The organism is Spirosoma harenae, assembly GCF_054776975.1.
In genome coordinates, this window is record NZ_BAAHBD010000030.1 from 137,363 (window position 1) to 195,033 (window position 57,671).

Annotated in this window: 54 protein-coding genes and 1 pseudogene (1 of these 55 cut by a window edge); 22 read left to right on the forward strand and 33 right to left on the reverse strand. The window is 49.2% G+C overall.

Going from position 1 to position 57,671, the window contains the following annotated elements; translation table 11 throughout:
* Positions 1-40: 40 nt before the first annotated feature.
* The 6 genes from arsS to ACYVE4_RS27300 all read right to left on the reverse strand — a co-directional run bounded on the left by arsS (position 41) and on the right by ACYVE4_RS27300 (position 5,384).
* The gene (gene arsS, locus ACYVE4_RS27275; protein WP_461043575.1) at positions 41-1,087 is read right to left on the reverse strand and encodes an arsenosugar biosynthesis radical SAM (seleno)protein ArsS; all 1,047 of its coding nucleotides are present in this window, start codon (positions 1,085-1,087) and stop codon (positions 41-43) included.
* Positions 1,088-1,182: 95 nt separating this feature from the next.
* Complete coding sequence (locus tag ACYVE4_RS27280) at positions 1,183-1,515, reverse strand: arsenosugar biosynthesis-associated peroxidase-like protein (RefSeq protein WP_461043576.1); 333 nt, start codon at positions 1,513-1,515, stop codon at positions 1,183-1,185.
* A gap of 69 nt (positions 1,516-1,584) precedes the next feature.
* Positions 1,585-2,514: an SDR family oxidoreductase gene (locus ACYVE4_RS27285; protein WP_461043577.1), complete on the reverse strand. Its 930-nt coding sequence runs from the start codon at positions 2,512-2,514 to the stop codon at positions 1,585-1,587.
* Positions 2,498-3,508: an NAD-dependent epimerase/dehydratase family protein gene (locus tag ACYVE4_RS27290; protein ID WP_461043578.1), complete on the reverse strand. Its 1,011-nt coding sequence runs from the start codon at positions 3,506-3,508 to the stop codon at positions 2,498-2,500. The genes ACYVE4_RS27285 and ACYVE4_RS27290 overlap by 17 nt, the downstream gene beginning before the upstream one ends.
* Positions 3,508-4,200, reverse strand: a complete 693-nt coding sequence (locus ACYVE4_RS27295; protein ID WP_461043579.1) for a TIGR04283 family arsenosugar biosynthesis glycosyltransferase — start codon at positions 4,198-4,200, stop codon at positions 3,508-3,510. The genes ACYVE4_RS27290 and ACYVE4_RS27295 overlap by 1 nt, the downstream gene beginning before the upstream one ends.
* Before the next feature lie 77 nt (positions 4,201-4,277).
* Positions 4,278-5,384 carry a BamA/TamA family outer membrane protein gene (locus ACYVE4_RS27300; RefSeq protein ID WP_461043642.1) on the reverse strand — a complete coding sequence of 369 codons (1,107 nt, stop codon included), beginning with the start codon at positions 5,382-5,384 and terminating at the stop codon, positions 4,278-4,280.
* Between the two features lie 129 nt (positions 5,385-5,513).
* On the opposite strand from ACYVE4_RS27300, the gene ACYVE4_RS27305 reads away from it, so the two are divergent.
* The 4 genes from ACYVE4_RS27305 to ACYVE4_RS27320 are packed head-to-tail and all read left to right on the forward strand — an operon-like array spanning position 5,514 to position 9,862.
* The gene (locus tag ACYVE4_RS27305; protein WP_461043580.1) at positions 5,514-6,269 is read left to right on the forward strand and encodes a DUF547 domain-containing protein; all 756 of its coding nucleotides are present in this window, start codon (positions 5,514-5,516) and stop codon (positions 6,267-6,269) included.
* Between the two features lie 21 nt (positions 6,270-6,290).
* Complete coding sequence (locus ACYVE4_RS27310) at positions 6,291-7,664, forward strand: NAD(P)/FAD-dependent oxidoreductase (protein WP_461043581.1); 1,374 nt, start codon at positions 6,291-6,293, stop codon at positions 7,662-7,664.
* Between the two features lie 12 nt (positions 7,665-7,676).
* Positions 7,677-9,227 (forward strand): 4Fe-4S binding protein, encoded by a 1,551-nt coding sequence (locus tag ACYVE4_RS27315; RefSeq protein ID WP_461043582.1) that lies wholly within the window; start codon positions 7,677-7,679, stop codon positions 9,225-9,227.
* A complete protein-coding gene (locus ACYVE4_RS27320; RefSeq protein ID WP_461043583.1) occupies positions 9,224-9,862 on the forward strand; it encodes a DUF6134 family protein in 639 nt (212 codons plus the stop codon). The genes ACYVE4_RS27315 and ACYVE4_RS27320 overlap by 4 nt, the downstream gene beginning before the upstream one ends.
* A gap of 163 nt (positions 9,863-10,025) precedes the next feature.
* Here ACYVE4_RS27320 and ACYVE4_RS27325 read toward each other — a convergent pair whose 3' ends face one another.
* Positions 10,026-11,420, reverse strand: a complete 1,395-nt coding sequence (locus tag ACYVE4_RS27325) for an amidohydrolase family protein (RefSeq protein WP_461043584.1) — start codon at positions 11,418-11,420, stop codon at positions 10,026-10,028.
* A 460-nt stretch (positions 11,421-11,880) separates the two neighbouring features.
* Here ACYVE4_RS27325 and ACYVE4_RS27330 point away from each other — a divergent pair, with 460 nt between their 5' ends.
* Positions 11,881-12,054: a hypothetical protein gene (locus ACYVE4_RS27330; protein WP_461043585.1), complete on the forward strand. Its 174-nt coding sequence runs from the start codon at positions 11,881-11,883 to the stop codon at positions 12,052-12,054.
* An 8-nt stretch (positions 12,055-12,062) separates the two neighbouring features.
* Here the strand turns inward: ACYVE4_RS27330 and ACYVE4_RS27335 are convergent, their stop codons facing one another.
* Together ACYVE4_RS27335 and ACYVE4_RS27340 are read right to left on the reverse strand one after the other, a co-directional pair.
* Positions 12,063-12,914 (reverse strand): helix-hairpin-helix domain-containing protein, encoded by an 852-nt coding sequence (locus tag ACYVE4_RS27335; protein ID WP_461043586.1) that lies wholly within the window; start codon positions 12,912-12,914, stop codon positions 12,063-12,065.
* Positions 12,907-13,284: a VOC family protein gene (locus ACYVE4_RS27340; protein WP_461043587.1), complete on the reverse strand. Its 378-nt coding sequence runs from the start codon at positions 13,282-13,284 to the stop codon at positions 12,907-12,909. Before ACYVE4_RS27340 ends, ACYVE4_RS27335 begins: the two co-directional genes overlap by 8 nt.
* A 521-nt stretch (positions 13,285-13,805) precedes the next feature.
* Between ACYVE4_RS27340 and ACYVE4_RS27345 the strand changes: the two genes are divergently transcribed.
* Complete coding sequence (locus ACYVE4_RS27345) at positions 13,806-14,831, forward strand: ligand-binding sensor domain-containing protein (RefSeq protein WP_461043588.1); 1,026 nt, start codon at positions 13,806-13,808, stop codon at positions 14,829-14,831.
* Positions 14,832-14,933: 102 nt separating this feature from the next.
* Here ACYVE4_RS27345 and ACYVE4_RS27350 read toward each other — a convergent pair whose 3' ends face one another.
* Positions 14,934-15,350 carry a DUF4249 family protein gene (locus tag ACYVE4_RS27350; protein ID WP_461043643.1) on the reverse strand — a complete coding sequence of 139 codons (417 nt, stop codon included), beginning with the start codon at positions 15,348-15,350 and terminating at the stop codon, positions 14,934-14,936.
* Between the two features lie 80 nt (positions 15,351-15,430).
* Here ACYVE4_RS27350 and ACYVE4_RS27355 point away from each other — a divergent pair, with 80 nt between their 5' ends.
* The 6 genes from ACYVE4_RS27355 (at position 15,431) to ACYVE4_RS27380 (ending at position 19,928) form a co-directional block, all read left to right on the forward strand.
* Complete coding sequence (locus tag ACYVE4_RS27355; protein ID WP_461043589.1) at positions 15,431-15,988, forward strand: RNA polymerase sigma factor; 558 nt, start codon at positions 15,431-15,433, stop codon at positions 15,986-15,988.
* A gap of 5 nt (positions 15,989-15,993) precedes the next feature.
* On the forward strand, positions 15,994-16,212 hold the full coding sequence (locus tag ACYVE4_RS27360; RefSeq protein WP_461043590.1) for a hypothetical protein: 219 nt from the start codon (positions 15,994-15,996) through the stop codon (positions 16,210-16,212).
* Between the two features lie 129 nt (positions 16,213-16,341).
* Complete coding sequence (locus ACYVE4_RS27365; RefSeq protein WP_461043591.1) at positions 16,342-17,019, forward strand: ClpP family protease; 678 nt, start codon at positions 16,342-16,344, stop codon at positions 17,017-17,019.
* 508 nt (positions 17,020-17,527) lie between these two features.
* A complete protein-coding gene (locus tag ACYVE4_RS27370) occupies positions 17,528-18,046 on the forward strand; it encodes an RNA polymerase sigma factor (RefSeq protein ID WP_461043592.1) in 519 nt (172 codons plus the stop codon).
* Complete coding sequence (locus tag ACYVE4_RS27375) at positions 18,033-18,656, forward strand: hypothetical protein (RefSeq protein ID WP_461043593.1); 624 nt, start codon at positions 18,033-18,035, stop codon at positions 18,654-18,656. Before ACYVE4_RS27370 ends, ACYVE4_RS27375 begins: the two co-directional genes overlap by 14 nt.
* A 276-nt stretch (positions 18,657-18,932) precedes the next feature.
* Positions 18,933-19,928 carry an alpha/beta fold hydrolase gene (locus ACYVE4_RS27380; protein WP_461043594.1) on the forward strand — a complete coding sequence of 332 codons (996 nt, stop codon included), beginning with the start codon at positions 18,933-18,935 and terminating at the stop codon, positions 19,926-19,928.
* Positions 19,929-19,943: 15 nt separating this feature from the next.
* Here the strand turns inward: ACYVE4_RS27380 and ACYVE4_RS27385 are convergent, their stop codons facing one another.
* From ACYVE4_RS27385 to ACYVE4_RS27400, 4 genes are all read right to left on the reverse strand, one after another.
* On the reverse strand, positions 19,944-20,495 hold the full coding sequence (locus tag ACYVE4_RS27385) for a dihydrofolate reductase family protein (RefSeq protein WP_461043595.1): 552 nt from the start codon (positions 20,493-20,495) through the stop codon (positions 19,944-19,946).
* A gap of 253 nt (positions 20,496-20,748) precedes the next feature.
* Entirely contained in the window at positions 20,749-21,246 is a 498-nt protein-coding gene (locus ACYVE4_RS27390; protein WP_461043596.1) for an anthrone oxygenase family protein, read from the reverse strand.
* A 64-nt stretch (positions 21,247-21,310) separates the two neighbouring features.
* On the reverse strand, positions 21,311-22,195 hold the full coding sequence (locus ACYVE4_RS27395) for an NAD(P)H-binding protein (RefSeq protein WP_461043597.1): 885 nt from the start codon (positions 22,193-22,195) through the stop codon (positions 21,311-21,313).
* Positions 22,196-22,284: 89 nt separating this feature from the next.
* The gene (locus ACYVE4_RS27400) at positions 22,285-23,091 is read right to left on the reverse strand and encodes a DUF6597 domain-containing transcriptional factor (RefSeq protein ID WP_461043598.1); all 807 of its coding nucleotides are present in this window, start codon (positions 23,089-23,091) and stop codon (positions 22,285-22,287) included.
* A gap of 230 nt (positions 23,092-23,321) precedes the next feature.
* Here ACYVE4_RS27400 and ACYVE4_RS27405 point away from each other — a divergent pair, with 230 nt between their 5' ends.
* From ACYVE4_RS27405 to ACYVE4_RS27415, 3 genes are all read left to right on the forward strand, one after another.
* Entirely contained in the window at positions 23,322-23,915 is a 594-nt protein-coding gene (locus tag ACYVE4_RS27405) for a hypothetical protein (RefSeq protein ID WP_461043599.1), read from the forward strand.
* Positions 23,916-24,156: 241 nt separating this feature from the next.
* Positions 24,157-24,501, forward strand: a complete 345-nt coding sequence (locus ACYVE4_RS27410; RefSeq protein ID WP_461043600.1) for a nuclear transport factor 2 family protein — start codon at positions 24,157-24,159, stop codon at positions 24,499-24,501.
* Positions 24,485-24,805: a hypothetical protein gene (locus ACYVE4_RS27415; protein ID WP_461043601.1), complete on the forward strand. Its 321-nt coding sequence runs from the start codon at positions 24,485-24,487 to the stop codon at positions 24,803-24,805. The genes ACYVE4_RS27410 and ACYVE4_RS27415 overlap by 17 nt, the downstream gene beginning before the upstream one ends.
* Positions 24,806-24,908: 103 nt before the next feature.
* Here ACYVE4_RS27415 and ACYVE4_RS27420 read toward each other — a convergent pair whose 3' ends face one another.
* The 18 genes from ACYVE4_RS27420 to ACYVE4_RS27505 all read right to left on the reverse strand — a co-directional run bounded on the left by ACYVE4_RS27420 (position 24,909) and on the right by ACYVE4_RS27505 (position 51,012).
* A complete protein-coding gene (locus ACYVE4_RS27420; protein ID WP_461043602.1) occupies positions 24,909-25,661 on the reverse strand; it encodes an IclR family transcriptional regulator in 753 nt (250 codons plus the stop codon).
* 183 nt (positions 25,662-25,844) lie between these two features.
* Positions 25,845-27,515: an alpha-amylase family protein gene (locus ACYVE4_RS27425; protein WP_461043603.1), complete on the reverse strand. Its 1,671-nt coding sequence runs from the start codon at positions 27,513-27,515 to the stop codon at positions 25,845-25,847.
* A gap of 30 nt (positions 27,516-27,545) precedes the next feature.
* Positions 27,546-28,562: a zinc-dependent alcohol dehydrogenase gene (locus ACYVE4_RS27430; protein ID WP_461043604.1), complete on the reverse strand. Its 1,017-nt coding sequence runs from the start codon at positions 28,560-28,562 to the stop codon at positions 27,546-27,548.
* 70 nt (positions 28,563-28,632) lie between these two features.
* Complete coding sequence (locus tag ACYVE4_RS27435) at positions 28,633-29,022, reverse strand: VOC family protein (RefSeq protein WP_461043605.1); 390 nt, start codon at positions 29,020-29,022, stop codon at positions 28,633-28,635.
* A gap of 48 nt (positions 29,023-29,070) precedes the next feature.
* On the reverse strand, positions 29,071-31,158 hold the full coding sequence (locus ACYVE4_RS27440; protein ID WP_461043606.1) for a heparinase II/III domain-containing protein: 2,088 nt from the start codon (positions 31,156-31,158) through the stop codon (positions 29,071-29,073).
* Positions 31,158-31,865: an RraA family protein gene (locus ACYVE4_RS27445; protein ID WP_461043607.1), complete on the reverse strand. Its 708-nt coding sequence runs from the start codon at positions 31,863-31,865 to the stop codon at positions 31,158-31,160. The genes ACYVE4_RS27440 and ACYVE4_RS27445 overlap by 1 nt, the downstream gene beginning before the upstream one ends.
* Positions 31,865-32,566 carry an SDR family oxidoreductase gene (locus ACYVE4_RS27450; RefSeq protein ID WP_461043608.1) on the reverse strand — a complete coding sequence of 234 codons (702 nt, stop codon included), beginning with the start codon at positions 32,564-32,566 and terminating at the stop codon, positions 31,865-31,867. The genes ACYVE4_RS27445 and ACYVE4_RS27450 overlap by 1 nt, the downstream gene beginning before the upstream one ends.
* A gap of 18 nt (positions 32,567-32,584) precedes the next feature.
* A complete protein-coding gene (locus tag ACYVE4_RS27455) occupies positions 32,585-34,303 on the reverse strand; it encodes a sodium:solute symporter family protein (RefSeq protein WP_461043609.1) in 1,719 nt (572 codons plus the stop codon).
* Positions 34,304-34,305: 2 nt separating this feature from the next.
* Positions 34,306-35,817: a glycoside hydrolase family 28 protein gene (locus tag ACYVE4_RS27460; RefSeq protein ID WP_461043610.1), complete on the reverse strand. Its 1,512-nt coding sequence runs from the start codon at positions 35,815-35,817 to the stop codon at positions 34,306-34,308.
* A 21-nt stretch (positions 35,818-35,838) separates the two neighbouring features.
* A complete protein-coding gene (locus ACYVE4_RS27465) occupies positions 35,839-37,473 on the reverse strand; it encodes a glycoside hydrolase family 28 protein (protein ID WP_461043611.1) in 1,635 nt (544 codons plus the stop codon).
* Positions 37,474-37,484: 11 nt separating this feature from the next.
* Entirely contained in the window at positions 37,485-39,008 is a 1,524-nt protein-coding gene (locus ACYVE4_RS27470) for a GH39 family glycosyl hydrolase (protein ID WP_461043612.1), read from the reverse strand.
* A gap of 26 nt (positions 39,009-39,034) precedes the next feature.
* Complete coding sequence (locus ACYVE4_RS27475; protein ID WP_461043613.1) at positions 39,035-40,555, reverse strand: GH39 family glycosyl hydrolase; 1,521 nt, start codon at positions 40,553-40,555, stop codon at positions 39,035-39,037.
* A 7-nt stretch (positions 40,556-40,562) separates the two neighbouring features.
* Complete coding sequence (locus tag ACYVE4_RS27480; protein WP_461043614.1) at positions 40,563-41,714, reverse strand: hypothetical protein; 1,152 nt, start codon at positions 41,712-41,714, stop codon at positions 40,563-40,565.
* A 227-nt stretch (positions 41,715-41,941) separates the two neighbouring features.
* Entirely contained in the window at positions 41,942-42,874 is a 933-nt protein-coding gene (locus ACYVE4_RS27485) for an alpha/beta hydrolase (protein ID WP_461043615.1), read from the reverse strand.
* A 13-nt stretch (positions 42,875-42,887) separates the two neighbouring features.
* Complete coding sequence (locus ACYVE4_RS27490) at positions 42,888-45,698, reverse strand: GH39 family glycosyl hydrolase (RefSeq protein ID WP_461043616.1); 2,811 nt, start codon at positions 45,696-45,698, stop codon at positions 42,888-42,890.
* Positions 45,695-46,393: an SGNH/GDSL hydrolase family protein gene (locus ACYVE4_RS27495; protein WP_461043617.1), complete on the reverse strand. Its 699-nt coding sequence runs from the start codon at positions 46,391-46,393 to the stop codon at positions 45,695-45,697. Before ACYVE4_RS27495 ends, ACYVE4_RS27490 begins: the two co-directional genes overlap by 4 nt.
* 51 nt (positions 46,394-46,444) lie before the next feature.
* On the reverse strand, positions 46,445-47,857 hold the full coding sequence (locus ACYVE4_RS27500; RefSeq protein WP_461043618.1) for a RagB/SusD family nutrient uptake outer membrane protein: 1,413 nt from the start codon (positions 47,855-47,857) through the stop codon (positions 46,445-46,447).
* A 14-nt stretch (positions 47,858-47,871) separates the two neighbouring features.
* On the reverse strand, positions 47,872-51,012 hold the full coding sequence (locus ACYVE4_RS27505) for a SusC/RagA family TonB-linked outer membrane protein (RefSeq protein WP_461043619.1): 3,141 nt from the start codon (positions 51,010-51,012) through the stop codon (positions 47,872-47,874).
* A gap of 279 nt (positions 51,013-51,291) precedes the next feature.
* Here ACYVE4_RS27505 and ACYVE4_RS27510 point away from each other — a divergent pair, with 279 nt between their 5' ends.
* The 3 genes and pseudogenes from ACYVE4_RS27510 to ACYVE4_RS27520 form a co-directional block, all read left to right on the forward strand.
* On the forward strand, positions 51,292-52,062 hold the full coding sequence (locus ACYVE4_RS27510) for an SDR family oxidoreductase (protein WP_461043620.1): 771 nt from the start codon (positions 51,292-51,294) through the stop codon (positions 52,060-52,062).
* 87 nt (positions 52,063-52,149) lie between these two features.
* The gene (locus ACYVE4_RS27515; RefSeq protein WP_461043621.1) at positions 52,150-52,890 is read left to right on the forward strand and encodes an IclR family transcriptional regulator; all 741 of its coding nucleotides are present in this window, start codon (positions 52,150-52,152) and stop codon (positions 52,888-52,890) included.
* A 426-nt stretch (positions 52,891-53,316) separates the two neighbouring features.
* Positions 53,317-53,514, forward strand: a pseudogene (locus ACYVE4_RS27520) (IS3 family transposase); the annotation flags it as partial.
* Positions 53,515-53,843: 329 nt separating this feature from the next.
* Here ACYVE4_RS27520 and ACYVE4_RS27525 read toward each other — a convergent pair.
* Positions 53,844-54,617 (reverse strand): SDR family oxidoreductase, encoded by a 774-nt coding sequence (locus tag ACYVE4_RS27525; protein ID WP_461043622.1) that lies wholly within the window; start codon positions 54,615-54,617, stop codon positions 53,844-53,846.
* A 113-nt stretch (positions 54,618-54,730) separates the two neighbouring features.
* Here ACYVE4_RS27525 and ACYVE4_RS27530 point away from each other — a divergent pair, with 113 nt between their 5' ends.
* From ACYVE4_RS27530 to ACYVE4_RS27545, 4 genes are all read left to right on the forward strand, one after another.
* Positions 54,731-55,057, forward strand: a complete 327-nt coding sequence (locus ACYVE4_RS27530) for a winged helix-turn-helix transcriptional regulator (RefSeq protein ID WP_461043623.1) — start codon at positions 54,731-54,733, stop codon at positions 55,055-55,057.
* A gap of 152 nt (positions 55,058-55,209) precedes the next feature.
* Positions 55,210-56,223 carry a helix-turn-helix transcriptional regulator gene (locus tag ACYVE4_RS27535; protein WP_461043624.1) on the forward strand — a complete coding sequence of 338 codons (1,014 nt, stop codon included), beginning with the start codon at positions 55,210-55,212 and terminating at the stop codon, positions 56,221-56,223.
* 39 nt (positions 56,224-56,262) lie between these two features.
* Positions 56,263-57,255 (forward strand): NAD-dependent epimerase/dehydratase family protein, encoded by a 993-nt coding sequence (locus ACYVE4_RS27540; RefSeq protein ID WP_461043625.1) that lies wholly within the window; start codon positions 56,263-56,265, stop codon positions 57,253-57,255.
* 32 nt (positions 57,256-57,287) lie between these two features.
* Positions 57,288-57,671, forward strand: partial view of a DUF2147 domain-containing protein gene (locus ACYVE4_RS27545; RefSeq protein WP_461043626.1) — the 5' portion only. 72 nt of this gene lie beyond the right edge of the window; the window shows 384 of its 456 coding nt (coding positions 1-384); it begins with the start codon at positions 57,288-57,290; its stop codon lies beyond the right edge, outside the window.

A 57,671-nucleotide genomic window follows, 5' to 3' on the forward strand; every position in this document is an offset into this window, starting at 1 on the left:
CTTTGTTACGCTTTTTCGAAAAATTCAAATAGGCTCTAAATCAGGCAGTTGTACCTCCACAACTGGACCCGGCCCCAGCCGTACAACCGTAGCAATGCTGATTGATAACCACCGATCGCTGATTTAAGGTAGTCAGGTCGAAATCCTGTACGTGCTGGACCGGACTGGCTACTTTTAAATCGAGCATCTGATTGAAATCACAGTCGTAAATGAACCCATCCCAACTGATCGACAGGGTATTTCGGCACATGACGCCAGCAGCCGCTACCGGGTTGAAGGCATTGACCAGTTTTTCCATATAGCCGTCATAGTTACCCGACGAAATCAGGTAATCCAGAAAGCGACTGATTGGGATATTCGTAATGGCATAGAGATCATTGAATTGAATGCCAAACTCATCCTGCAAAACCCGTTTGAATTGTCGCTTCAAACTTTCCTGCCCACCAGGCAGAAATGCACCATTGGGGTTGTAAACCAGATTCAACAGCAGGCCGGTATCCGGCTGACCGTAGCCCACTGCATTCAGCATACGTAGTGCCCGAACAGAATCCTCGAAAACGCCTTTTCCGCGTTGCCGGTCGGTTTTGTCGGCATTGTAGAACGGCAATGAACTAACGACTTCAACCTCATGCAGCCGAAAGAAATCGGGCAGGTCATTGTATTTCGGGTTGGCAACGATGATCGTCAGGTTGCAACGTACCATGACCTTACGGCCCAGCTTCCGAACCTCTTCAACGAACCAGCGAAAATTCGGATTCATTTCCGGTGCCCCGCCCGTTAGATCGACCGTTGGGATAGTTGTTTGGGCCAATGCATCCAGACACGCCTGCATCGTTTCGCGGGTCATGATTTCTTTCCGGTCGGGGCCCGCATCGACGTGACAGTGCCGACAAACCTGGTTACACATTTTTCCCAGATTGATCTGAAAAACAGCAGGCTCAACGATGCTTAGTGGAAACAGTCCAGCGGATTGAAGTTTCTCATGAAAAAGAGGTAATTGCAACGTATCGGCCACCTCGCTTTGCAGCGTTTGCAGTTGTACGTCAACGTTGGCTAATTGATGCCCACTGGCTTTAAGTGATTTCATAGGATTAATGAGCGAAAGACTGAATGAGCGAAAGAGCGAAAGCCATCCGGCAGGTATTTTCGCTCATTCAGTCTTTCGCTCTTTCACTCTTTGATTTACATCGATAATTCTTTGGCTTTGTTCATCATTTGCACGCCGTGTACCAGCGAAGCTCCTCCGCGAATGGCGGCTGCTACGTGTACAGCTTCCATCATTTCAGCTTCCGAACAGCCTTTTTCAAGCGTGTCGGATGTGTACGCATCAATACAATAAGGGCATTGCACGGTGTGAGAGACAGCCAGGGCGATCAGTGATTTTTCGCGGGCGGTCAGCGCGCCTTCCGCAAAAACAGAACCATAATAGGAAAAAAATTTGTCGGCCAGCTCTTTCTGAAACTCACCAATTTTGCCAAACTTCTTAAGATCTTCTGGATTATAATACGTTTCCATAGGGGTCGGGGACCGGCGCTCCGGTTGAATTAAGTTAATAAGAATACGATAACAAGCTAAAAATAGATTTCACTCATAAAAATGCCGGAGCCTACGAATCGTGGTGAGCACAATCCAGTCGCCTAACCGGGGTAGATGCGTATGCACCAGCACAATCAGTCTACCCAACGCCGAAATTACGGTCCGTTTCCGACGTCTCCGAACGTGATTCAGAATAATCTGAGCAACTTCCGCCTGGCTTTTTTGCCAGCGAGGAGGTCGATGCGCAATGGGTACGGGGTGACCGGTTGCATCGAGAACACGTTTGTCAGGGTCATTCTGTGTAAAACCAATGTGTACTACGCCAATCTGAATACCAGTATGGTCTAATTCGAGACGTAGCGTGTGGGCCAAATTTGCCACGGCTGCTTTACCCGCACAATATGCTGAGCCGCTAGGCATGCCGTTCAGCGCCGAAATCGATGAAATGAACGTAACGACACCTTTGGTTTTGGTCAGGTAAGGTAAAGCGGCTTTTAACGGATAAACCGTTCCATACACGTTACTATCGAGGACCTGCCGGAATACGTCGGGCGTCATATCGGCAAAGTAAGCGCGCATGGAAATACTGGCATTCGTGATCAGAATATCCAATTGCCCGAACGTATCGATAGCGGTGGCAATCAGGCGTTCGCAGTCGTCGAAGCAGGTGACATCGGCCAGGCAGCTTACTACGTCCAGGCCCTCACCAAGTAGCTCATCCTCGGTTTGGGCCAATCGCTCGGGTGTGCGTCCATTCAAAATCACTTTAGCCCCTGCTACGCATAAAGCCCGTGCCGTAGCTTTACCAATACCCGATTCCGAACCGGTAACAATAGCTACCTTCCCGACAAACGGCCCCGAAATCGCTGTTGTTCTGTGGTTTCGTTTACCCGAAACTTTAGAAACGACAGCCGATGAAGCCGACGATCGTACGTCTACAGGTTCCGATGGGACGATTCGTTTAGTTAGTTCGAGCACGTTGCGTAAAATAGTTATGTCGTTTAAACCAGTTGAAGGCTTCGTCTACAGCTTCTTCAATTGGTGTTTGGGGAAGTCCCAACTCGGAAATGGCTTTCTGCGAACTGAAATAATGTCCATCATTAGCTACTGCAATCATGGCTGAATTTAGCTGTCCCGGACGGCGAGTCAGTTTGGCCAGGGCATCATAACCCAAACCATACAGCTTTGCCAGACCGGGCGGAATCGGCCAGCGCGGTGGTGATACGTTCATCCGTGATGCCATCAGTCGAAACGCTTCCTGATAACTCAGATTGGCGTTCCCCAGAATATAGGATTCACCCAATCGCCCTTGAGTCAGCGCGTTAACCGTGGCTACCGCTACGTCCCGCACATGCACGTAATTTTTCCCCCCAGCCGGATAGCCTATAACGCGGCCCTTGTAGAGTTCCAGCAGCATCCGCCCGGATGTCGGTTTTGCATCGAATTCACCGAGCATAAACGTCGGATGAACCAGAATAGCAGGCAGATTTTCCTGCTCTACGGCTTTCTGAACCCGATCAGTGGCCGCCCGTTTACTGTCGATGTAATCGGAGCCGTATTGTTTCCCGGAAAATGGATACGTTTCGTCGCCCGGTTGTTGCTTCGTGCCAAACCCAAAAACATTGGCTGTTCCAACGTAGACAAACCGTTGAATATTGGTCTGGTGGGCAGCGTCTATCAGATTTTCTGTTCCGGTCAGATTCACCGCCCAGACAGCCGGATTACGAGCCGGGTTTACTTGAGCCAGAGCTGCTGCGTGAATAATGGCATCGCAACTCGCAACGGCTTTTTTGAGCGACTGTCTATCTAAAATGTCACCTTCACAACGTTCGACCGGTAACCCGTCAAGCGTCGGGTAACGCTGTTGATGCCGAATCAAGACTCTTACCCGGTATTGACGCGCCAGTAATTCGCGGGTCAGATGCGCTCCCAGAAAGCCACTCGCGCCGGTTAATAGTACGGTTGTTTCCATCAACGATAGTTCAGCATGGCTTTATACGTACGGGCAATCCGGCCGGGTGATACGTTCATGAAAAACAGCGAAAAGGCGGTCAGGTTCGCTATTTGTACGCGAAACCAGCTATTAGTGTCGTATTTTCGAGCCGATACCAGTACGTCTTTCGGGATGATGCAAAACCGGGCCACCTTCCGAATCCGGATGATGATATCAAAATCCTCCATGATGGTATAGTACTCATCGAACCCACCCAGGCGATCAAACAGCGCGCGGGTAATAAATAATGTCTGGTCTCCCCCGCGACTCATGATGCCGGGAAAACGGGTTCCGTAACTGTTGAAGCGAAGCATGATTTTTTCCGAATTGAACCGAAACCGATAACAACCCGCTTCATAACCCGCTTTAACGGCCTGGTCAATATCCGTAATAAAATCAGGATTTATGCCGACATCGGCGTGGACAAAATACAGAACATCCCCTTTAGCCAACGTAGCGCCGAAATTCATCTGAGCAGCCCGGCCCGGCTTTGGCGATTGCCTGACCACAGCGCCCGCCTGTCTGGCCACCTCAGCCGTACCATCGGGACTTCCCGCGTCAATCACCAAAATCTCCAGTAAGGAAGCTCCACCGAGTGCCAGCAACGTCTGGACTAATCGGCCAATTGCCTGGGCTTCGTTATAGGTGGGAATAATAATACTAAACGTCATTGGCAATTGATAAGTGAGCAAAATAGGATATTTATTATCCTCGGACAAGCACCCTGAACCGCGAGCATTTTTTTCTCTTAAAAAGCCTCTCCAATGGTCAGATAAAAACCGCTCGATTGACGTCCCAGTCCGTAATCCAATCGAATGTTAAGATGGTCACGACGGTTCATGGTAAAGCGTAATCCTGCACCGTAAGCCAATTTGGGCTCATTAACTCGTAGCAATGATTGCGCATCACCCAGAATACCAGCGGCTCCAAAAATCACGCCACCCAGTCGTTTATACAAATCAAACCGGACTTCGCTCTGAATCAGCGCTACGTTCTGATCGCGGTATCGACCTTCGTAATAGCCCCGCATTCGTTTGGTGCCTCCTAGCAATGACAGGGCATTAAAAGGAGCATCGCCCGTTGTAAAACTTACGAAATAATTGACCGCTAAGATTGCTTTGGCACTCAACGAATGATAGGACGACACGTCAGCCGTGTAACGCCCGAAGCGGACATTACCGCCCAACACCTGATTCTGAGCCAGATACGCAACATCGGCTACAACACCTTTGGATGGAAAGAAAATGACGTTGCGCGAGTCGTAAAACAAGCCAAGTCCAGCTCCCGACAATCGACTGCCTAATCCGCCAACTACGGTTCCCGAAGCCAGTAATCCACTTGGCTCGACGCTGGTTACCTGATAATCTTCGTATTGATACCGAATCCCAGCATACAGCTTTCCTCGATTTATATGGGGACTTATTCGCCGGAACGCATTGATACGTATACGAGGGAAATTCACGCCGTACAACTCACGCGCAACTTCCTGCTGGCCAACGCCATAGAAATAATAATTGTAGCGATAATACCCAGCCTCGCCATTGATGTAGTACTTGTCCCGATCGTAGAAAATCTGAAAGGGTAAATAAAACAGGATTTGCTTGTTCTGCGTGTAAGCGAAGCCCAGCGTAATCTGCGACGGACGTACTGCGGCTCTGGCTTGTGATGATGAATCTGCCCGTAAAAAGGCCATGTCGCGTTTAAAACGGAACGTAGCAGTAGCCGCTACACCGTACGCCAGCCGGGTTTCGGGCGTATAATAAATGAGAGGAAGTGGTAAGATACTAAACGCTTTAGGAACACTGTCGGGCGGGGCAGAAATGAGTAGGGCAGTTACCAGCGACGAAAGAAACATCAAGAATTTAAATTGCTTACAATATCATACGAAAAGTTGCCTCGAAGGGTTTGGCTTTAGGAATATTAAAACCATTCGGTAGATTAGGGCGTATATCTGATTGTAGAAAGATTAAATCTCATCATGAAAATGCACGCTAACTATAAATTCCTTCTATTTGGTTTGTTATGCCTATTATCTACGGCATTCTCAGAGCCAACGGCAGCTCCTGTTGATCACAGTGCCTATGACCGACTCCTGAAAAAATACGTCAACGAAAAAGGGTTGGTCAATTATAAAGGCTTCAAATCGGAGGAGAAAGTATTCAATGAGTATCTGGCGATGCTCAGCAAAAATCCACCGGCTGCTTCTTGGAGCAAAAACGAGCAGATGGCCTACTGGATTAACGCCTATAACGCGTATACTATTCGGCTCATTCTCGACCATTATCCTGTAAAAAGCATCAAGGATATTGGCTCTAAAATCAAGATTCCGTTTGTGACAACGCCCTGGGCCGCTAAGTTTTTTACGATTGGTGGCGAAAAAATGAGCCTCGATAACATCGAACACGGTACGTTGCGGAAAAAATTTAACGATCCCCGCATCCACTTTACGCTGGTTTGTGCGTCTATTTCGTGCCCACGCCTTCGAAATGAGGCTTACATGGCCGATAAACTGGATGCGCAGATGGACGATCAGGGCCGCGATTTTCTGAATAATCCGTCCAAGAATAAAATCAGTAAAGACGAAGCCCAACTGTCGAATTACTTTAACTGGTACAAAGGTGACTGGACCAAAAACGGTCAGTCGGTCGTGAAATGGGTCAATAAATACTCGAATACAAAAATTTCGGACAAGACCGACATTGAGTTCCTGGACTACAACTGGAATCTCAACGAGCAGTAATCCCACCTGAAACGGGCAGTTATGAAACACCTGATCATTATCGGAAACGGTATTGCCGGTATCACAACCGCCCGGCATGTTCGCCAGCAGGATTCAACGGTACGTATCACGGTCATTTCGGCTGAGTCGGAGCATTTTTACTCGCGTACCGCGCTCATGTACATCTACATGGGGCACATGACCTACGCGCATACCAAGCCTTACGAAGACGGATTCTGGGCCAAAAATCGTATCGACCTGCTACGTGGTTACGTCGAACAGGTCGATACGTCGGCGAAGCGAATCCGGCTCGCTGATGGTCAATGGCTCAACTACGACGTACTGGTGCTGGCTACTGGCTCGGTGTCTACTACGTTCGACTGGCCGGGTGTGACTGCATCAGGAGTACAAGGTTTATACGGGCTGCCCGATTTGGAGCGGATGGAGCAATTCACCAAAAATATCGAACGGGCTGTCGTAGTTGGCGGGGGGCTCATTGGCGTTGAACTGGCCGAAATGCTACGTTCCCGACACATTGACGTAACAATGCTTGTCCGCGATCCGCATTACTGGAGTTCTACACTGCCAGCCGAAGAAGGTAGACTAATCGGTCGGCATTTGCTTCGGCACGGTGTCGATCTTCGACTTGAAACCGAACTCAAGGAAATTCTGGCCGGGCCGCGCCAAGCCAGTCCGCCTTCGGCTGATTCGTCGGGGCGGGTACGGGCAGTTGTGACGAAAACGGGCGATGAAATTCCCTGCCAGTTTGTGGGTCTGGGCGTCGGCGTAACGCCGAACGTAGCATTCCTGGAAAATTCGGGTGTTGAACTCGGGAAAGGGGTTCTGGTCAACGAGTATTTTGAGACCAACGTAGCCGACGTGTACGCCATTGGCGATTGCAATGAGTTTCGGAAACCCATAATGGGTACCGACGGAGCACGGCGTAAATCCAATGAACAAATCTGGTATACAGGTCGGATGCACGGCGAAACCCTGGCTCGAACGATCTGCGGTTCCCAAACGGCCTACCGACCGGGCGTCTTTTTCAACTCAGCCAAGTTCTTCGATATTGAATACCAGACCTATGGCACCCTGAACGCCCAGCTTACCGACGACGAACAAACCTATTACTGGGAGCACCCGTCTGGCGAACAGTGCCTACGGATCAACTACCGAAAAGCGGATCATTCCGTTGTGGGTATTCATGCATTGGGACTTCGTTTACGCCAGGCGGTCTGCGACCGCTGGATTCAGGATCGGACGCCCTTCGAGAACGTAGTAAGCCAGTTTCAACAGGCCGATTTCAACCCGGAATTTTCAGAATCCTATACCGATCAACTGACCGGCCACGCACCCGCCGGATCGCCGGACCGCCGAAAAGGTTGGTTTCAGCGATTATTTTCAGCAACGCACTAATCCGTTATCACTATGCGAACTACCGGGCAACGTATTGGTCTCACCGCTTTTCTGACTGGATTTGCGCTGTTTATCGCTACTCTTCCCCTCAGTCGATACGTATTGACGGATAAGGTGTTGAGCGAAACAATCCAGAAAGAGCAACTGGAGGCTGTCCGTATGGCTACAGCATCCATGCAGGACAAGATGTATACATCATCGTTCAGTTTTGTTGGGGATTTTCGGGCGGCTATCGCTCGGCTCAACGATGGTTATAAACAACATGGCGAAACCAATCGAATTATTCCGGATTACGCCTTTCCGGTCACGAAGGCCGCCAGTACTGGTTTTTTCCCGGATAATAGCGGCCTTTTCTTCTGGCTGATTTTGCTACTTTGCGTGGGAGGAGCCCTACTTTACATATTACCGGCTCAGCAGGCGTTACCCGGCATAAAAAACAATGGCATCTATCAGGACCCGGCTACAAATCGGGGCTGGATTGGCGTTGTCGTGTGTGGCTTCCTGATTGGGTTCTATGTCCTTCTCTATTTTTTCCCGGAGTACATAACCAACTGGGTGCTGCTGTTCGACCCGCTGAGTAAGCTGCTGAACGGTGGTCCCGCCAGCCAATGGTTCGTGTATGGTACGTTGTATACCCTGGTGATTCTGGTCATGGGTGTGCGGATGCTGATCAAATACCGACACAGTCGCTACCAACAGTTCCGCACGCTTTCGGTGATGTTTTTTCAGACGGTCTTTGCCTTTCTGATTCCTGAACTGCTGGCTTTTTTTCATCAGCCCGCGCAGGATTTAAAAAACATGTGGCCACTGGACTACAGTTTTTATTTTGATTACCGAATCGACGAAAAAATCAAGGCCGGTACGTTTGGCATTTTTCTCCTCGTCTGGGGGACAGCTCTCTGGCTACTGGGCGTACCAATTCTGACTTATTTCTATGGTAAACGCTGGTACTGCTCGTGGGTATGTGGCTGCGGAGGACTGGCCGAGACCCTGGGAGATCCCTACCGGCAACTTTCCGACAAACGGCTGGGTGCCTGGAAACTGGAACGTATCGTCGTGCATTCAGTACTCGTCTTTGCCGTTGTGATGACGGCAATGGTACTCTACACGTACTGGAGCGGGCAATCTTCTGTATTTGGGTTTCTGGATTCTTATGGCATCCGTTCGGTTTATGGGTCCGCTATTGGGGCTGTTTTTGCCGGGGTGCTGGGTACCGGATTCTATCCTGTTTTCGGAAGCCGGGTCTGGTGCCGGTTTGGTTGTCCGCTGGCTGCTTATCTGGGGCTGGTTCAGCGGTTTAAATCCCGATTTCGCATCACGACGAATGGCGGTCAATGTATTTCCTGCGGCAACTGCTCGACATACTGCGAAATGGGCATCGACGTGCGCTGGTATGCGCAGCGTGGACAGGATATCGTTCGCTCATCCTGCGTGGGATGTGGTATTTGTTCAGCGGTTTGCCCACGGGGTGTTTTAAATCTGGAAAACGATTCGACAACCACCCGACACACTAATCCTGGGCCAATTTTGCTGGGGAATAACAGTTTCCGTATTCAACAATGAACGTAAATCGCTTTCGAAGTTGGTTTATTAGCCTTCTATTAGTACTAGTATTGACATGGACTTGTTACGGACAAACTACACATGCCGACACTGTTCACACGAAAGAATATGCGATTGAAGTGGCTGGTATTAAGGTTGGTACGATGACCGCTAATCGGCAGCAACGCGATAACCAAAGTGTAATATATACACTGATTAGCGATGTGAAAGTCAATTTTTTGATTTATAAAGTCATAATTTATTACAAAGTTGTCAGCCTGGTTCAGCAGGGGAAATTGATTCGTTCTACGGTCGACGCTCACACAAATAAGGGCGATTTCTCCTCCCGAACGGAGTGGAAAGGCGATCATTATGAAATTACGGCCGACCAGTATAAATACACGCACAAGGGTACGGAAACCCGGCGCATTGATTATACAGTTACGGACATGTACTTCACGGAGCCTACGAACCGAAACCGGGCGTATTCTGAGTATTTCGGTGATTATTTTACGCTGACTTCTCCCGCAAAAGGCACGTATCAAGCTAAGTTGAATGACCGGGAAGATGAATACCACTACGAAAACGGGCAACTCGTGAAGATCATCAAGAAAAACTCGTTGAAAAACTTCATTATCCGGCCCATCAGGAAATGAAGTCTAAGATGCTACGAGAAAATCACGGGTAGTTTTGCTTTTTCGTTCGGCAGCGGCCGACCGTAAAATCCGTCACTTATTAATTCCATATAGCACGAACTGAGCCTTTTCTGAGAATATTCAGCAGATAGTTAGGCGTGACGCTTCTTGGATAAACAAAGCTTTATTTCCTCATTACTTGCTGCCAATCGTATTGTTCTTTCATGGCCAGATTCCGTTTCGCCAAATCAGCTAGCATCCCCTTGAGTTGAGACCCGGCCAACCACTGCCCATTAACGAAGACGCCCGAAATTTTTCGGGTATTCGTGACAGCTTCCAGCGGATTGGCCTCCAGTAAAACCAGGTCCGCCAATTTCCCCACCTCAATAGTGCCCACTTCGCCCTCCATCCCCAGCCAGCTAGCCGGTAACCGGGTAGCGGAAGCCAAGACTTCTTCAGGTGTCAACCCAGCCTTTTCTAACAAGGCCAACTCATCATGTAACGAAAAACCGCCCACCACACCCGAAACTCCAGCGTCCGTACCGGTCACTATTGGCACCCCAATTTCCTTAAACGCACGTACCAACTGAAATTGAAAGTTGATCAGCTTTTCGAAGTAGGCCACTCGCTCCTGGCTCGTATTCTTATTGTAATTGTTGGCTGTCAACCATTTGCTTTGTAACAAGGGATGCACATAGCGTAGAGTCGGTAGTGCTTTTAGGCCATCCAGAGAACGCGCTTGGTCGGCAATTTGAACGATGGCCGTTAAGGTCGCACATAACCAGGTTCCATTCTGTTTGGCTAGCTGAGCAAATTGCCTGGCCTCCTGATCAGTAAAGGTCTTGGCGTGTTTGGAAAATTCTTCGGCGTGGGCAACCATGCCCAAGTGGGCCATAAAAGCTTGGTCTAATTTTCCCTGAAAGGCATCTGGGATATGTCCGATTGTCTTCATGCCCAGCTTAGTGGCTTCATCGATAATAGCGGTATACGTTTCGGCGCTCACTTGCGAATAGAGTTTTATAAATTCGTAGCCTTCCTGTTTGGCATCCCGAACGGCCTGACGGCCCTGCTCCGGAGTATTGATTACTCGTCCAGCCCCGTTACCTCCATTCAGCAGCGCGGCTAATGCCATCCGGGGACCTATCGCATAGCCCTTCTGAATTTCTTTTCGCTGGCAAAACGATTCCATACTGGCATTGAGGTTAAATAGGGTCGTCACTCCGTTGGCCAGATAGGGTGTCATCACATCCTGGGTATTGAAGGTAATACTGGCTGGCTCGGTGGGCTTACCAGACTTCAGGGAAAAATCAGTGGGGGGATGAACGTGCATATCGATCAATCCGGGAATAAGCCATTTATTTTTCCCGTCAATTATGGTTGCATCGTTGGCAACGGTCTTGTTTATTGATTCAATGTGTCCATTATTGATGACGATCGTAGCTTGGTAGATTACTTTATTGGGTGAGGTCATCGTAATGATATTCACGTCTTTAATGACGACGACTTTGGGAAGGACAGTCTGAGCTAGTATCTTGATTGAGGCTAAAACCAGCAGGAAGCAGGCCATAAAGGATTTCATTGTCAACTCAGTAGTTAAATAAGATGGCTATAGGCCAAAGTCGGTTAGCTACAGACCTCTCATCAATTGAGCATACCTAGTGTCTGTCTACGTATTGACTACTAATCAGGGGAAACTGTTTGATTGGCAAACTAAAGAGTACGGATACAGAAAGTGAGATTTACAGTAATCCTCTGATTGATTGTCTCCTGAAAGGCCCCATTTATAGAGCAGATATATGAACGCTTATTCGTATCACCTGGGAGCGATTTTGTAAGAGTCGGAAGTAAGCTAAAAGTAATTGCTACGAGCTTCGACATACTTTTTAACAACCGTAAACATTCCCATCTAAGTTAAATTGCGTGATGAAGTTTATCGTCAGTAAATCCAGGATTTGAGAAATAATAAAGTTTTGTAATCTTTCTTCACAGCTTATCGTTAAAATGGATTTGTTACATGAACGAAATTACCTGGGCCGATTTTGAAAAAAATTGAGCTGCGCGCCGGTACGATTCTGGAAGTATTCGAGTTTCCGCAAGCAAGAAAACACACGTATAAATGGAAAGTAGATTTTGGCGAATTCGGTATCCGAACGAGCGGTGCGCAGATCACTCATAATTATCAACTTGATGAACCCCCTGGTAAGCAGAGTTGAAGGCAAGATCACTGCTTCCTCTTTCCAAACTCTTTACGGTAAGCGATTGGTGTCATTCTGAATTCTTTTTTGAACAAGCGAACAAAAGCGCTCTCGTTCTCAAAGCCACATTGGGGAACGATGTTGCCTACGGTGGCATCTGATTTCTTTAGTAGTAAAGATGCTTGCTTCAATCGTAGTCGCGTGAGGTATTGCATTGGTGTCAGTTCATAGGCGCTACGGAAGCAGCGGATGAAATGATAGTGGGAGAGGTGTGCTAAGTCAGCCAGTTGAGCGATGGTGATTTTTTCTGCTGGATGTTTGGTCATGTACGCCAGGGCGAGTTTTAGTTTTTTATGCACGTCTTTTTGGGTGGCCTCGTGCGTGGCCGGTATTTGTTTGACCGTTTGGTATTGAGGTGATTCAAACCAGGGCTTCTTTGGTCGCGTGGAAGGATAGCCATTTTTTTCGCGGAAGGCTTTGCGCTCGGAAGAGAAGTCCCACCAATTGAGTTTACTAGTTGGATGGTTGGCAAAATGTACCACAAGCCGAAACTGATCTTCAACACATGGATCGATCCACACCCCTTTTTCCAATTCGTATTGATCAGTGAGCTTCGCTCCGTCCTCACTCTTCAGGTCGTTTAGGGAATAATATCCCATCCAGATCAGGTCATGCGCGAAGCGTATCCCGATTGAGGGAAGACTTTGAAACTCAGATAAGGCAAACAGCTCCATTGCCCTGATCTTTGACGTATCAAGCAATGTCTGCAATACTTCTATTTTGTGCAGGTGCATTTCACCCTTTTTGATTTTCAACGCGCGCAGCTTTTTCACTTCTGCGGGTGTTACTTCCAGTGGATTGAGTTCCTCTTTAGTCATGTTCTGCGAAAGTTAGCAGGTAATTATTATTGTCACAGAGCGAAAATTCAGTAGCGCCATAAAACGTTTTTTCCAGGTCGGTGAGTACGGTTACGTGTTCTTTCACTTGTTCATAATACTGACGGATGTTATTCACAATGATGTACAACAAAAGCGATCCTCCATCGGCACGACTCACCATCGGGTGTTGGCCTTCAATGCTGGCAAAGAGCTGAAACATGAAGGTGACGCTTCCGTTCGTCATCAGGGCAAATACTCTTTCGCCTTCGGGAGTAGTCACTTCATCTGTGACTGTAAAGCCAAGTTTGGTGTAAAAGGTGATGGTCGCTTGTAAATCATTGACAAAGATGTTTGGCGAGATGGATTTCATTAATTGACTGAGTTGAAAGTTTGTTCAAAAGTAGGGTGAAGGTGAAAGCAGAAATGTGCTGAAATTGCCAAAGTGAATTAAACGTAGAGGACCAAAGAAACTGCAGAGAATAAAAGAGATCAGACGGTCAAATTTGTCGGGTGAAAGTTCCGCTCACCAAAATTTCAGAATGGGATAGTAAAGGTCATTGAGAAAGATAGAACTTCTTATATAGACGAAGAACCCCCTGACAAAACGAATGTATTCTATGGCAGAATAGAGCCACGCATGGGTGAGCGCCGATCCACTGACAGTTACCCTTTCGGCAGATGTAAATACTGGTCTGATCGGACCGCACAGGCCGCCCTGCGCCGATGCGTCGGACCGCAGCCGCGGACGGTCGCCGAAGCGGCTGCTTTTACGTTTCGTTAACCATCTTTTACAGGTCATTAACAGATGATAGGAGCGAAACTTTTAGCTTTGCACCCCACCACAATGGCGGCCCAGCGCAGTAGTTGAAATCCTTGAAAACAGAAAGATTAATGACTAAAGGCGTATACGTTTGTGCTCTATGGATGCTTGTTTTTTGCACCTCTTGTCAAGGACAAAAAACAGCACAACTCCCGAAAGATACTATCAATTACAACAGCAAAGACATCGCCACTTCCTACGGGCCTAACTCAATGGTTCGGAATGTAAAGCAAGATCGAAACGGAACTATTTTGATTGCCTCATGGAAAGGTATTCTTCGATACGACGGAAAAACGTTCACCAATATAACCAGTAAAATAAGTTCGCCCAGCTTCTGGGATGTCCTGGAAGATCGAAAAGGAAACCTCTGGTTAGCTACCAGGGATTCAGGTGTTTATTATTACAATGGGAAATCCTTTCAACAGTTTACAACCAGGGAAGGACTTGCCAATAATTTTGTTTGTAAAATTTATGAAGATAGAGCTGGTATTATTTGGTTCGGCACAGGAAATGGTCTGAGCCGTTACGACGGGAAATCTTTTCGAAATTTTACAACGAAAGACGGGCTTTCTAACAATAGTCTTACGACGATCATGGAAGACAAAACCGGGAAATTATGGTTTGGCACCAGGGGTGAGCCCTGTTTTTATGATGGAAAAACATTTACTGTTTTCAGAACTAAAGATGGTAAAGCCTTTACCAACGTTTGGTCGATCATCGAAGATAAAAAAGGGGCTATTTGGTTGGGTGACAATGATGGTCTTTGGCGTTATGACGGTAGTAGTTATACACTGGTATCGAAGCGAGGTGCTTCAGCTATAATCGAAGACAAAAAAGGTAACATCTGGACTACGGGTAGCGTACATCCTCCAAATGGAAAGGTCTGGGCACTTTCACGGTACGATCAACCATCGCTTTACAAAGAAACGCCAACTGTAACTGAGATCATGTCAATAGAAGGACCGGGGATGCTTTGTGGGATTCTGGAAGCTACCGATGGAAGTATTTGGTTTGGTGCTTTGGGGTCGATAAGTGGCGTGTTTCGTTATGATGGTAAAAGCGTTACGGACTTTAGACGGAAAGAAGATCAGAAATAATGTGTATACTATCTTTTTAAACGCCCCAATTTTGACACAATTCTGGTAAACCATTAACTGTATCCTGACCTGCACAATTCGCTTAGCCCAAAACTTCGTTGATTAAGGCCATCCTTCCGGCTTGATGGAGGTGCGCTCATCAAGCGGAACACACAGAGCCGTCCGATCATTGGGTATGTTTAAAATGAAATCCAGATACGTTTCAGCAATCGGTGACCGGCCATGGAAAGCAAAAAATAAACCTGGAGCCTGCGCTCCTTGTGTATCCCTTCGAGGGAGATAATAGTGAGTAATGGCCACCGATGAAGTGGTAAAATAACCAATCACCACTTCATCGGGATTCGCTTGATTATGGATATTACCCTCAAGGGCGCTGGGGGGCGTATCGAAAAGGCCACCTGTACGTTGGGTTTGTTGTTGAAAGAGTTCATAATAGTGAAAGGCATCTGGCGATAACGACTCTTGCCGAATATCAACCAGACACGGGGTTTCCTGATCTTCAACGTAACCGGATTCGATCTGACTGCGTTGAAAATTTTTTTCTTATGATTGGGTGATAGTTGCGCGTAATTCCGATAAACCATAAAAAGCGTAAGCGTATGATGTCAACACAAAGCCTGTCAATGGATGCAGCCCTGCTGACCGACCGGGAGCGAACGCTGGAACGGATCTATGCCAAAACCTATCCGATGGTGCGGCATTATGTGAAGGAAAATAGGGGTACCGACCAGGACGCCAAGGATATCTTTCAGGAAGCACTCATCACCTATTACGAGAAGATGGTTGACGGCCAACTGACCTTAACGTCATCAGTGAGCACCTACCTGATGGGCATTTGCAAGAATCTATGGCGACAGGAGTTGGGCAAGCGGGCCCGCAAAACAGGGTTATCGGACGTGCCAGTCGATGAAATCGGCGAAGAGGTAATGGTCGATGATGAGCAGCCAACCGCAACATTAATGGTTTTCGTCGAGCAATTGGGCGAAACCTGTCGATCGATTCTGGTCAACTTCTATTACTTCGGTCAGCGGTTAGAGCAGATCGCTGAACAGCACGGCTACCGGAGCGTGCGTTCCGCGACGGTGCAGAAATTTAAGTGCCTGGAGCGGCTGCGAAAAGCTGTGAGTCACCTATCCATCGACCAGTTCAACTCATAAAGCCTATGCGTCCTCTCTTGGAAGAAGTACAACTGCTGGAGAACTACCTCAAAGGTACTTTACCCGAAGACCAGCAGCTCGACGTAGCAGTTCGCTTGCTGTGGGATCAGGACTTACAACAGAAACTGACCAGACAGCAACTGGCGTATAAAGCGCTACGTCTGGTTGGGCGTCGGCAGCTCCGCGCCGAGTTAGAAGCCATCCACGTCCGTTTGTTCGGATAACAACCTCAGTAATCCCCCAATCGTTTAATATTATTCAATGGCTTTTTACAAGCCATCGGGCTTCTTATTGCCATGAGTCGACCGTCTTTTCACGAATCAATTTTCATCCTCTAGTTAGTTTCCTGTCTTATGTATTACCCAGAGCTTAGTCGCAACGAGTTCCGCAGGTTCGCCGTACACCATCAGCACCTGAACGGCCTGACAGTCGACCGGTATCTACACCAGGTCGAGAACATGACCCGGTCGGTCATTGAAGAACGCCCGATGAACTTCCGGGAGGTCGATGTTTTTTCGCGCCTGATGGCCGACCGGATTGTGTTCATGGGCGCGGCCGTCGACGACAACATTGCTAACGTCATCATCGCGCAGTTGCTGTTCCTCGAGTCGGCCGACGCCAGGAAAGATATCCTGATGTATATTAACAGTCCGGGTGGTTCGGTTTACGCTGGCTTGGGTATTTATGACACAATGCAGTACATCCGACCCGACGTAGCGACCATCTGCACCGGCATCGCCTTATCCTTCAGCGCGGTCTTGCTGTGCGCCGGTGCGGCCGGTAAACGGTCGGCCCTTCCCCACGCCCGCGTGATGATTCACCAGCCACACGGTGGGGCACAGGGCCAATCGGTAGACATCGAAATCACCGCCCGCGAAATAGTCAAGCTTCGAACGGAGCTGTACGAAATCATGGCCCTTCATAGCGGCCAGTCAGCCGAAGAACTCGAACGCCGTGCCGACCGTGACTATTGGATGAAAGCCGAAGAAGCCAGGGCATATGGCTTTGTCGATGAGGTGTTAGTGCGCTAATGTAGCCTGTCCGGGCTAGCGATCCAGCGCCTACGTCCGGGTGGTATAACGACAACTACGTAACCGAATGGCTATCGGAGCAAATGATCCATAGCCTAACGAGCCGTCAGCCCAAATCCAGGACTGGCGGCTATTTTTATCCAGGCCAAAATAGCCTGTACACCAGCAAAACCGACCCGAATGACTAAATAACGTGAATTATGAAGGATCGATTTGCCACTTTTGTCATCCTGACGCCGCCGGGCCGCCGGAGCGGAAGGATCTCACGATTTCTCAACACGTTAGTTAGGATGCTTTAAGATCCTTCCGCTCCGGCGGCCCGGCGGCGTCAGGATGACAAAAAACTGACGTAACATATTGATGGACAGATAGCTGCTATTCGAATCGCTATGATTCACGTCAAATAACGCTTTCAGTGATGCAGGAATAATTTTTTGGTGGGATGTAGTTTTTGAGCAGTACGGGATACTAACTGGTAAAGTAGCAAGGGAACTAACGTACCTGAACGATGGCGAATCTGTTAGAGCAGACCTTTCTGGAGCACATTAATGGCCACCTCGGCATTGCCCATAAGGTGTGCCGGTTGTACTGCCAGGACCCGGAGGAGCGGGTCGACCTCATACAGGAAATGCTGTATCAGCTTTGGAAATCCTACCCTGCTTTCGGAGGCCGCTCCAGTTTCACCACCTGGATGTACCGGGTGTGCCTAAATACAGCCCTGACCTGGCGGAAGAAGGCTACCCGCACAAGCTGGGAAAGCCTCTCACTCAGCCACCAGCAGATACCCGAGCAGCCTGCTGACCCCAATGAAGAGCAGCGGCAGTCACTCTATCGGGCCATTGCTACGTTGTCTCCCCTGAACAAAGCCATTGTTCTCCTATACTTAGACGAAGTGAATTACGAAGAGATCGCCGACATCACCGGCCTGAGCAAATCCAACGTTAGCGTACGATTGGTACGTATCAAAAAGGAATTAGAGATCCAACTGAAGAAACAAGCCGATTTTCCCAACAATGTCAACGCTTGATCAACTCAAAAAACACTGGGAGCCATCCATCAGGCCGTCCGCTCCCAACGCAAACGCTTCGCTGGACGAAGCGTCACTCCGAAAAATCATAACGTCGCAGGTACGGAAGCATACGAAAGCCAGCTTCAGTTATTTCTGGGCTTCGTTTACGTTGCAACTAGTGGTGTATGCCCTGTGCAGCCATCTGCTCATCAAATACTGGTCCCAAACCGAGGTTCGTCTGCTGAGTCTACTGTGTATGCTCTTGTATTTTCCCTTCACCCTTATACTGATGAACAAGTTCAAACGAGTCGCTACAGGGCGGCTTACCGGTAGAGAGTCAGCCTCGATTCATAACTATCTGGTAGAGCAGTATCAGCTATTAAACAGCTTTTTTAACTTCAAGAAGCGCTATGAACTGATCCTGATTCCCGTAAGTACCGCCATTGGTGTTTTTCTAACGTTTAAATTATACGTGCCAGGTGGTGTGCAGGCTTTTCCGGTTGGCGCTCTCATTACGTACGCGGTTACGGTGCTCTCCTGCTACGTCGCTATCCGCGCTGAGAACCGAAAAAGCTTTGCTGAACCACTCCAACAACTTAAAACATTGCTTCAGGACTATCAGGAATGACGCAAAGCTATGATCCTGTTTAAACGTTTATTTGAGCGCATTTTTTGTCCTTCTGACGAAGGAAGAATCTTAAGGTTTCTAGAATTTCGAGCAAGGATATAGTAAGATTCTTCCTTCGTCAGAAGGACAAAAACCATCATTCGCAACATTTCCCCAAAAATTTAAAACAGCTTCCAGGAGATAGCTGCCCGACTGGTGTTGTCGGATTTGTTCTATTCTCGCCAATTATGGCCAAATACATTTGTCTGTCAATCGTCAAAATAATCAATTATTGTCATGAGTAGTAGGCGTCAACTAATGATCGGGTTCGTACTCCTGATTAATGCACTGGTTGCCAGTCAGTGCATAGCGCAAATGAACCCGAACGTAGAGAAGGGGCAGGTAAACGTCGGCAACGTAACGATTGCTTACGAAAGTCAGGGCTCGCACAAAGCCCCGGCCATTTTACTAATTGCCGGTACGAACATGCAGCTAACTTCCTGGCCTGCTGGGTTTTGTCAGCAATTAGTCAGCCGGGGTTATCGGGTCATTCGGTTCGATAATCGGGACGTGGGCCTATCCACGAAGTTTGACCAGCTAGGACTGCCTGATTGGGCGGCCATCGGTAAAGCATTAGCGGAACAAAAAACTCCCCCTTTACCCTACACACTCGATGATATGGCTTCTGATGCTGTGGGCCTGCTGGACGCACTGGGCATTAAAAAAGCGCATGTTGTTGGCGTGTCAATGGGCGGCATGATTGCCCAGCGGGTTGCCTATAATCATCCTGAGCACACGCTGTCGCTGACTAGTATTATGGCTGGTGGGGGGAAGCCTACTTTCCCTTTGGTGGCAAAGCCAGAACTTGCCGGGCAGATTCCCCCGCCGGGAGCTGCCTCTGATACGGTGGCTTACATCAAACGGGAAGTGCAATCCATGAAAATTCTAGCGGGTCCAGTGTATCCGTTAACTGAATTGCAGGCGCAGAGACGAGTCGAGCAAGCGGTTCAGCGGGCGTATCACCCGGAAGGCTTACACCGACAGGGAGCAGCTTCTCTGGCTGGCTTCTACGCGGGGCGGCAGGAACAGCTCAAAACAATTAAGGTATCTACGTTGGTGATTCATGGGAGTGAAGACCCCATTGTCGTCGTTGAGGCTGGTCGCGATGTGGCCGCCAACGTACCGGGAGCCGTCTTTCAGTTGATCAACGGCATGGGGCATGACCTGCCGGAGTCCTTAACGAACCAGTTAACCAGCCTCATCATTGACAATGCCAGAAAGGGCAAGCGATAAGCCTACAGGTTAAGGTCAAGTTGAGTATTGAATTTGGTAGGTCAGTAGAACCAGGCCGTTTTCGTAGGGCTTACTAGCTGTTAGTCTTAGCCCAACTTTAGTCTGGCTTGATCCGAACAAACGGATACCTTCACCGAATACGACGGGATTCAGTTTGATGACTAACTCATCAATTAAGTGAGCGTCCAGCAATTGGCCAGCCAACTCACCCCCGCCACAAAGCCAGATGGGATCGCCCGGCTGAGTTTTTAAACGCTGAACGAAGTTAGTTGCTTCTTCTGTGACCAATTGGATCAAAGGCCCCTCCTCGAAGCGCAAAGACGAGGAGAAAATGTAATTTTTTAACTGAGGATTAATTTGCGTATAAGCGGGTTCTCCGGGCTGCATACCCCGTGCAAACCCCCACTCGTAGGTTTTGCGGCCCATCAAAACAGCTCCATACGTATTGATACGTTCCAGAAAAACGCTGACAAAATCGCCTTCCGTCTTAAAGCCTTCTATAGAGCCATTGGTATGGGCAATGAAGCTATCGAACGAGGCTGCTACGTCATAAATCAGTTTACGCATGATAATTGATTGAATATGAGTCTGTTTAAACGTTTATTTGAGCGCGTTTTTTGTCATTCTGACGCAGGAAGAATCTTAAGCTATCCTTATTTGTGAGTGATGATAGCTTAAGATTCTTCCTGCGTCAGAATGACAAAAACTCATTGACAACATTTTATCGAAAGTTTAAACAGCTTTTATGTCAAAAGTTAAAAGATCACCCTTTTAAAAATAGGCTTTGAACAGATGGTCAATCTATGAAAACGGGCACGGCTTAGTGGTTTTCCGGACGGAGACAAGCAGTTACTACGAGCAGAATGGTCAGGAATGATGCCCAAGTACGGAGCGTATGGAATTGACTCCAGGGAAGCTCAAATGCCCGGCGGTGATTCAATACGTCTGACACGGACGCAGCTTGTACGTCAAAAGCGTCCAGGGTTTCATTGAGCGGAACATTGCCGCCTATTGTGACTCCGATGACCCCAACTACATAGACAACAGAAGCAGCCAGCAAGAACCAGAATCGGGCTGACACGGGTGTTGTGGGCGAATAGTCCAGATAGGTGCTGAGCGGAAGCAAAAGAGCCGCTCCCAAAAAAGCAGCAAAAAATACGGGGTTTTGAATGGCGCGGTTGATGGATTGCATAGCCATGATATAGCTTGCATCGGGCAAGCGCTTTAAACCGGGCATTACGGCCCAGGAGAAGGCATAAAAAAGCCCACTCATCAGCGCGGTTGCCGTGGCTGTCGCGCCTAGTATAATCGTGTGCATGAGCAACTGGTTGTTAGTAGTCTGCCCACGGATTGGCGAGCCGTGGGCAGACCGGTAGGTTTTTCTAGGGGTTTACGACTTCCGATGGATGAGTTGAACCAGCTTCTTCGCTGACTAGCGGTTCAGTCCACATTCCCAGGGCAATCGACTTCTGAACAAAATCGGAAAAGTCAGTAGGCTTGCGGCCTAACGCCTGCTCGATACCGTTAGCCAACTGACTATTACGACCATCCATTACGTCTGTAAATAAGTAAGTCGTCAAGGCAATGGCGTCTTGTGGAACACCATACTCGGCTAGCATAGCAGTATAAACCTCAAGGGGCACCTGCTCATAGTGAATGGCTCGACCTGTAGCACGGGCAATCTCGTTAATTGCCTGGGCAAACGTCAACAGACGAGGCCCCGTCAACTCATAGATCTTTCCCGTATGGCCTGATTGGGTCAGGGCGGCAACGGCGACATCGGCAATATCATCAACGTCAATGAACGGCTCACCAATATCGGCTACTGGCAGTGCTACGTAACCAGCCTGTATGGGCTCCAGCAAATAGCCCTCACTAAAGTTTTGACAAAACCAGCTCGATCGTAGAATTGTCCAGTCGATTCCGGATTGCATAACCACCTGCTCGCATTCCTGTGCTTCAGGTTCACCCCGTCCTGATAAAAGCACGAGGTGCTGTACGCCATTGTTAACGGCAAGCTGAGTAAAGTCACGGATTGCATCGACCGCTCCGGGAACCGCCAAATCTGGCTGGTAGGCAATATATACGGCTTTTACGTCCTGTAAGACAGGCATCCATGTGGATTGATCCAGCCAATCGAAGGGTATTTCGGCAGACCGAGACCCTACACGAACCGCTAAGCCCCGGTCCATTAATTGCTGAACGATCCGGCTGCCCGTTTTTCCAGTACCGCCCAAAACCAGTGTCTTCGTTTTGTCCTGCGCCATCCTTTTGCTTGTTAGATTGTGAATTTGTTTTCGGGCAAAAGTAGTGCGGCTGCTAGCGGGCAAATAGAACAAAACCGACAGGGTATAATTTAGCTGATTAGGGATGGGAGTTCATTGCGCGTATGATACGGCTGTTGCTGGTACTGTGAAGGTGTATAGCCGGTAAATTCTCTGAAAGAACGAATAAAATGGGACTGGTCCGCATAACCGTTCTCGTAAGCAATATCCGAAAGCTTCGTCAGGCTCCCTTCGTTTAGCTGAGTAAGCGAAGCCTGGAATCGACACAGGCGGGTAAATAATTGGGGCGGAATGCCTACCTGATGCGCGAATTTCCGCTCCAGGCTACGCTCGGTGATTCGGAGTGAACGGTGTAAATCGGGCAGAAAAATAGTGCCTTTCGACGCAATGAGTTGGGTCAGCACATGGGTGGTCAGCTCGTCGATCGGTTTGTTCATTCGGCTAATCTGTTTGATAAGAAAACCGGAAAGAAGATCGATCTGACCAGAAACCGATGGGGTATGTACCAATTGATCAACCAAGCTGGCCGATAAAAGCTTTATGTCTAAACACCCGTCCGTCAGTTCGCGGGCATTCAACCCGAAAAGCGAAGGCAGTGAATGAGGCTGCAAGCAAACGCCCACCGTCCTGAACCGGCCGAGCATATAAATAGCCGTACGTTTTATGGTTTGCCCATAAGCGAACAATTCAGGCATTGGTGTGCCGTCCTGATCATAGAAACGACCTTCATCAGCCCGCTGAAACAGAAGGCCCGGACAACCATCTACCAGGGGACCGAAGCTTTGGGGAGCCCGTTCAGTCACAGGGCTTTCCATCGTCCAGAAGCAGCGAACGTATGCACTGAGATAGGCGGGTGGCTGATATTGACAATACTGCATAGTTGAGGATTCGCTTGGCCCGGTTTACAGGGTAAATGTTCATCCAAACGGCCTAAGAATCAAGAAAAGTTTGACAGGCGGTTTTACGCTGGCCATGGATAGCGCTTAGTGGTGACAATAATCGAGTGAGTATTGGGCAAGCCGGTAACTTACCTAACAGAACTGTCGGTTTTGTTCTATTTGCCCGCTAGCAGCCGCACTACTTTTGCGAGCTACAAAACACTCAACCTATGTACAACTCTGCGAAACAGTGGCTTTCCCATCTTGCTATTGGCCTTCTGACGATGACGAGCTTAACGCTCAACGGGCAACCCCAGGAAAAAATTAAACGAATTGAATTGGAGGCTGATCCCATTGCTTTCATCTTCAATGGCTATTCCATTCATGTCGGCTATATGGTCAATCACTGGCGATTTGATGCCGGGACTTTTGGTATTAAGCAGCCTTCGTTTGCTACTACGAATCAGAACTTCTCTGTGTTTAGTTCGGGGATTGGCCTAAAGGCAGACTACCTGCTGAAGCCGGAACGGGGATTATTTTTTGGCGTTCAATCCGACTACGGAACCGACAAAATTAGTCTTAAGACGGCCAACCAAACGACATCATTGAGCGGCCTGATTGTAGGCATACGTAGCGGCTATCGGTTTATGTTTGGCCAATCGACAGCTCATTACAAAGGTTTCTACGTGGTTCCGTGGATTGCTCTGCTGTATACGCCGGGTGCTACTTTGCTTGTACAGGAAAACCAGATGTACGCACAGCCCAAATGGTCTATTTTTCCTACTGTGCATTTGGGGTATCGTTTTGGTTCCACTAAGCGGTAGGCAAAAACAAGAAAAACCCAAGCCATACGGCTTGTTGAAAAAATGGGTTTTGCAAACCATCAATTTGACGCGCAAAACACACTAATGAGAAAAGAAAGTTAGCGAGAAAGTATAGCTACCTGTCTCGGTAAATTGAAACTATACAAAACAGGGAAATGTATTTTCTACAACTTAATTTTCGATTCGGGAAACCGTAATCGGAGAATTAGTAAGTCGGTTTTCAGCTAAGATCAATTAGACTATGGACCATTATTCATTTGCAGACGAGTGGATTGCCTCGTGGAATGCCCACGATCTGACGGCCATATTAGCGCACTACGCGGATGATATTGAAATTTTTACGCCAATGATCAAGCTGGCTACGGGTGGTGATCAGGAGTCATTGGTTGGCAAAGAAGCCGTTAGGGCTTACTGGCAGAAAGCGCTGGATAACATTCCTGATCTACAGTTTAAGCTGCTGGAGGTGACCACAGGGGTAAATTCGGTTGCACTCTATTATGAATCGGTAATGAATAAAAAAGCCATTGAAGTCATGTTTTTTAATGATCAGGGGAAAGTAAGCCGAATGTATGCCCATTATACGTAGACTGATAGCGCTTGCGGGGCAAAGTCTTGCAGATCTACAGATAAAGATCGACGTCGATGAAGCGGATTATGGCAGCCGGATTGTACCGATAACCTTGCAGAACCTGATTGAAAACACCATTAAACACAATATCGTCACTGTAGATCAACCCCTGCAGATAATGATCTCCACTATCTCCGACGACTGGCTGGTAGTTACGAACAACCTACAAAAGAAAAAATTTGTCGAAACCAGTAATCGGCAGGGTCTGGCGAACCTAACTTCCTTTTACCGCTATCTCTCGGATCGACTGGTTCAATTTTAAATAATTATTCAACTCGATCAGCAGCAATGTGAGAACCAACACCCAACTCTTGCCAACAAATAACGTAATGTAATTCCTGAGTAAACTAGAAAAAGTCTCTGTTTTATTCGACCGAATTTCGGAGCAATTTATTATTAATTGCCTGGGCGCTATTTCGTAGTGATTCTACCAATTTAAGTTTGTCGGTAGCCATATATCGGTACTCAGGAAGGTAAATGCTTAAGCTAGCAACCACTAAATTATTCTTGTAAATCGGAACAGATAACCCCGTAACCTGTCGGCATGGAATCGATTGTATGGCAAGCTTATTTCGGTTGATTATTCGTAACGCTTCATATAGTTCGGTTTCAGATTGTATTTCAGGCCAAGAGTTTCCTAATGGTAAACCACAATTACGAAGCATACGTTGAATTTTCTCCCTGGGGAGCATAGCTAATAGCAACCGGCCTGAAGCAGAATCATAGACCGGTTTTATATCCGCTGTATGTACCTGCAAATCCTGTTCGGCAAAAGTACGATAAATTACTACCCGCTGATTTTCCTTAAGAATTGCAAGTAAACAGTTTTCATTCACTAGTTGGGTCAGTCGATCCATTTCGTCTTTAGCTGCCTCCAACAAATCCTTTTGATAGGCATCGTTTCCTGTTAACGAATACGATTTGGCCCCTAGAATGTACCCTTTTTTTTTGCCAATCTGTTCAACATAACTTCGATTGACTAAGGTCTTTAGGATGTTAGCACAAGTTCCGTGATTTAATAATGCATTATCTGCTAAGTCACTCAAAGATTTAGGTATTTCTGGATCAATGGCAATCTTTTCTAAAAGATCTAAAGCTCTATTAAGTACTTGGATCATAAAATTGATTTATATTTTATAATGAAAAATATAAATTTGTTACTGATAAAAAGTCCATATTTCATCCATTTCGCGGAAAGTGTTTACAGAAACAGATAGTTTCGATTCTGAAAATGGTTATCTTTCAACTTTAGATATACGTTGATAATCGCACAATTGCGCTATCACTCGAGGATTTAAGCATTACGTCCAGGTAAAGTCAACAATCTTTCCATTTAATTTCCATTTCTGCGGAAGTGGATTCGATAGCCAATCGATTGGTTCGGCTAGCGGCTGGGGTTTGGCGGCCTTAGCAAAGGCTTCTTTAATGGCTATTTTTTGCGCTTCACCCAGGGCCTCGGGCTGGGCCGAAATGAAAAGTGGTGATCCACTCTCGGCCAATAGCCTGAGCCACTGCTTATTCTTTTCCCAGGCTATACTAGTTGTTAGGCCGACACAATCGCCATCTACGGCATAGAACTTGTTGTGCTGAGGTAGCCGAAAGGCCAGCGTATTGACACCCATGTTCAAGGTCCGACTCCATTCTTTACCACTGGTATCGTCCCCGATCCGGCAAAGCTCAAAGAGGCCTGCACTTAGGTGACTCATCGTATTACAGCCAATTATATAGATGCCATTACCAGCCGCATCTCGCATGGATTGGTACAGATGAAGCATGATCTCGGCGTTGGTTTTACTCCGGTCGTAAAAATTCCAACCGGCAGCTGTCAGGCTTTCGTTCATCGAAAAACCCCAGCGCCCTAGGATATCATAAGTCGTAAAATCGTGTTTTACCAGCTCGAAACCCCATGTTTTATATGCATCGAAATTGCGTTTTATCCGTTCGACGTTTTCAGGTATAGTCGGATCGAGGACCGGCATTTTGGGATTGTTGCGACCGGCAATTTTAGGCGCAAGCAGACTGGCTTTTTCATCATGACGCGCGCAGAGGGGACGCATCCACAATCCAGGTCGCATCCCTACCTTTTTTATGGTATCGCCCATTAACTGCATGTCTTTGAACTTAGGGTTCGGTTTACTGAAATCGTCGTTCCAGCCCCCATCACCCGGTAACAAAGGCGAGTACGTAGCCCATCCGGCATCAATAACGGAGAATGGCCTATTCGCCGTATCAGTCACCAAATCGGCCATCACGGCGGTCGTATTTTTGATCAGATCAAAATTATTGTTGCCGTAAGCAAAGTACCAGTCATTGATACCATACACTGGTTTTTTGGGTAATCTTGGCTTAGCGCACATGAGCCCACAGAATCGATGGTCGGTCTGATATGGGCTTTCATCAGCACGACTTTGCAGGGTGACAATATCAGCCGCGTGAAGCGTACGTTCGCCCAGTAATACGCCGTTGCCTCCCGAAAGAGTATCGCAAGTGAGTTCCAGACTCGAGTTGCTCAGCCGCCACCAACAGATACTGCCAGTACCGGTTTTCACGCCAAAACAAGCCGTCTGTTTTCCGTCGTAAATAAGTATATACCAGGGGTTTCGGTTGTCTTGTAGTTGCGTTTTCCAGCTCAGATCACCATACGATCGCTCAAAGTGATCACCGAGGAAATGGACGGCCGGTTTTGGCGAATAACGCCAGGATAATCGAATTGCTTTTATCGGTCGCGAGGGGGATTGCAGATAAACTCCACTGGCATTCCCGTTGGTTTTTACCGTAACGACTACGTCTGTATCGCTGAATGTATTGCCATTGCTACGCTTCAGACTAATCCAGGTATCATCAAGTTGGGCCCAAACCTCATCGGGTGAATTCAGTGCGACGGTTTGCGACAGGGTGTCATGGGTCAATCTGCCGGACAACGCTGCCACTGAAATGGATGAAGAGAGTTTGACAAACTGGCGTCTATGCATACGTTTACACGTTTTATTTCGAAGCGTTTTTTAAGCGGTACAATCCAATAAATATTTCATGCCTGCCGGGTTGTTATCAATCGTTTGAAAAACGTTCTGTATATCCTCTAACGGCGAAATTCGCGTAATCAGTTGCTCAAGCGGCAATTTGCCGGAAGCGGCTAATTGGATGGCCTCGTCAAAATCTTCGGGTTCGTAAACCCTTGTTCCGATCAGTTGCAATTCCCGCCAGAAAAAGCGGAACAGATCGACCGGCCTGGGTTCGCTATGAATAGCGACCATGACAATTCGGCCCCGCGCCCGCGCCAATTGCGTCATGGCCTGAACACCTGCTGCCACGCCCGATACTTCAAAAACAACGTCGGCCATCGCGCCATTTGTAAACATCTCTACTTCTTTCACCAGATCAGTAGCCACGGGGTTCAGGGCTGGTAAATCCAGTTTCTGACATAAGGCTAACCGGGTTTCATTCGGCTCGGAAATAATCACCTGAGCCCCTTTGTACCTGGCGACAAGCGCAATCAAAACACCAATCGGACCACCCCCAATAATCACCGCATGTTCACCCGGTTGCAGTCGACTAAGCCGGACATCATGACAAGCGACCGCCAATGGTTCGGCCAGTGCGCCTAGTTGAAGGGGCATCGTTTCGGGTAAACGATGGAGTGTATACGCCGGTACGTTCCAATACGTCTGCATCCCGCCGGGGGTATCGATACCGATGAATTTTAGGTTTTTACCAATGTGCCGCTGTCCATTGTCGGATGGGTCGTCAGTCCCCGGCTGCAAGGGACGTACCGCTACCTTATCACCAACTTGCCAGCCCGTAACCCCTGCGCCCAATTCGGCGATTTCGGCCGACACTTCGTGCCCGATCACCTGCGGCATCCGAACGCGCTGGTCCATTTTGCCGTGATAAATATGCACGTCGGTGCCACAGACACCGCAGTAGGCTACCTTAAGCCGGACCATGCCCGCCGGAAGCGACTCTGGTTGCGCGGGCTTTATTTCAAATTGTTGATTACCAGAATAATAAGCAGCTTTCATGATTTTGAAAATTGAATGAGTGAAAGAGTGAATGAGAAAAGAGCGAACCTTCCTGCTGATATTCGCTCTTTTACTCGTTCGCTCTTTGAAGAATTTGAAGCATGTTGCCTTCAGGGTCAAAGAAATTGCGCACCAGGCCCCCGCCGATAGCATTGGTCAATTCTCCACCCCATGTTACACCCTGCGAATCGAGCCAGGTGATGGCTTGCTCAATATTGGCAACCCGCAGCGCTACATGCGACCAGCCAGGCGTCCAGGTAGTCCGTGTGGGACGTAGCGTTTGATCTTTCGGCATGATTTCCAGCAATGTCTGATCGGGGGCACGCAGCATCCATACTGGCTTGTCGTGACGAAACCAGCGTTGGTAACCAAGCACTTTACAGTACCAGTCGGTTAGGGTTTCAACGTCATCGGCGGCAACAGCAGGGTGATCGACGCCCAGAAGCAGGGATTCGTTCATATCAATGAAGGAAGTATAAAGGTTAGGTTTTAAACGAATCGCAACTGGTCAGCTCGGTTCAAGGGTAAAACCAGATGCATTGTTAGATATGGAATATGACTTTTTGTTGACAGTCAGCGAAAGGGCTACGTGCTTTTCGTAAGTGCCAGTCAGTTGAATGGCAAAGCCCGGTTTGCTGATTGTCCAGCATTGATGTTTGAATTCGGCCTGCCAAGCGTCAATGTGTGCCAGATCGTCGGCGGCTAATAGGTGTAGTTGACTGATGGAGGTTGCTTTTTGCGTAGCTGTATGGCGGAATAATAAACCGCTTCCGGGCCGTCCTTCACCCCGTTGAGCTGGCTCCGGATGATACGCATCATGCAGATAGGCGTAAACAGGACCAGCTAATGTGCCCTGACCGATATGCCAGAGTTTTAACCCTGTCTGGTGACGGTGCATGGTCAACCTGTTCCCCTCGGTCTGAATGATCGATTCGCCATCCCGATTATTCAGCAGCCAGTTCCAAATGGTACGTACGGGTTCGCTCGCCCGAATGCGGTCAATCACGAACGTAACGTGGGAACCAACCTGAATCCAGCAGCGCGTAAACTCCTGAATGGGTGCTCCATACGAAGCGGCTGCTTCTGAAACCACTACCGATACGTCATCAATTCGTTGAACGGCAACCAATTGACCCCCGCGTTCAACCGGCGGACTGATAGAGCCATCGGTACGTATCTGCCGACGAGCCAATACATTTTGTTGCTCCAGCAGCTTGATTTTCGCCAGGTCTTCCTGTAGTCCCAGCGAATCCTGCTCCAGTAGAAACGTACAGGTGTTATGCGTTTGCGTAGCGCATTCCAGTCCGTGAATTAGGTTGCGATAACAACTGTGACCAGGATCGGCCAGGAGCCGTTCGCGATTGTAAACCAGCATAAAACTGTTCAAATCACCCTGCAAATGACCCGGCGCGTAGACGCCATCGGTATTCCCGCCCTGAATAGCCAGCACCGATTGACCATTCCAGGCATCGCGCACTAACGTATTGCCATTCGAAAACGATGTCGTCAGCGGCAGGTTTGCATCTGCTGGTGAAACAGCTTTCGGAGTACGTAGCAGTAGGGGCAACGTCAGAAATCCCCAGTCATTCACCATGCCGAACGTAGCAAGATCGTGCGGTCCCTGGGTTGGATCAGGTTCGTAATAGTCCTGAAATAACCAGCGCGCTAGCCCTGCCTGAACGGAATCGGTAGCACGCGCTGCTACGTGTAAAAGTAGATCACCTGAGGGTCTAAACAAGGCGGCTGAGTCGTTGAAGTTGACGGCTCTCGCTCGTGGCGAATCGCCCCAGTTCGTCATCGGTTTACGGTATAGCATGCTCTGCGCCATCCAGCTCATCCCACGCCCGTAGGCATCCACATCGAGTTGATGAGCCAGGTCAGGGTAGGAACGGATCAGCGATTCATACGCCAGCATCAGGGCGTTAGCCAGGTAATTCCCGTATTGCAGCGACTCACCGTACGAGCCGTCGGGCTGGAATGCCTGCGCCATACGCACTACGTCCGGCAGCAATTCGATTAGCAATTCTTCATTGCCCAGAGCCGCCGAAGCAACCAGTGCGCCGGAGGCCATGATGCCCCGCCAGTTGGCCAGATGATTGTTTTTGGCTAACCAACGCTGACAAAGAACAATGCCTTTGTCGTGTAGCGCCTGCCGAATTTCTTCCCGCTCCGTTTCGGCAAACACGTCACCCGCTAATGTCAAAACAGCCGCTACGCCCCAGCAAACGTGCGCCGTTTCCAGGTGCCCCGTAAACGGTTCATCATGATTGCGAAACCAGGGGCCAACCCATTCGGTTGTTGGCAACCGAACAATCTGGAACGTAGTATTTCGGAGCCAGAACGCCATTGTATCTGTGGGTTCGAGCGCGTATTGCATAGCCGCATCGGACAGGTACTCAGCCGCCGGATACCACCAGCCAAGCGTGGCCCGACGATCGGCCGGACTTTCGCCCTGAAGTCCAGGCGTTGCCAGTCGTTGTTCGACCCGAAGCGCCAACGCCTGCCGAAACTGCCTGACAGCGCTATTCTCGCTGGACAGAATCGCGGATTTTTCGGCTTCGGTCAGAAACAGAGCTGGTGTTTTTACGGCTACCATCAGAAATAGCCTCCGTTGCGCACGACCTCCGTCGGCGTCATGCCGCTTTCAACCATGTCCTTGATACCTTCTTCTTTGTGTACAATCTTTTCGGCGGCTACCAGCACGTCGTAAGCAATGGCTTGCGGGATCGCAATAACCCCGTCGATGTCGCCGAAAATCCAGTCGCCGGGTCGTACGATGACTTCGCCAATCTGCACCGGTTTCTGGTAATAGTACATGCGAAATCGACCAAGCATACCGGTGCTGGTTTTATACTTGTGAAAGACCGGAAAGTCCAGATTCAGAATGGCTTTGGTATCCCGGATGCCGTTGATGAGCGCCCCCCGGCAGCCCGCCTTGAGGGCGGCCATCGTCATCACCTCGCCCCACTGTGAGGTAACTGAATCGCCCGTACAGTCCCAGATAACGACGGAATCCTGATGCAAATCTTCGAGCATTTGCGCTCGCATTTCAAATTCACCCTCGGTCGTAATATCGGGGCCACCTTTGACGGTGAAAGCCATGCCAGCCATTTTCATTTCCTCGCGAAGGGGAGCAAACGCAGCCGGCAGACTAGACGCGTGCAAGTTGTAATTGAACCGTAATACGTCGTTGATGGCGCCGGTATAGAGTTGCAGATAGCGCATCCGCATTTCCGACACCGGAATGGGGAAGGGAGGGACGGGTTGCTTACCGTCTGGGTGGTGTTTTCCGTTGGAGTTCATTATTGTGCCAGAAATTTCATGTTGTCAAAATTGATTTCCCGAATGAGGACGTACTCCGGTTGATTGAGCACGAAGAGAATCACCCGCGCTACGTCCTCCACTTTCAGAAATTTTTCGCGCGCTACGTTCCGGTCGCCCCAGTAGTTGCTGTCGGTTGGCCCCGGATTCACATCCGTCACCCGAATTCCTTCTTTCAACACCTGATCGGCCAGACCGCTGCTGAGTCCACGGGCGCCAAACTTTGACGCGCAGTAGACTGGCGCTGTGGGGTTGGTCCGTTGGCCACCCATCGAAATGACCGTCACGATATGCCCCTGTTTTCGCGGTTTCATGTGTTTGAGGACTTCACGGTTGCAGAGGAAAACGCCCCGCATGTTGATAGTAATCATCCGTTCGTACGTTTCCAGATCGGTGGTGGACAGATCGGTGGTCGTCAGGCCGATTCCTGCGTTGTTGAGCAGAATATCTACCGGCCCGAAGGCTTCCTGACAGGCATTAAAACCGGCTACTACGTCGGCTTCCTGGCTGACATCACCTTTAAACGAGCGAAGATTTTCGTGGCTTACTTCGTCGGTTAATTGATGCGTTCGGCTAAAATCGAAGACGTTAGCCCCCTGGTCCAGCAGGGCGATGGCGGCCGCTTTCCCAATGCCACTTGATGCGCCGGTGATGAAGACGACTTTGTTCTGTAAATTATTCATAGTTCGTATCGTTCGATTTTAGTTGTCGTTAACCGCCGAGTCGACAGGCTGCTGACGGCGGGCAGCGTTGGCAACGGGAATAGAAGGAATCGGTCGGCTGGCCCGGTACCACATAATGGCCGAAAGGACCAGGCAAAGCAGCCCCGCGCCAATCGCGACCCGGCCACTGGTTTCGCCCAGCGACGGTACGCTCATAGCCATAAACAGAATACCCGTTACGACCAGTGCGACGGCGTACAACCGATTCATGGTCTGCATAAATCCTGGATTTTCGGCGGGTTTCTCGGCTTCGGTTAGGGGTGTGCTTAGTTTACGGAAGAAGGCTTCAACGCGCTGACGGTACGTATTCGATTGAGCGCCGATAGCACCCGACAATAGGAAGACGACTACGCAGGCAATGATTTCAATCAGCGTCGCCCATTCCCACGAAACCTGCGGCATAGCATTAAGCACCAGTCCCAAAGCTACGCCAACGACTAACGTAGCAAAGGCACCCCAGGGCTGCGGCCGCTTGAGCACGATTCCTAGTACCAGGGGTAAAGTCATCGGTATGGCGAACAGGCCCGTAAACAGTTTATTGGCTTCAAACGCCCCCCCGAAGCCACCGACGTAAAGCGCCCCAATTGTGATGAGTCCGCCGAGAACCAGCGTCATCAATCGGCCTACCCAAAGCATTTCTTTGTCCGTAGCGTTGGGATTGAACAGGCGTTGGTAAATGTCGCGCGTCAGGACACCCGCCGTTACGTTGTATTCACCGCTTAGTACCGACATGGTAGCCGCAAACATGGCCGCCACCATTAACCCCATAATGCCGGCTGGCAATAGCTTCAGACAGACACTGACGTAGGCCATTTCCGGATTTTCGAGGTTCGGAATCAAGGCTTTGGCGGCAATAGACGGGAAGAGGAAGATTACTGGAAAGAGGAAGAAAAATACCGCCGTTAGCATGCCCTGTTTCTGGCTGGCCTGTTCGTCGCGAACGCTGTAAAATCGCTGAATGAAGGTCCAGTTACCACTGTATTTGACCAGAATCATCAGGTAGTAAACCGTCATGTACAACGGCATTCCCTTTGGACCGTTTAACCAGGTGAAATGATCGGGAATTGTCGCCATCATATTCGGTAAACCACCCGCAGCCTGAATCGTCAACGGAACCAGTATCAGCGTAGCGACGATCAAAATAATGAACTGCACGACATCCGTTACGACAACGGCCCACAAACCACCCACCACCGTATAGAGCGCCACGATGATCCCGCAGGCCAGAATGGACGCTTCCAGCGAGAGACCCGTGGCGGCTTTCACAAACAGGCCGAGCGCATACAACCGCACCATGTTGTCCAGGATTTTGAACAGCACACCCATCCAGGAAAAGGTCTGCCGAACGGGCGCGTTGAAACGGGTTTCCAGAAATTCCATTGGCGTCATGATGCCCGCCCGGCGCCAGCGTTTGGCAAAGACAGCCACCCCCACCAGGGCTGGCAGCACCGTACTCCAGATCAGCGTCAGCGCCACAAATCCGTGCTGATACGCAATGCCTGCGTAAGCGACAAATATGAACGTACTGAACTTGGTCATGAAGTTGCTGATGGCTCCCGACACCCAGGGAATGGCGTTGCCTCCCTTGAAATAATCGCCGATGTTTTTAACGAATTTGCCCAGAAACAGCCCAATACCTGCCATCAGAAGCATGTAAATGGCAATGGCCCAGTAGTCTAGTTGTTGCAGGGTTTGCACGGTTAGTTTGATTTAGACATGTTAGGAGAATTTCGAACGTTTTTGAGCTGGATTATTTCCGAGACATTCGGACTGGCCTTCGCGCTTAAACCATTGATTTGCAAGGTATCAACATCGTCAACGACAATGGCCGACCGGTTTTCTTCATCGGTATAATCAAGGGTAAGATTGTCCAGCGTTATATTTTTGCCGTGCCGGATATAAAACCCGTAAGCCGGTAACCGACCGAACATTTCACCGCGTGGGTAAGCTTCGATCTTCTCAGGAACCGTATGATTGACAGCCGGTGGAGCGACGGGGACGGGTTTTCGCGTATCATCATCGCTCAGTAGGGGTTTGTTGCTCCCGTCAAAGCGAAGCCGGATTTGCTTCAGGGTTATGTTTTCGACGGGGAAGCCCGGAATTCCGGTGATCGAGCAACCGTAACCACCAATCCGGGACCCCTGTACATTCTCGATCAAAACATCTTTCAGGATGCCCGTAGTGGCCTGGGCATTTTTTCGATACGTCCGGTTTCGGGCTCCTAGTCGAAGAAAAATGGCGGTGCCTTTCACGTTACGAACGGAGATATTCGAGATGTTGATCCGTTCGATCCGGGCACCATCTACGGACATGATGCTAATCGCATCGACGCGCGTGTCGAAGACCGTACAATTTTGAACGGTAATGTCTTCAAACGCTCCGCTCGTTTCGGTGCCGATCTTAATCCCCGACGCATTGGTACTTACAATACAGTTGGTAATGGTAATGTCCCGGCAGCTTTCGGTAGGCGATAAACTTTTCAGGCAGATACCATCGTCGCCACTGATAATGAGGCAGTTGGATACGCGAACGATTTGGCAGTCGACAAGGTCCATACCATCGGTATTACGACCTTTGGCATCGGCATGACGGGACTTTTCAATGTCTTTGTTTTCCCGGCTATCGACCGTAATGCCGTCGATGACCATGTTTCGGCACGACTGGTAAAACTGCACCCACGACCCCGAATTACGCAACGTAACGTCCCGAATCTGTACGTTCTCGCAGTTTCGAAAATGAAGTATGCGGGGACGGCCACTGAACGACGGCGACAGATACGGTCCGTTAAAGTCATCACCCCGACCGTCGATTGTTCCCCGCCCGGCAATGGAAATGTTGTGCGCTTCCTCGGCGTAAATGAACATTTTATCCGTCACCAGGTCTCCGCCGTAGGTCGGGTATTTTGAAGCGGTGCTTGGATAGTCGGCTACATTGGCGCTTCCCAGTAACGTAGCGCCCGCTTCGACGTAAAGCGTTACGTTGCTTTTCAGGTAGATCGTACCTGATAGAAACGTACCGTTGTGAAGGTAAACTTTTCCGCCCCCCGCTTCGTGGCAACGGTTGATGGCCAGTTGAATAGCCTTCGTATCCATCGTTTTACCATCCCCATTGGCCCCGTACGCAAAGGCATCCCAAACACCGGTAGGTTTCTGGCTAAAACCGGCCGTAGTGAGCGTCAGGCAGAGGAAAAAGATGTTGATCAGGTTATTCATAGTACGAATGGATTGGGCCGATTACTGCATTGTCCCAGATTCTTTGACAATTGATTTTAAGGCCGGATTTTCAAAAAAGCACGTCTGCTTTGCTTGACTCAACGTATTATTGGTCAAGGTAATAGCGGAAGATTTATCGCCATAAACCGACAGAAATACAGACACAACGGCTGTTGGCCGCGAATCGGCAATGATGGATTTACGGGTGTTTATCAGCCTGATCAATTCCGGTGTTTGGGCTACGCTCTGCGCCTTCAACCCTCGAATGTCAAGTTCTTCAACGTCATCGAAAACCAACGCCGGACGCTGATCTTCTTTCACGAAGCGCAACTGTATCTGATCGAACGTAACGTTCCGGGCGTGGCGAACGTAAAACCCATAGGCAGATAACGTAGCGCCGAACATCGTTCCGACCGGGTAGGCATCCGCTTTTTCGGGCACCGCAGTCGGTTTGAATTCGGTAATACCACCTTCGAACTCAAAGTTCAGATTACGTAGCACTACGTTCTCGACCGGGTAATTAGTTAGGCCCGTGATTGAACACCCCAAAGCGGCTAGTCGGCTCCCCTGAATATTGGCAATCAGGATGTTCTGTAAAGCCGGTGTATTGTTGGTAGCGTTCGTGCCATACTTCTTGTTCCGGGTATTTAGTCGAACAAAAATCCCAGCCCGTTTTATGTTCCGCAGGCTAATGTCCGACAGCGTAACCCGCTTTATCTGAGCGCCATCCACGGTTATAATCGCCAAACCATCGCCCCACGTATCGAATACGGTGCAGTTCTGAATCACGATATCTTCGAAACGCCCTGCGGTTTCGGTACCAATCTTGATCCCACTAGCGCCCGAACTGACGTGACAATTGGTGATGCTGATATTCCGGCAGGCTTTGTCGGGCGAGAAACTTTTGATACAAATGCCGTCATCGCCACTGGTAATGAAACAGTTGCTGACGCGCACGACCTCGCAATCGACCAAGTCCATTCCGTCGGTGTTGCGGTGCTTAACGGCGTGTTCCCGGTTCGGATTCTCGACGTCTTTGTTTTCGCGGCTGTCGACCGTAATTCCATCAATTACCAGATTTCTGCAAGCCTGGTACGTTTGCACCCAGGACGCCGAATTCTGTAGTGTTACGTCTTTGATCAGGACATTTTCACAACCGCGAATATGCAGGATGCGCGGACGGTATTTGAACGATGGTCGCAGATACGGATCATTGGGACCCCGGTTGTCGATCAGATCGCCACGTCCGTCGATGGTTCCCCGCCCTTCGATGCCTATGTTCCGACAGTTTTCGGCGTAAATAAGGGCTTTGCTGGTTAGTGGATGTTCGTCGTAGGTTGGATAACTGGAGGTTTGGTCAGGGAAATCAGTGGCTTTGGGGCTCCCCAGCAACGTAGCGCCCGCTTCGACGTAGAGTGTTACGTTACTTTTCAGGTAGATCGTACCCGACAGAAACGTACCATTATGAAAATACACTTTTCCTCCTCCCGCAGTATGACAATTGTCAATAGCCGCCTGGATGGCTTGGGTATCCATCGTTTGGCCATCGCCTTTAGCTCCATAGGCCAGTACATCCCAAACCCCGGACGGTTTTTGAGCGAGAGCGCTGGTCACTATTGATAGCCAGAGAAGAAAAATGTTAACGGCGTACTTCATCGTGAATGCGATTACACTACTTTACTTTTTTCCATGATAAGCATGGGGTAATCGTATAAGGGAAGCTGACGAAAAATCTGGGCTTCGGCGCCCACCCGCCATTTGTCGTTGTCGAACATCTTCTCTTGGTTCGGGATTTCGAGAATCTCGCCCGATAGCGGATCGACCAGCACCGGCTCCGAAAACCCCCGGTCTTCCCAATCCCAGAAAAACAGGTGAACGCTGTCGGTGGGTGAATTGTCGGATGCCTTTTGGTCCGACCAGTAGGCCAGCATAAGACCATTATCGGTATTCAACGTAGTCGTACAGACGCCTTCCAGATTCTTCTTGGTTCCGTTGCCAAACGCCTGATATTCTTTTTCTGTAGCAGCCTCCTTGCCCGCCAACGTATTGACCGTAGCGCTCCGCGTATGTACCTCACCATGTACTAGACTGCCCAGATGTTGCAGGGCTTTATAGGCAATTTTTGGCTTGATTTCAGGCTTCTGCCGCAGAATACCTTTGTAGTTCGTGTTGCCTGATCCTTTCGGATAATCGTGCAGATCAACGATCAGGAACCACAGCGTCATGGGTAGATTCAGCGAGCAGTCGGTTAGTAACCGACGTAGCATGACTTTGGCCTGAATGGTTTCTGTCCACGGACCCTCGCCCGAGAAACCGGTACTATTCGGATCAGATGGAAAGCCATTTTCGCCCTGCCAGATCTTGATTTTTGGGTTATAGCGGTCAATTAACTGGCGTAGTCCTTTCGTCCGCTCGGTATAGGCTTCGGGCAACGTTGTGTAGGGATGGAAAGAAAAAATGTCGATCAAATCCGCCAGGCCCGCTTTAAATAGCTCCTGTACATATAGGATGGGCATTCGTGAAACCACACCGCCGACGATCAGCGCATCCGGGTTATTTTTTCGGATCAAGGGTGCCGTTTCCCGCACTAACTGCACGTATTTTTTCGGGTCGGGTTTATCGGGTTTCCAGAAGCCGGACAGGTTCGGTTCGTTCCAGATTTCGTAATGCTGCACTTTCCCCCGGTAGCGTTTCGCAACGGCAACCAGAAATTTTTGCCAGGCGGCATTGGCTACCGGATTAGCCGTTGATGGATAAAACCCAACTTCACCTTCCTGGTAATTGGTGTTGCCATAGCCAACGTTGAAAAACGGCTTTACGCCCCGACTCACTAGACCATCCACGCTTTCGTCCAACCACGCCCAGTCGTACTTGCCTTTCTCCCGTTCTACGCGCGCCCAACCCGTTTGCAACCGCCCCCATTTGACCGGCAGATTGTCGATCCAGGGATACACTTCTTTGGGTTTCCACAAGTCGCGATCCAGTGTTTCGCAGCCGATACCAAAGGGCGAATTTTTGATTTCAGTTGGCTTCATCAAGCGAACGGTACCAATTTTCTTCAACGATACAGCTGTAGCTTTCTCACACGCTGGCGTTATCGTTTCTGCCAATCCTGATTTTAGATCGGTAAACGAAGTCGACAACGGAAGCACCGATAGTGTCTTTAGAAACGTACGACGGTTGTTCTCCATGGTTGGTTTCGGTTCAGGCAAGTATGTTACGCTACGTTACTTTTTTCCATAATCAGCATCGGGTAGTCCTGCAACGGCAACTGCCGAAACACCTGAGCCTCCGCATCGACCCGCCATTTATCCTTATCATAGATTTTCTCGTGATTCGTCAGTTCGAGAATATCGCCCGAGATTGGATCAACCAGAACCGGTTCAGTAAAACCCCGGCCTTCCCAATCCCAGAAAAACGCGTGAATTGTACTGTCAGCTGCTTTATCGGCAGCTTTCGCTCCTGACCAATACGCGAAAACGGTTCCATTGTCGGTATTTAAAACCGCCGTGCAAATCCCATCCAGGCTCTTTTTAAGTCCATTCCCAAACAGGCGATACTCTTTCTCAGTTGCCGATTCACTACCTGCTACGGCATGAACAATCGAGCTGCGCGTACGTACATCCCCGTGCACCAGACTCCCCAGATGTTGCAACGCTTTGTAGGCAATCTTGGGTTTAACCTCGGGCTTTTGCCGAAGAATACCTTTATAATTCACCTTACCTGAACCCTTCGGGTAGTCGTGCAGATCGACGATCAAAAACCACAAGGTCATGTCGATGTCCAGCGAACAATCCGTAAGCAACCGACGTAGCATGACCTTCGCCTGAATGGTTTCCGACCAGGGGCCTTCTCCGCCATAACCCGTGCTGTTTGGGTCGGAAGGAAAGCCATTCTCGCCCTGCCAGATCTTGATTTTTGGATTATGCTGGTCCAGCAGTTTACGGAGCGCTACCGTTCGCTCCGAGTAGGATTCCGGGATAGTGGTGTAGGGGTGAAACGAAAAAATGTCGATCAGATCAGCGAGTCCGGCTTTCAACATTTCCTGGATGTAATACGTTGGCATCTGTGAAACCACCCCGCCGACTATAACCGCATCCGGGCAGTTTTTGCGAATAATTGGAGCCGTTTCCCGCACCAGTTGCACGTACTTTTGGGGGTTGGGTTTGTCGGGACTCCAGAAGCCCGCCAGATTGGGTTCGTTCCAGATTTCGTAATGCTTGATCTTGTTCTTGTAGCGTTTGGTCAGGGCCGTTACGTAGCGTTTCCAGGCTTCGTTGGCTTCAGGAGAGTCCAGCGGATGATAGCCAACTTCCCCCGCCATGTAATTGGTGTTGCCATAGCTCACATTGAAAAATGGCGTTACGTTTCGGCTCACCAGCCCGTCGACACTCTCGTCTAACCAACCCCAATCGTACTTTCCCTTTTCCCGTTCAACTCGTCCCCAACCCGTTTGCAGACGCCCCCATTTGATCGGCAGACTATCGACCCAGGGATAGACCTCTTTGGGTTTCCACAAGTCGCGGTCCAGCGTTTCGCAGCCGATGCCAAAGGGCGAGTTTTTGATTTCGGTTGGCTTTTTTAACCGGACGGCACCGATTTTCTTTAAGGGGGCAGCCTTTGGACCATCACCGGGTTGCGTAACGGGATTCGATACGTTCGTTTTCAGATGATCGAGCGATGCCGATAGCGGGAGCACCGACAAGGTTTTCAGAAAGTTACGGCGGTTATTTTCCATACGTTGATTAGTAACTGGTCAATGGTTCATTGAACACATTGCAGACGTGTAATGAATAACTATTGAAATGGTAGGGTCCTTCGTAGCCGGTATCGCCGAGCAGGTGACTCACTAGGGCGATGGAAAGCGGATAAAACCAGGAACCCAGCATAATGTGTGTGCGATTCGGGTCTTCGTCGCGCAGCTCAGCCCGGGCGGACGTGTCGCCCTCCTGCCAGATCCAGTGCGGGCGCGGAACCCAGTCGTTAGGCTGGCTATCCCGACGGTGCAGCAACCAGCCGACGCCATCCGGACTTTCATGCTGAAGTGCGTGGGCTAAATACCGTCGGCAAGCCTTTTCAACATCCTCCCGACGATAATCGGTCAATGACGCCAGATTCACCAATTGATAGGCCCCATCGAAATCGGGGCAATCGGAGCCTCCCGGCCAGAACGAACCATCGGGTAACTGGCAGGCCAGCGTTGAATCGATGGAACGTTCGAGGTGCCGAAGTGGCCAACCTAAGGCAAAATAAATGGGCACTACGTGAATGGTCCCGAACAACCCGTTGTCGCGATCAGCCCCGAACTGCGTCCCCCAGTAGCCGGTCTGGCTGTCCTGCAATTCTTCGAGAGCCGGAAACATGGCTTTCTCCATCAGCGCGTCGACTTCCGACGCGCCAAACCAGTCGCGTAGGGCAAACAGAGCCGTAGCGGCTGCCAGCACCTGATTACCCGCCGACCATGAATTGCGCCAGTCGTAGTGTTTTACCCAGCGGTATATCCGATCGGCATCGAGTAGCGGCTCCAGAAAGCTCAGTTCGCGTTCGGGTTTGCGGTCGAGCATCCGTAGCGCCCAGATGTTCCCGCGGGTGTAATGCCAGACGGGCTCCAGTTCGTCTAGTGTTCGGGTGCGGCTAAACTCCGAGGCTTTTCCGGAGAAAAAGCCCTGCTCGGTTTGTCTGCTCTGAAATTGCTCAGCCCAGATGTCCAGATCAGCGGCTGGACGGTTGTGTAGTTCACCAAATAAATCCAGGACGTGAGCGGCATGGTAGGAGCCGTAAAAGCTTTCGCCTTCGCCCTTCTCTTTTCGATACACGCCGGGTTTATCGCCGATTTTCATGGCGTTGACGAAATCCAGCGATGCTTTCTTTATGCGTTGATAACCGGGTGTTTCCATTAGCGTATTGGTTGTATTCAGAGTATAGTTTACGTAAATAATGGCCGTGTTTTTTTTGTCATCCTGACGAAGGAAGGATCTTAAAGCATCCTGACTTTCAAATAAGGATAGTCTAAGATCCTTCCTTCGTCAGGATGACAAAAAGCTATCCTTACTGACCTGCTAATTGGAGGTTTAACTTTAGGGGTGTCCATTATTTTACATCAATTAAGTTTGGCTTTAGATTATCAGGTTCGGTTTAAAAAACCTCGGTTTCGCAGCCATATTTCCAGTTGGCTCATCCAAGAATCGGGGAGAGCGGGGTTGATGCCGAAGCCGTGTCCACCTTTTTCGTAGAGGTGTAGTTCGGCCGGTACGTTCGCTTTTTTGAGAGCTTCGTAGAAGCGGATGCTATTGCTGAATTTCACGGTAGAATCATCGCCCGCGTGAACCAGAAATGTCGGTGGCGTATCGGCTGTTACGTGTTCTTCGGGCGAGTAATCAGCCAGTTGCTTGTCCGTTGGGTAATCGCCCAGTAGGTTTTTTACCGAACCCTGATGGGCAATGTCGGAGCGGAAACTGACGACAGGCCAGCAAAGCACCAGAAAATCAGGACGTAGTGACGTGGTGTCTTTTCCCGGTTCGAATGCCTTCGTAAACTGCGTTGCCGTTATAGCTGCTACGTGTCCACCCGCCGAAGAGCCGAGTATCCCCACTCGATTGGACTGAAGTTGCCATTCCGTTGCCCGCTGCCGTACCAGTCGAAGCGCTTGTTGCGCATCCTGAAATGGTCCAATGGATCGATCCTGCATCAAGCCATCGGCTGGTAATCGATATGTGAGTACAAAGGCCGTAACACCCCATTGACTTAGGCGCTGGGCAATGAATCGAGCATTTTCGGTATTCAGATTTCGGTAACCACCGCCCGGACAGATAATGATGCCAGTTCCGTTCGACGTAGCAGGCCGATACACGATTAGTCGCGGAATAATTACATTGGACAAGGCTATTAATCGACCTTCGGCATCGTACGTCCGTTTTTCGGGTTGCGTACTAACTACCGAGTTTGGAACCTCGTTTGGATACAACGGCACGGCTGGCTCCTGCTGGGCCATCATTCGTCCAGGTAGCAGGGTTGCTGCCAGCAGGAGATAGGTTGTATAGGCCATTGTACTAGTCATGATACGTAACGACTTATTGATTTTCAGCCAGACTGATAAGCGACTTATCGGCAATCAGAATCGGCGAATCGTAGAGCGGAATCTGGCGGAACACGTTCTCTTTTTTTTGCCAGCTCTCTTTCGGAATTTCATACACAGTTCCGGCGATTAAATCTACCCAAACCGGGTTTTTAAACCGGGCGTTGGCAAAGGTGAAATCGCACAGGGTTTGCTCATTGTTGTTCGACGGTACGTTGTCTTTAATCCAGACCGTTACGGCCTGAAGCTGGCTGGTCTTATCGGCGAAGGCGTACAGCGATAGCGTACTGTTGTCCTCTTTTCTAGCCGAATACGGGTACGTTTCTAACCGATCCAGGCGGTCATCGAACACGGAAATCAGGTTCTGAAAGGCATAATAAGCGGGTTTGGCGTAGGCCACGGTCATATCTTCCTTCGCCTGCAACAACCCTTTGTGGTTCCATTCCTGCGGAGTTTTGGCATCCATGATCGTGAAGCAACACGACTCTTTATCGTGGCCCAGATCGGTCAACAGTCGGCGCAGAATGTGTTTCGACTGCGTCAGTTCCGTCCAGGGGTAGTTGTTCATGGCGAAATTTTTATTCCACTCCGACGGGCAACCGGCTTCCCCCTGACGAATCCGAATCTTTGGAAGACCGGCGCTTCGACTGTAGTTGGCCACCACTTTTTCCAGCTCGATTTCCGGTTCCCGATTGTCGGGGTTGGCAATATGTCGGTGATGGCTGATTTCGTCCACCAGATCGAGCTTGCCTTTTTCCTGTAGGATTTTCAATACGTTGTCGGCGAATTTGTAATCGACACCACTGCCGAGCGCGAAGGCAATTATTTTGGCTTTCGGTTGAACAGATTTTACGACTTCGGCACTTGTAATAAAGAAGTCCGCGTAGTCGGGAATCGAGATTTTGTAGTTGGGTTCATTCCAGATTTCCCACTCCGTTACTTTATCGCCGTAGCGATTGACGATGGCCGCTACGTAGTTCTTCCAGCCTTCCAGCGCTTCGCCCGAGTATGGGATAGACGCATTCAACGTAGTGCCGCCCCCGCCCGAATAAACGGGATTGCCGTAGGAGAGATTGATCCAGGGCGTTACGCCCTGTCGTACCATGTCGTTTACGATCTCATCAAGCCAGGCAAAATCATAGTGCCCCCTGACCTTTTCGCACTTGGCCCAACCCGACTGAATCCGCGCTTTTTTGACACCCAGTTTGCCAAGATAGTCTTTCCAGTTGGTGTAAACCGTATAGTCCCGGTCCATGTATTCGGCACCCACCGACCAGTTCGACGAACGAATATCCCGCGACTGTTTCGGCGCTATTTTGCCCAGGTATTTAAAGGCTGGATTGGCGGATTGACCCGTAGGTGTTGTGAGCGGCAGGACCGATTTTTCGGCGATCAGCACGGGGTAATCGGCTACCGGAATGGCGGTAAAAGTGTAGCTATTGCCCGATTTTTTCCAGTTGCTTTTCGGCACTTCGTAGACACGCCCCGTGATCAGATCGACCAGAACGGGCGTTGTAAATTTACCGTCAATCGTTACGTCGGTCGGCTTTGGTTCGTAGGTTTCGGCGGGTCGCGCTTCACCACTCCATAGCGTTACGAGAGTGCCGCCATTTTTGTGGTGACGATATTGAAAAGTGGATACACTTGGTTGATTGACAGTTGGTTTTGTCTTGTCGAGAAGTTCTAGCTGATCGTCGAACGTAGTGAATACGTGTTGAGCCGCTTTGTAGGCTAGTTTAGGCCGATCAATGGTTTTGTCTGGGTTTGTTTTCAGCAAGCCTTTTGTATTGACACCCGTCATGTGGTCGCCAGCAGCGTAGTGAATATCGCTGATTGTGAACAGGTTGGTGGCAATGCCGCGTCCGTGGTCACCCAGCATCCGGCGTAAATCCCACTTGGCCTGGCTGATTTCAGTCCAATCATACTGCCGCAGCGCTCCGATGGTAACGTTGCTTGCGGTTGATGGCGCGCCATTTTCACCCTGCATGAAAGTGATTTTGGGGAGACCGGCGGTCCGGTTATAACTCCAGACCATTTGCCGCATTTCCTCAATCTTCGGATAGGAGGTTTCGGGAACCGGCGCGTAGCCGTGATACGTCAGAATATCGATCAGGTCGAGGGCATTCTCCTTTTTTAAATGCTCCATGAATGGGCGCATAAAAGCCGTTGCGGGCACACCAGCAACGCCCAACGCGATCAGTTGGGCATTCGGCTGGATGGAACGTACCAGTTTTGCGGTTCGAATGTAGAAAGCTGCGACTTCTTCGCCGGTATTCAATTTATTCAGGTCAGGCTCATTCCATATTTCCCAGGCTGGAACCTGCGCTTTATACCGGGTTACCATCGCCCGAACCCAATTGTCCCAGGCTACGAGCCCTTCCTCAGAAGTTGGAATTCTGCCACCCAGTTTTGCCTCACCACCGCCATTGTACAACGGATTTCCATACGACAGCTCAACCCAGGGCGATACTCCTCGCGAATAAGCATCGGGAATCACCGCATCCAACCAAGCGAAGTCATATTGTCCTTTCACCTTCTCGCACTTCGACCAACCGCCCTGAAGCCGTATACGTTTCGCTCCGAGTGGCCCTAAATAGGATTTATACGATTGGTAATCAGTATAATCGCGGTCGAGGGTTTCGCCACCGATGGACCAGGTTGATGCTTTTATCTCCTTAGCCGAACGCGGACGCAACTGCCCAATCTCTCGATACCCTTTAGGCTCGGGAGGAGACTGGCCAAACGCAGTAGTCAGGCTAATGCTGAGTAAACTCGCAGCGAGGAAAGCGTGATGGAACGAGCTCATTTTCGGTTTTGGGATAAGGGAAGCAGGCCTTGTAGAAATCCGGCGATGTAGCCCGCCTGTAGCTGCATTGCGAAATCGTCGTAATGCACATGATCGACAAAATGCTCGCTGCCCAGACTCCGCGTAAAAGTATAGAGGTCAATACTGGAAACACCATGCTTGTGCATTACCTCATCGGCAATCGCGTTATACGCATCCAGATCGCGGGCGTAGCGTTTGAAGGCGCTCGAGCGGGAGTTGTGCCGTTCATCTTCCACGGAAGTAGTGCGCATCCAGACCAGCCTGATGTTTCGTTTATGCAGCAGTTGATAAATAGCTTCCAGGTTTTTGCGGTAACTGGCCGAATCCACCTGGATAGCGTTGCTTTGCGGATTTCGCTTGATGTCGTGCAGCCCACAGTTCAGGAGCAATACGTCCGGTTGAAACGACTTATCGGGGGCTTTCAATTTCAGGTATTCCAGTACCATGCGCGAATCGCCCCCGTTGGCACCCACTGGTACGTCCAGGTTTTTAGCCGCCTGTCCATCGTCGCTTTTCCGGTCATACTGCCAAACGCCCTGCACATATTTTTCCAGAAACGGTCCATATCGCATCGAAATACTGTCACCAATGACGTACAGCTTCGGCAACGACGGAGCGGCCCCGAGGAGTAAATAAGCAAGCAGGACAACGGGAACGATTCGGGGAAGTTTCATGGGCAACACGCGTTAAAATCGGTATAAACTACGGCTTATCTAAGAGCAGATTTAATAACCTGGATTCTGCTTCAGGCTTTTATTTAAATCGATTTCGCGCTGCGGAATCAGGAATAACGTATTGAAATCCTGAACTTTAAGTCCTTTTGCGTTCATTACCGTAACGTACCGACCCGTCCGAACCAGGTCGAACCAGCGCTGATTTTCGAAGGCAAACTCAACCCGGCGTTCCTGCTCAATCGCCAGTCGGAAACTAGCCTGATCTACGGCTTTCGTATCGGCCAGCCCAGCCCGCTTACGCACCTGATTCAGATACGTTACGGCTTCTGGATTAAAACCTACTTCATTAAGTGATTCGGCATACATCAGCAGCACATCCGCGTAACGTAGTACGGGAAAGTCAATGTCAGAATCATTGGCTAAGGCGCCGAATTGCACGTACTTACTAACGTAGCGCTGATTGATAAGCTGCCCGGTGGCGTCAAGGAAGGACGATTTCATTGAGAAGCTTTTGCGCTGATCCCCCGCTTCGTAAGCCATATCCATATCAGCCGTCGGGTAACGCATATTACCACCGGTTATGCGTGCGCCCTCACTGGCCTGCACGGGTCCAAAACCGCTTCCCTGTCCTGTATTTCCCGATTTATATTGGACGTTGAATAGTATTTCGGCATTGGTTGGCGTTGCATAGCTGAACACATCAGCGTATTTGGGCAATAATTGGAATTTACCCGACGTAATGACTTCTTTTAGTTTGGCAGCCGCCGTAGCCCAGTCTTTACGGGTCAGATACACCTTCCCTAATAAGGCTTTAGCAGCCCCCTGCGGCACCCGTCCAATATCGGCAGTTCCGTAGGAAACGGGTAGTGCCTGTTCCGCACTTTGCAGATCGCTGATGATTAACTTATAAACTTCATCGGCGGGAGTCCGGAGTAAATTACTAGCTCCATCAGGGGTAGTGATTTCGGTAGTAATCAGCGGGATGTCACCAAATAATCGAACCAGATTGAAGTAGAGCAGAGCCCGCAGAAACTGCGCTTCGCCTTTATACTGCATCTTCAGATTATCCGCGATTTTGGCCCCTTCAATTCGGGTCAGGATAGCATTGGCGCGACTAATACCTCTGTAATGATCCCGCCAGGCTGCGAAGATGATGTCGTTCAGCGACGTATACGTATGATCGACGAACTGAAAATTATCGACGTTAACCGCTTGCCGGGTGTTTACGCCAAAGTCAGTGTTGTCGGTCGATACTTCACCCATCCAGTACAACGACGTACCGTATACGCCCGATAGTTTGAGCGCATTATACGTACCAACAACCGCATTATTGAAATCGGCAGCTGTCTGGTAAAAATTGGTAGTGTTCCGATCCGTCTCGGGCGTCAGAGCCAGAAAGTTGTCGTTACAGCTGGCCAGCGAAAGAAGGCAAAATAGCAGTATAAAAAGATGCTTGGCTTTCATGATAAATGAGCTGGCTAGAAGGTGAGACTTAAACCGAGCGTATAAGAACGAGCGGGCGGATAACCCAGATAATCAATGCCGGAAGCCAGCATGTTGTCGCCCGAGTTGCTGATCTCAGGATCGTAGCCGGGATATTTCGTGAACGTGTATAAATTATTAGTAGTCAAATAAATCCGGCCGCCTTGCATACCAATCCGTTTGGCCAGATTCTGCGGTAAATTGTAGTTCAGTGTTACGTTACGAATGCGCAGATAGGAGCCGTCGAAGTTGAAAAAAGAACTGTAGCGCAGGTTATTGTTCAGGGCTCCACGAATGATGCGGGGCGAGTTGCCATCGCCGGGTTGCGAAGGCGATTTGTAGTAATTCTCGATTACTTCGGCGAGGTTATTCTGTACACCGTGATACCCACGCACGAAGACAGCTCCGGCCCAGAATACGTCTTTGCCCTGAACCCCATTCATCAGAATGTTTAATGACCAGTTTTTGTACGTGAACGTATTATTGAAACCGTAGTAGGCTCTGGCCTGAGGATTTCCCAGAATGGTCCGGTCGGCGTCGCTGATTACTCCGTTTCCGTCAATGTCTTTGTACATGAAATCGCCGAGCTTAGCCCCCGTTTGCTTGGCATGCGTAGCCAACTGTTCCTGCGTGGTGAAAATGCCTTCGACCTGATGGCCATAGAAACTACCAATAGGCTGCCCCACCTGCGTAATGCTGACATCGCCCCGGCCACCGTCGGAGAAGAGTTGTTCGCCCTCCGTACCGAGACGTAGCACTTTGTTGCGGTTGAAAGTGATGTTAAAACTGCTCGTCCAGTTGAAATCACGCGTGGCAAAGGGCTTGCCTGATAAGGCCAATTCAACGCCTTTATTTTCCAGTTCGCCGATATTGACCCAGGCCGAGGTATAGCCCGTTGTCGACGGAATGGCCTTATTCAGAAGCATGTCCGTGTTACGTCGGTTATAATAATCGCCGGTGAATTGCAGACGGCCGTTAAAAAAGGCCAGATCCAACCCAATATCCACCTGTTTGCTAGTCTCCCAACCTAGATTGTTATTGGTAAAACTAGCCTGCGCCAGGCCCGGAACCTGGGTATTACCCAGCACATAATTGGTGGCCGACAGTAGACCCAAATAGCGATAGTTGCCAATGGAATTGTTACCGGAAAGACCATAACCCGCCCGGATCTTGAAATCATCGAATATATTCAGGCTTTTCAAAAACGGCTCTTCCGACAAGCGCCAGCCGACCGAGAACGAAGGGAACGTTCCCCAGCGGTTCGCCGAACCAAATCGGGATGAACCATCCGAACGAACAGTCGCTGTTACTAAATAGCGGTCGTTATACGCATAATTGACCCGGCCTAAATACGACATCAGCGACCATTGCCCTACACTATAGCTTCCTCCTGTAATCTGGCCACCATTAATGTTTTCGAGCAGATCGTCGGCGAAATTGGTGGCATTCGTCGTCGTTGCGGTTCCGGTTGATTTTTGGATGGTGAAGCCACCCAGCGCATCAATGGAATGAGACCCAAAATTTCGTCGGTAATTGAGCGTATTTTCGTTCAGCCAGTTCACATCCGAAGAGTTGACGATACTAGCCGTTGCCGGTGATATAGAAGCGCTCGTTGATAACGTAGACGGTTTAAATGAATTCGTGGTGAAGTAGTTAAAGTCCGTTCCCACGCTGACTTTGAACTTCAGGCCATCGATAATTTCGTATTCACCAAACAGATTACCCAGTATTCTGAATTGTGAATTGGTGCTTTTATATTCATTAGCGGTTTGAACCGGATTCGGAATAGCTCCCATTCCTACGTTTGTCAATGCATTGGTATTGCCATACGTACCGTCTGGATTGTAAACCGGAATCATCGGCGGCATAGATAAAGCCTCGGCCACAATATTGAAATCACTGTAGTGACCCGTTGATGGTACATTATCGGTAGCCGTATACGTAGGCGCCAGATTCATGCTGACCTTTAAACGGGGCGTCAGTTGGCCGTCCAAATTGATGCGGGCGGAGTACCGCTCGAAACCCGAACTGATCAGGATTCCTTTCTGATTGAAGTATCCACCCGACATAGCGTAGCGCAGCTTATCATTGCCGCCCGTGGCGCTGATCTGATAATTCTGAATGGGAGCCGTCCGGAAAATAACCTTTTGCCAGTCAGTATCTACTTTCGGCAGATTGTTCAGATCCTGCCATTCTTCCGGTATCCGGTAAGAAGTAGAACGGACGCTGTTCGGATCGGTGATTTTGGCGTTGGGACCGCCATTATCGAGCCAGCCGTTGTTATGGCCTTCGATGACGAATTCAGCAAATTGCCGGGTGTTCATCATTTTCAACAGCCGGGCAGGTTCCTGAACCCCGGCGTACGCATCGACCGTAATCTGCGCTTTCCCCGATTTGCCCCGCTTGGTCGTTACAATAACAACGCCATTCGAACCACGCGATCCGTAAATGGCGGTAGCGGATGCATCTTTCAACACTTCAATGGATTCGATATCCCCTGGATTGATGGTATTCAGCGGATTACCCACACCAGCATTGTTGATTGGGAATCCATCAACGACAAACAACGGGTCGTTCCCACCTGACACTGAGCCGATACCCCGTACCAGAATATTGGTATTACCGCCCGGCGCACCCGATGTGGAGGAAATCTGCAAGCCTGGAACCTGCCCCTGCAAGGCCTGATCCAATCCCGAAACAGGCAGGCGCTGAATGTCTTTTGCCGTTACCGAAGCCACTGCCCCGGTCAGGTCTTTTTTCTGCTGCGTGCCGTAGCCGATCACGACGACTTCGTTCAGCGCTTTATTGTCGGGTGCTAACTGAACATTAATAACTGATCGATTATTAACCGCAACTTCCTGGCTTGTGTACCCAACATACGAGATAACCAGCGTCGCATTTCCAACCGGTACCGATAGTCGATAATCCCCTTTGGCGTCGGTGGTAGTACCGTTGCTACGGTCCGCCGATGCGGTATTCTTGACCAGTACTGTAACACCAGGTAAGGGTTGCCCCGATTCATCGGCTATTCGCCCTGTCACCGTGTTGTTGGATTGACCTAGTAATTGGCTTATTGTCAGAAGCCAGCTCAATCCTAACAGCCAGGCTCGACTTCGATAGATTGAAAGGTTATACATGAGAGTTTAGTTATTATTTATCATTGATAAATTAATATTTATCAATGCAATACTATGTCTCAATGGGCTATTTGTCAACTTTTTTCACTTATTATTTTTTTTATAGAACTATTCTCATTTACTCGGCTACTAGAAAAGTTATAATCAAGACTATTTTGGCTCTTATTAGCCTCGGTTTATGCTTAGAAAAGTCCAAATAAGCTGTCTTATACTGCTTTCTCTACTTTGTAATTTCACTTTAATCATGTAATCTTGCATTTACTATCACAATGATACAGTATGAGCATTTTGCAAGCTTTTGATTTATCAGGTAAGACAGCGTTAGTTACGGGTTGTAAACGAGGCATTGGCCGGGCGATGGCCGTTGCCTTAGCCGAGGCAGGCGCTGACATAATCGGTGTATCGGCATCACTCGAACGCGAAGGCAGTGCGGTTGAGCAGGACGTGCAGAAAGTGGGTCGTTCGTTTCGGGCCTATCAGGCCGACTTAAGTGATCGGTCTGGTGTCTACACCTTTCTGGAAGCCTTGAAGACAGATGGTGTGGTCGTTGACATTCTGGTAAATAATGCCGGAACCATTCTACGAAAACCAGCCGCTGAACACCCCGACGACTATTGGGATACAGTGATCAATACCAACCTGAACGCCCCTTTTATTCTGACCCGCGAAATTGGCCGGGGTATGGTTGAGCGCGGTTCGGGCAAGATTATATTCACGGCATCTTTACTGACATTTCAGGGCGGTATCAATGTACCGGGCTACGCGGCCAGTAAAGGTGCTATTGGCAGTCTGGTAAAAGCGTTTGCCAATGAATGGGCGGCAAAAAATGTCAATGTAAATGCGATTGCACCGGGCTACATCGCAACCGATAATACCGAAGCGTTACGCCAGGATACTGAACGTAGCCAAAGTATTTTGGCTCGTATACCGGCTGGGCGTTGGGGAGAACCCGATGATTTTAAAGGCATTACCGTTTTTCTTGCTTCCGAAGCCTCCCGCTACGTTCACGGCACTGTGATTACGGTTGACGGCGGCTGGATGGGCCGATAATAAGCGGGATGGATGTACGAATTGTAATACACCTGCCAGACTTTCTCTGCGCTATTAAGCACACTATATAAATAACTCCACATCAATATGGTATTAGTTGTTGTAAAAGCATTGGATATTCTGGAGCTTGTTGCCCAGGACCCTGGCCGGGCGCACTCGCTCACGGAGATTGCCGAAACGATGCAAATGAATCAGGCAACCTGTGTGAACATTTTAAAAACACTGGTTGAAAAAAACTATCTGGAACACCTGGGGCGCAAGAAGGGGTACCGATTAGGGCCGATGGCGTATAATCTGACTAATAATCTATCCTATAGCCAGGACCTGGTACTGGTGGCTAAGGATATTATGGAAGACCTGACCCACCGACTCAACGAAACGTCCATTCTGGGAGTTTTGCGCAATCAGAAACGATTCATTGTTCATTTAGTCAATAGCGATCAGGATCTCCAGGTACGAAGCCGCACCGAACGGAACATTTATGAAACCGCATCAGGGCGGCTTTTGCTAGCCTTTATGCCTGTCAGAGAGCGGGAAAGCTTACTTAATGTCATCGGGTATCCTGGTCCAGATATTTGGCCCGAAGCCACTACGTCCGAAGGATTAGACGCCGAATTACTATTGATTCAAGCCCATGAGCTATGCGTTACGCGGTCGAAAACGCACATTATCGGCTTAGCCGTTCCCGTTCGTCGGCACAATCAGGTGATCGCTAGTTTAAGCATTTTTTTACCCGAAATTCGATTCAGCGATGACCGAAAAAAGGAAATAGAAGCTGAATTACGATCGGCAGCCCAGTTGATTAGCCGGCGACTTTCCTTGTCTTAACTAGTTGTATGCGCAGAAAATAAAATTAACGTAGAGCGCCAAGCCAGTTGCCTTTGGCACGTCTCAAAACCTTTACTTAGATGAAATGGAGGCCCTGATTTATGAACACATTATTGAATATTTATAAATTTATGGGCATTAATCAATGGCACCACAATTTCTATGGATTAAGCAAGAGGTGAGCCATAACTTTTGTCCTATTTTTCTCCTCGGCGACCCGTTAGGTTATCCCTACTCTGGTTGACTGCTAGCAAGCTACCAATTCTTGGTTTCTTACCAGCCCACAAACCTAAAGGGCGACCCGGTCTGATCGGGGTGTACAGTACGCCTGCATTGAGTTTCGGGATCAATTAAAGGAGTTACCTGTCTTGTAAAGTATGACGGGGCCACCCGTGCGGCCGAAAAGGTAATTGATGGGACAATGCCGGGGCCGAGAGCTTTTTCAAAACGCTAAAATGTGGGATGGTTAATCCTATTAATTTTGAAACACGCCACCAGGCAAAGTTAGCCACATTTGACTACATTGAGGGTTGGTATAATCGTCGTCGGAACCATTCAACGCTCGATTCCCAAACTCCTTTTCAATGTGAATCTTATTTTTTCACCAGCTCAATGGCTGCTTGAAAAATTCCTCCAGTGAACCATTGCAATTCCAAGGATACCTACTTAATGGGGCGTCATTTTCGCAACTATTGGGCAGGTCCTAGTTGAAAAGCCGTCAATGCAAGCGGTAAGCCATACAAATAAACATTGTCTCTTTTATGAGCCTTTGCTAAAATTGAAAAAGCCTCCGTGCAATTTTGCTTACTATATACGAACAGTACACATGCTTATTCTGATAAGATCTGTAATAACAAATTTACTTTCATAGGTGAGATATAAAAAAGATTACCCGCTATCAGCGGGTAAATTCTGGAATGCCTTTGTTAGCACCTCTCTAAAGATAATAATTTTTAAATTGTAGGTAAAGCACCGCCATCTACCGAATAATTAATTCCGGTAATATACGTCGCTTCCGAAGACGCCAAAAAGGCTACAAGGTTAGCAATTTCCTCCGGCTCTGCCATCCTGCCCACCGGTACACCTACTTTGTCCATGACCGCTTGAAAAGCTTCATCAACGGCACTATTTGACGACTTCGCTATATTGTCAATGAAATCCAGCATTAACGGCGTTTTGACTACACCTGGTGAAACGACATTTACCCGTATTCCTTTTGAGCCTAATTCATTCGCTAAGGCTTTGCTGTAAGCATTCAAGGCTGCTTTTGCTGAAGAATAAGACATGGTCATCTCCCAAATCGGCTGTTTTGAGGCACCCGTAGAAATATTGATGATTACACCGCTTTTTTGCCTTATCATGGCAGGCAATAGTGATTTATTAATGCGGGTTACCGACAAAAAATTTAATTCCCAGTCATTATACCAGTGTTCGTCCGAAAGGGTTTCGAAACCACCGCCAGGACTCAAGTTAGCACCTGCGTTATTGACGATAATATCTATTCTACCGTATTTTTCCAGAATCTCCTTGGCAATAGTTTCTGCGTTTCCAGGTTGAGTGATGTCAGCAGCGATGAAGTGATGTCCGTTTATGTTTCCTTCAGGTGCAGTTCGTGCAGTAACTACTACTTGAGCACCTTTACTACTTAATTTATCGGCAATGGCCTTGCCAATGCCTTTTGTTCCTCCTGTCACTAAAGCGACCTGACCTTGCAATGTTGTATCCATCGTGTTGATTAGAAATGAGTTGCAAAGTAAAATTTAATACTTTACTTTTGAAAGTAGTAACACGTTTGTACAGTAATAACAGAAAGTAAAGCCTTAAACAAAGTCAACTACTTATGGCTGATAAAAACATTAAAAAAAATGATGAACGATGTGCGCTTCAGGAAATTTTGGGGGTAATAGGCGGAAAATGGTCGATGTCGATTATTTATGCTTTATTCACTGGCACGAAGCGTTTCAGCGAATTAGAGCGACTTGTGCCAGGCATCAACACCCGAATGTTGGTCAAGGAATTGAAGAATATGGAAACAAATGGGATTGTCACTAGAAAGATTTTTGCCACCGTGCCGCCTACTGTAGAATATACGCTGACGACAAAAGGTGAAAAATTAGAGCCAATCATTAATGAATTATATAAATGGGGACTTGAATACGTTGGCTGACGACAAGTTTACTTGGCTGATTTTTTGTAGCTGTCAACGCTAGTCCGTAACCTACGTTCTATTTTTTGCTCAGCTTTACTTATAAGGATCATCGGTCCGTTGACTTAGTATAGATAGCTAGTCATTAATAAGCCGTTTATCTGCGTTGCCTTATGCACTTGACTTTAACACTCGACGCCCAGAAAACGCAGGTTCAAGCATTAGCTGAGCAACTAAGTTCACCGCTTACGGCACCTGACCGACTCGACTGCCCGGCCCACGTCGGCAATGGGTATGTCCAGGCTTACTACTTTCCCCTCGGGCTTACGGTGAATGTCTATCAACTGCGGTTAAGCCAATCTATTTCGTTTGAAACCATCAACCCAGCAAACAGCGGGGTGTATTGTCTGTTCATCAATCTCTCCGAAGAAGGGGTTGAGAAAACCATCGACGGTGAAACGTTCGCTATCAATCAGCAGTCGCCTAACGGGATTTTCTACTACGCACCCGCCAATCAGATTCGACAACAGAATGCGCAAAACCGTCTACTGCGGTTTGTGGCGATAACCTTCACTGAAGCCACATTTGAGCAATTAGTATCCCTTGAGCAGCGGGCCAAGCTAGTGCCATCCTTTGGCAGTTTTATGTTCCTCGACATGGACCTACCGATGCAATCGCAACTCCAGCAACTTTTTACTAGTCCTACAGCGAGTGAATCGGAACTGAATAAGCTGACGAAATATACGTTGACGCTGGACGTATGGACGGCTATTTTGAACAAAGTGCTGCAACGCCAGTCAGCAGCCGACACGCGCGGTATGTTTGAACAGGATATACAGAAGCTGTTCACGGTGCGCAACTACCTACTTACTCACCTGAACGAAACGGTGTTGCAGACAGATTTGGCGGCAATGGTTGGGTTCAGCGAAAGCAAGCTCAAACGACTTTTTCCGCGACTATTTGGCCGCAGCGTTTACCAATATCAGCTAGTTGCACGCATGGAGCGCGCCCGTCAACTGCTAACGTCCCGGCAGTTCAGTGTTTCGGAGGTAGGCTACCAGGTGGGTTACACCAACATGACTCACTTTGCCGAAGCTTTTCAAAAGCATTTCGCTCTCAAGCCCCGCGATTTTCTCCGAACGATCAAGAATAAACGCTTTTCCCAGCCTGAATCGGTTAGTAACTGACCGTTTAGGGTTATTTGTGGGCCAAAATAGCCAATAAGTTTGTGTCGTACTACCAAACGCAATTGTGCTATGAAAACAGCTTTCGTCATGGGCGGGTCGGGATTTGTGGGTAAAAACCTGATCGCCATGCTGCTGGAAAAGGGCTACGCGGTTAAAGCGCTGGCCCGATCCACCAAAACCGCCGACTTTGTCCGCCAACTGGGTGCTATCCCAATCCAAGGCGATCTACAGAACCAGCCTGCAACGCAGGCTGGAATGGTGGGCTGCGACACTGTGTTTCATCTGGCGGCTTCGGTCGACTTCTGGGCCGACGAGCAGGCACTGTGGGCCGACCATGTTACCGGTACCGAAAACATGCTGAAAGCCGCCCAGCTTGCTGGGGTTCCCAAGTTTGTGTATTTGAGTGCAGCGTCGGTCATCATGGACGGTCGCCCTATTGTCGATGCCGATGAGCGGTTCGTGTCTAACCACATCATAGACGGCTATTCAAAGACCAAACTGGTGGCGGAACAGCGGGTGCTACAAGCTAACTCGCCATCAATGGAAACAGTAGCCATTCGGCCTCCGCTTATTTGGGGTAAAGGTGACACGTCGGCTCTCCCACAAATCGTCGAAGCGGCTCAGAAGGGGCAGCTAGCGTTCATCGGGGGAGGGAAGCATCTCTTCGTTACCAGCCACGTTCGCAACGTTTGTCACGCGCTCATCTTAGCGGCAGAAAGCGCAATCGGCGGGGAGGTGTTCTTCGTGACCGATGGTGAGAAATTACAGTTCAAGCAATTTCTGACGGCTATGCTGGCGACGCAGGGCATCAAAGCACCGGACCGCTCAGTACCCCTGGTTGTAGCCAGGGCAATGGCCCAAGTCATGGCGTGGTTCTGGCGGACTTTCCGCCGACGGGGCCATCCGCCTTTGTTTCCGGGCATGGTTAACACGCTTGGGTTACCCTTCCTTGTTTCCGACGCTAAAATCCGGCGTGTGTTAGGCTTCAAGAACCTTATTTCTGTTCAGCAGGGACTTCGAGAAATGAGGTAGTTCAAATCTGTAAAGCATAACTTACTTACCCCATGAAAACCATCTTGCTTGTAGTGAAGTCCTGGCTGCTCGTTGCTATTCTGAATTCCACTGCCTTGGCCCAGACGCCCTCAGAGGCTGTTGTGGGTACTTGGCTCAACCAGGAACGAGAAGCCAAAATTGCGATTGTTAAACAGGGTGCCGAGTACTTGGGTCGGATTGTGTGGTTGAAAGAACCTAACGACGCCCAGGGACGGCCGAAAACGGATGAGAAGAATCCGGATAGCCAGTTGCGCACGCGCCCAGTGATGGGTATGACGTTAATGCAGCACTTTACGTTCGACGGGCAAGATACCTGGGAGAATGGCACGATCTACGACGGCCGCAGTGGCAAAACGTACCGCTGTAGGATGACCTTAAGAGGTCCGAATACCTTA

Excerpts from the sequence above, each read along its gene's own strand:
- arsS (WP_461043575.1), bottom strand. The coding sequence starts at position 1,087 with ATGAAATCACTTAAAGCCAGTGGGCATCAATTAGCCAACGTTGACGTA.
- ACYVE4_RS27280 (WP_461043576.1), bottom strand. The coding sequence starts at position 1,515 with ATGGAAACGTATTATAATCCAGAAGATCTTAAGAAGTTTGGCAAAATT.
- ACYVE4_RS27290 (WP_461043578.1), bottom strand. The coding sequence starts at position 3,508 with ATGGAAACAACCGTACTATTAACCGGCGCGAGTGGCTTTCTGGGAGCG.
- ACYVE4_RS27295 (WP_461043579.1), bottom strand. The coding sequence starts at position 4,200 with ATGACGTTTAGTATTATTATTCCCACCTATAACGAAGCCCAGGCAATT.
- ACYVE4_RS27300 (WP_461043642.1), bottom strand. The coding sequence starts at position 5,384 with ATGTTTCTTTCGTCGCTGGTAACTGCCCTACTCATTTCTGCCCCGCCC.
- ACYVE4_RS27305 (WP_461043580.1), top strand. The coding sequence starts at position 5,514 with ATGCACGCTAACTATAAATTCCTTCTATTTGGTTTGTTATGCCTATTA.
- ACYVE4_RS27310 (WP_461043581.1), top strand. The coding sequence starts at position 6,291 with ATGAAACACCTGATCATTATCGGAAACGGTATTGCCGGTATCACAACC.
- ACYVE4_RS27315 (WP_461043582.1), top strand. The coding sequence starts at position 7,677 with ATGCGAACTACCGGGCAACGTATTGGTCTCACCGCTTTTCTGACTGGA.
- ACYVE4_RS27320 (WP_461043583.1), top strand. The coding sequence starts at position 9,224 with ATGAACGTAAATCGCTTTCGAAGTTGGTTTATTAGCCTTCTATTAGTA.
- ACYVE4_RS27325 (WP_461043584.1), bottom strand. The coding sequence starts at position 11,420 with ATGAAATCCTTTATGGCCTGCTTCCTGCTGGTTTTAGCCTCAATCAAG.
- ACYVE4_RS27335 (WP_461043586.1), bottom strand. The coding sequence starts at position 12,914 with ATGACTAAAGAGGAACTCAATCCACTGGAAGTAACACCCGCAGAAGTG.
- ACYVE4_RS27340 (WP_461043587.1), bottom strand. The coding sequence starts at position 13,284 with ATGAAATCCATCTCGCCAAACATCTTTGTCAATGATTTACAAGCGACC.
- ACYVE4_RS27345 (WP_461043588.1), top strand. The coding sequence starts at position 13,806 with ATGACTAAAGGCGTATACGTTTGTGCTCTATGGATGCTTGTTTTTTGC.
- ACYVE4_RS27355 (WP_461043589.1), top strand. The coding sequence starts at position 15,431 with ATGATGTCAACACAAAGCCTGTCAATGGATGCAGCCCTGCTGACCGAC.
- ACYVE4_RS27360 (WP_461043590.1), top strand. The coding sequence starts at position 15,994 with ATGCGTCCTCTCTTGGAAGAAGTACAACTGCTGGAGAACTACCTCAAA.
- ACYVE4_RS27365 (WP_461043591.1), top strand. The coding sequence starts at position 16,342 with ATGTATTACCCAGAGCTTAGTCGCAACGAGTTCCGCAGGTTCGCCGTA.
- ACYVE4_RS27370 (WP_461043592.1), top strand. The coding sequence starts at position 17,528 with ATGGCGAATCTGTTAGAGCAGACCTTTCTGGAGCACATTAATGGCCAC.
- ACYVE4_RS27375 (WP_461043593.1), top strand. The coding sequence starts at position 18,033 with ATGTCAACGCTTGATCAACTCAAAAAACACTGGGAGCCATCCATCAGG.
- ACYVE4_RS27380 (WP_461043594.1), top strand. The coding sequence starts at position 18,933 with ATGAGTAGTAGGCGTCAACTAATGATCGGGTTCGTACTCCTGATTAAT.
- ACYVE4_RS27385 (WP_461043595.1), bottom strand. The coding sequence starts at position 20,495 with ATGCGTAAACTGATTTATGACGTAGCAGCCTCGTTCGATAGCTTCATT.
- ACYVE4_RS27390 (WP_461043596.1), bottom strand. The coding sequence starts at position 21,246 with ATGCACACGATTATACTAGGCGCGACAGCCACGGCAACCGCGCTGATG.
- ACYVE4_RS27395 (WP_461043597.1), bottom strand. The coding sequence starts at position 22,195 with ATGGCGCAGGACAAAACGAAGACACTGGTTTTGGGCGGTACTGGAAAA.
- ACYVE4_RS27400 (WP_461043598.1), bottom strand. The coding sequence starts at position 23,091 with ATGCAGTATTGTCAATATCAGCCACCCGCCTATCTCAGTGCATACGTT.
- ACYVE4_RS27405 (WP_461043599.1), top strand. The coding sequence starts at position 23,322 with ATGTACAACTCTGCGAAACAGTGGCTTTCCCATCTTGCTATTGGCCTT.
- ACYVE4_RS27410 (WP_461043600.1), top strand. The coding sequence starts at position 24,157 with ATGGACCATTATTCATTTGCAGACGAGTGGATTGCCTCGTGGAATGCC.
- ACYVE4_RS27415 (WP_461043601.1), top strand. The coding sequence starts at position 24,485 with ATGCCCATTATACGTAGACTGATAGCGCTTGCGGGGCAAAGTCTTGCA.
- ACYVE4_RS27420 (WP_461043602.1), bottom strand. The coding sequence starts at position 25,661 with ATGATCCAAGTACTTAATAGAGCTTTAGATCTTTTAGAAAAGATTGCC.
- ACYVE4_RS27425 (WP_461043603.1), bottom strand. The coding sequence starts at position 27,515 with ATGCATAGACGCCAGTTTGTCAAACTCTCTTCATCCATTTCAGTGGCA.
- ACYVE4_RS27430 (WP_461043604.1), bottom strand. The coding sequence starts at position 28,562 with ATGAAAGCTGCTTATTATTCTGGTAATCAACAATTTGAAATAAAGCCC.
- ACYVE4_RS27435 (WP_461043605.1), bottom strand. The coding sequence starts at position 29,022 with ATGAACGAATCCCTGCTTCTGGGCGTCGATCACCCTGCTGTTGCCGCC.
- ACYVE4_RS27440 (WP_461043606.1), bottom strand. The coding sequence starts at position 31,158 with ATGGTAGCCGTAAAAACACCAGCTCTGTTTCTGACCGAAGCCGAAAAA.
- ACYVE4_RS27445 (WP_461043607.1), bottom strand. The coding sequence starts at position 31,865 with ATGAACTCCAACGGAAAACACCACCCAGACGGTAAGCAACCCGTCCCT.
- ACYVE4_RS27450 (WP_461043608.1), bottom strand. The coding sequence starts at position 32,566 with ATGAATAATTTACAGAACAAAGTCGTCTTCATCACCGGCGCATCAAGT.
- ACYVE4_RS27460 (WP_461043610.1), bottom strand. The coding sequence starts at position 35,817 with ATGAATAACCTGATCAACATCTTTTTCCTCTGCCTGACGCTCACTACG.
- ACYVE4_RS27465 (WP_461043611.1), bottom strand. The coding sequence starts at position 37,473 with ATGAAGTACGCCGTTAACATTTTTCTTCTCTGGCTATCAATAGTGACC.
- ACYVE4_RS27470 (WP_461043612.1), bottom strand. The coding sequence starts at position 39,008 with ATGGAGAACAACCGTCGTACGTTTCTAAAGACACTATCGGTGCTTCCG.
- ACYVE4_RS27475 (WP_461043613.1), bottom strand. The coding sequence starts at position 40,555 with ATGGAAAATAACCGCCGTAACTTTCTGAAAACCTTGTCGGTGCTCCCG.
- ACYVE4_RS27480 (WP_461043614.1), bottom strand. The coding sequence starts at position 41,714 with ATGGAAACACCCGGTTATCAACGCATAAAGAAAGCATCGCTGGATTTC.
- ACYVE4_RS27485 (WP_461043615.1), bottom strand. The coding sequence starts at position 42,874 with ATGACTAGTACAATGGCCTATACAACCTATCTCCTGCTGGCAGCAACC.
- ACYVE4_RS27490 (WP_461043616.1), bottom strand. The coding sequence starts at position 45,698 with ATGAGCTCGTTCCATCACGCTTTCCTCGCTGCGAGTTTACTCAGCATT.
- ACYVE4_RS27495 (WP_461043617.1), bottom strand. The coding sequence starts at position 46,393 with ATGAAACTTCCCCGAATCGTTCCCGTTGTCCTGCTTGCTTATTTACTC.
- ACYVE4_RS27500 (WP_461043618.1), bottom strand. The coding sequence starts at position 47,857 with ATGAAAGCCAAGCATCTTTTTATACTGCTATTTTGCCTTCTTTCGCTG.
- ACYVE4_RS27505 (WP_461043619.1), bottom strand. The coding sequence starts at position 51,012 with ATGTATAACCTTTCAATCTATCGAAGTCGAGCCTGGCTGTTAGGATTG.
- ACYVE4_RS27510 (WP_461043620.1), top strand. The coding sequence starts at position 51,292 with ATGAGCATTTTGCAAGCTTTTGATTTATCAGGTAAGACAGCGTTAGTT.
- ACYVE4_RS27515 (WP_461043621.1), top strand. The coding sequence starts at position 52,150 with ATGGTATTAGTTGTTGTAAAAGCATTGGATATTCTGGAGCTTGTTGCC.
- ACYVE4_RS27525 (WP_461043622.1), bottom strand. The coding sequence starts at position 54,617 with ATGGATACAACATTGCAAGGTCAGGTCGCTTTAGTGACAGGAGGAACA.
- ACYVE4_RS27530 (WP_461043623.1), top strand. The coding sequence starts at position 54,731 with ATGGCTGATAAAAACATTAAAAAAAATGATGAACGATGTGCGCTTCAG.
- ACYVE4_RS27535 (WP_461043624.1), top strand. The coding sequence starts at position 55,210 with ATGCACTTGACTTTAACACTCGACGCCCAGAAAACGCAGGTTCAAGCA.